This window comes from Bacillus sp. UNC438CL73TsuS30 (assembly GCF_000482325.1).
GTDB lineage: Bacteria > Bacillota > Bacilli > Bacillales > Cytobacillaceae > Neobacillus.
Map to the genome: position 1 here is coordinate 1 of NZ_KI535299.1, position 57,671 is coordinate 57,671.

At 41.0% G+C, this 57,671-nt stretch carries 45 protein-coding genes, 2 pseudogenes and 1 riboswitch (1 of these 48 running past the window's edge); of the genes and pseudogenes, 6 read left to right on the plus strand and 41 right to left on the minus strand.

What is annotated here, in order from left to right; all coding sequences use genetic code 11:
- Positions 1-406 precede the first annotated feature (406 nt).
- Positions 407-4,744, minus strand: coding sequence for an alpha-amylase family glycosyl hydrolase (locus tag M028_RS31165; protein ID WP_051591274.1), 4,338 nt, complete (start codon positions 4,742-4,744; stop codon positions 407-409).
- Positions 4,745-4,964: 220 nt separating this feature from the next.
- On the opposite strand from M028_RS31165, the gene M028_RS0127000 reads away from it, so the two are divergent.
- Positions 4,965-5,378 carry an NUDIX hydrolase gene (locus tag M028_RS0127000; protein WP_231510903.1) on the plus strand — a complete coding sequence of 138 codons (414 nt, stop codon included), beginning with the start codon at positions 4,965-4,967 and terminating at the stop codon, positions 5,376-5,378.
- 109 nt (positions 5,379-5,487) lie between these two features.
- The gene (locus M028_RS0127005; protein ID WP_026576632.1) at positions 5,488-6,675 is read left to right on the plus strand and encodes an MFS transporter; all 1,188 of its coding nucleotides are present in this window, start codon (positions 5,488-5,490) and stop codon (positions 6,673-6,675) included.
- Positions 6,676-6,704: 29 nt separating this feature from the next.
- On the opposite strand, the gene M028_RS0127010 is transcribed toward M028_RS0127005, so the two are convergent.
- The 4 genes from M028_RS0127010 to M028_RS0127025 form a co-directional block, all read right to left on the minus strand.
- On the minus strand, positions 6,705-7,490 hold the full coding sequence (locus M028_RS0127010; RefSeq protein ID WP_026576633.1) for an HAD family hydrolase: 786 nt from the start codon (positions 7,488-7,490) through the stop codon (positions 6,705-6,707).
- A 149-nt stretch (positions 7,491-7,639) separates the two neighbouring features.
- The gene (locus tag M028_RS0127015) at positions 7,640-8,710 is read right to left on the minus strand and encodes a permease (RefSeq protein WP_026576634.1); all 1,071 of its coding nucleotides are present in this window, start codon (positions 8,708-8,710) and stop codon (positions 7,640-7,642) included.
- Between the two features lie 180 nt (positions 8,711-8,890).
- Entirely contained in the window at positions 8,891-11,032 is a 2,142-nt protein-coding gene (locus M028_RS31735; RefSeq protein WP_051591275.1) for a sensor domain-containing protein, read from the minus strand.
- A 179-nt stretch (positions 11,033-11,211) separates the two neighbouring features.
- On the minus strand, positions 11,212-11,982 hold the full coding sequence (locus M028_RS0127025) for a MerR family transcriptional regulator (protein WP_026576635.1): 771 nt from the start codon (positions 11,980-11,982) through the stop codon (positions 11,212-11,214).
- Positions 11,983-12,138: 156 nt separating this feature from the next.
- Positions 12,139-12,240, plus strand: a riboswitch (purine riboswitch).
- Positions 12,241-12,319: 79 nt separating this feature from the next.
- On the opposite strand from M028_RS0127025, the gene ade reads away from it, so the two are divergent.
- Positions 12,320-14,053: an adenine deaminase gene (gene ade, locus M028_RS0127030; protein ID WP_026576636.1), complete on the plus strand. Its 1,734-nt coding sequence runs from the start codon at positions 12,320-12,322 to the stop codon at positions 14,051-14,053.
- 41 nt (positions 14,054-14,094) lie between these two features.
- Here ade and M028_RS0127035 read toward each other — a convergent pair whose 3' ends face one another.
- Together M028_RS0127035 and M028_RS0127040 are read right to left on the minus strand one after the other, a co-directional pair.
- A complete protein-coding gene (locus tag M028_RS0127035) occupies positions 14,095-15,078 on the minus strand; it encodes a proline dehydrogenase family protein (protein ID WP_026576637.1) in 984 nt (327 codons plus the stop codon).
- 246 nt (positions 15,079-15,324) lie between these two features.
- On the minus strand, positions 15,325-16,416 hold the full coding sequence (locus tag M028_RS0127040) for a CotH kinase family protein (RefSeq protein WP_026576638.1): 1,092 nt from the start codon (positions 16,414-16,416) through the stop codon (positions 15,325-15,327).
- A gap of 187 nt (positions 16,417-16,603) precedes the next feature.
- Here M028_RS0127040 and M028_RS33155 point away from each other — a divergent pair, with 187 nt between their 5' ends.
- A complete protein-coding gene (locus M028_RS33155) occupies positions 16,604-16,924 on the plus strand; it encodes a CotG/ExsB N-terminal domain-containing protein (RefSeq protein ID WP_155925834.1) in 321 nt (106 codons plus the stop codon).
- Positions 16,925-17,052: 128 nt separating this feature from the next.
- Here M028_RS33155 and M028_RS0127050 read toward each other — a convergent pair whose 3' ends face one another.
- The 20 genes and pseudogenes from M028_RS0127050 to M028_RS0127145 form a co-directional block, all read right to left on the minus strand.
- On the minus strand, positions 17,053-17,784 hold the full coding sequence (locus tag M028_RS0127050) for a DsbA family oxidoreductase (protein WP_026576639.1): 732 nt from the start codon (positions 17,782-17,784) through the stop codon (positions 17,053-17,055).
- Between the two features lie 105 nt (positions 17,785-17,889).
- Positions 17,890-19,251 carry an FAD-binding oxidoreductase gene (locus tag M028_RS0127055; protein ID WP_026576640.1) on the minus strand — a complete coding sequence of 454 codons (1,362 nt, stop codon included), beginning with the start codon at positions 19,249-19,251 and terminating at the stop codon, positions 17,890-17,892.
- A 134-nt stretch (positions 19,252-19,385) separates the two neighbouring features.
- A complete protein-coding gene (locus M028_RS0127060) occupies positions 19,386-20,921 on the minus strand; it encodes an amino acid permease (protein WP_026576641.1) in 1,536 nt (511 codons plus the stop codon).
- 14 nt (positions 20,922-20,935) lie between these two features.
- Positions 20,936-21,082, minus strand: coding sequence for a hypothetical protein (locus M028_RS33160; RefSeq protein WP_155925835.1), 147 nt, complete (start codon positions 21,080-21,082; stop codon positions 20,936-20,938).
- Between the two features lie 164 nt (positions 21,083-21,246).
- Positions 21,247-22,650: an ethanolamine permease gene (gene eat, locus M028_RS0127070; RefSeq protein ID WP_026576642.1), complete on the minus strand. Its 1,404-nt coding sequence runs from the start codon at positions 22,648-22,650 to the stop codon at positions 21,247-21,249.
- A gap of 143 nt (positions 22,651-22,793) precedes the next feature.
- Positions 22,794-23,738 (minus strand): malate dehydrogenase, encoded by a 945-nt coding sequence (mdh, locus tag M028_RS0127075; protein ID WP_026576643.1) that lies wholly within the window; start codon positions 23,736-23,738, stop codon positions 22,794-22,796.
- Positions 23,739-23,764: 26 nt separating this feature from the next.
- Positions 23,765-24,118 (minus strand): BMC domain-containing protein, encoded by a 354-nt coding sequence (locus M028_RS0127080; protein ID WP_026576644.1) that lies wholly within the window; start codon positions 24,116-24,118, stop codon positions 23,765-23,767.
- A gap of 1 nt (position 24,119) precedes the next feature.
- Positions 24,120-24,395 carry a EutN/CcmL family microcompartment protein gene (locus M028_RS0127085; RefSeq protein ID WP_026576645.1) on the minus strand — a complete coding sequence of 92 codons (276 nt, stop codon included), beginning with the start codon at positions 24,393-24,395 and terminating at the stop codon, positions 24,120-24,122.
- A gap of 238 nt (positions 24,396-24,633) precedes the next feature.
- A pseudogene (locus M028_RS0127090) lies at positions 24,634-25,263 on the minus strand (phosphate propanoyltransferase); the annotation flags it as partial.
- Between the two features lie 19 nt (positions 25,264-25,282).
- Positions 25,283-25,576, minus strand: coding sequence for a BMC domain-containing protein (locus tag M028_RS0127095; RefSeq protein WP_026576647.1), 294 nt, complete (start codon positions 25,574-25,576; stop codon positions 25,283-25,285).
- A 15-nt stretch (positions 25,577-25,591) separates the two neighbouring features.
- Positions 25,592-27,115: an aldehyde dehydrogenase family protein gene (locus M028_RS31175; protein ID WP_051591276.1), complete on the minus strand. Its 1,524-nt coding sequence runs from the start codon at positions 27,113-27,115 to the stop codon at positions 25,592-25,594.
- A gap of 164 nt (positions 27,116-27,279) precedes the next feature.
- Complete coding sequence (eutL, locus tag M028_RS0127105) at positions 27,280-27,933, minus strand: ethanolamine utilization microcompartment protein EutL (RefSeq protein WP_026576648.1); 654 nt, start codon at positions 27,931-27,933, stop codon at positions 27,280-27,282.
- Between the two features lie 3 nt (positions 27,934-27,936).
- Positions 27,937-28,905: an ethanolamine ammonia-lyase subunit EutC gene (gene eutC / locus M028_RS0127110; protein WP_026576649.1), complete on the minus strand. Its 969-nt coding sequence runs from the start codon at positions 28,903-28,905 to the stop codon at positions 27,937-27,939.
- 12 nt (positions 28,906-28,917) lie between these two features.
- Positions 28,918-30,282 carry an ethanolamine ammonia-lyase subunit EutB gene (locus M028_RS0127115; RefSeq protein ID WP_026576650.1) on the minus strand — a complete coding sequence of 455 codons (1,365 nt, stop codon included), beginning with the start codon at positions 30,280-30,282 and terminating at the stop codon, positions 28,918-28,920.
- Positions 30,283-30,300: 18 nt separating this feature from the next.
- Positions 30,301-31,746: an ethanolamine ammonia-lyase reactivating factor EutA gene (locus M028_RS0127120; RefSeq protein ID WP_026576651.1), complete on the minus strand. Its 1,446-nt coding sequence runs from the start codon at positions 31,744-31,746 to the stop codon at positions 30,301-30,303.
- A 136-nt stretch (positions 31,747-31,882) separates the two neighbouring features.
- Positions 31,883-32,383 (minus strand): EutP/PduV family microcompartment system protein, encoded by a 501-nt coding sequence (locus M028_RS0127125; RefSeq protein ID WP_026576652.1) that lies wholly within the window; start codon positions 32,381-32,383, stop codon positions 31,883-31,885.
- Positions 32,384-32,530: 147 nt separating this feature from the next.
- Positions 32,531-32,872 carry an ethanolamine utilization microcompartment protein EutS gene (eutS, locus tag M028_RS0127130; protein ID WP_026576653.1) on the minus strand — a complete coding sequence of 114 codons (342 nt, stop codon included), beginning with the start codon at positions 32,870-32,872 and terminating at the stop codon, positions 32,531-32,533.
- 107 nt (positions 32,873-32,979) lie between these two features.
- Positions 32,980-33,552, minus strand: coding sequence for an ANTAR domain-containing response regulator (locus M028_RS0127135; protein ID WP_026576654.1), 573 nt, complete (start codon positions 33,550-33,552; stop codon positions 32,980-32,982).
- Between the two features lie 3 nt (positions 33,553-33,555).
- Positions 33,556-34,989: a sensor histidine kinase gene (locus M028_RS0127140; RefSeq protein ID WP_026576655.1), complete on the minus strand. Its 1,434-nt coding sequence runs from the start codon at positions 34,987-34,989 to the stop codon at positions 33,556-33,558.
- A 168-nt stretch (positions 34,990-35,157) separates the two neighbouring features.
- Positions 35,158-36,378 (minus strand): M20 metallopeptidase family protein, encoded by a 1,221-nt coding sequence (locus M028_RS0127145; protein ID WP_051591277.1) that lies wholly within the window; start codon positions 36,376-36,378, stop codon positions 35,158-35,160.
- 142 nt (positions 36,379-36,520) lie between these two features.
- Here M028_RS0127145 and M028_RS0127150 point away from each other — a divergent pair, with 142 nt between their 5' ends.
- Positions 36,521-37,318 (plus strand): GNAT family N-acetyltransferase, encoded by a 798-nt coding sequence (locus M028_RS0127150; RefSeq protein ID WP_026576657.1) that lies wholly within the window; start codon positions 36,521-36,523, stop codon positions 37,316-37,318.
- Positions 37,319-37,360: 42 nt separating this feature from the next.
- Here M028_RS0127150 and M028_RS0127155 read toward each other — a convergent pair whose 3' ends face one another.
- The gene (locus M028_RS0127155) at positions 37,361-38,251 is read right to left on the minus strand and encodes a GNAT family N-acetyltransferase (protein WP_155925857.1); all 891 of its coding nucleotides are present in this window, start codon (positions 38,249-38,251) and stop codon (positions 37,361-37,363) included.
- A gap of 109 nt (positions 38,252-38,360) precedes the next feature.
- Positions 38,361-39,080 (minus strand): NAD-dependent deacylase, encoded by a 720-nt coding sequence (locus tag M028_RS0127160; RefSeq protein ID WP_231510904.1) that lies wholly within the window; start codon positions 39,078-39,080, stop codon positions 38,361-38,363.
- A 75-nt stretch (positions 39,081-39,155) separates the two neighbouring features.
- On the opposite strand from M028_RS0127160, the gene M028_RS0127165 reads away from it, so the two are divergent.
- Positions 39,156-39,710 (plus strand): GNAT family N-acetyltransferase, encoded by a 555-nt coding sequence (locus M028_RS0127165; RefSeq protein ID WP_035424914.1) that lies wholly within the window; start codon positions 39,156-39,158, stop codon positions 39,708-39,710.
- 493 nt (positions 39,711-40,203) lie between these two features.
- On the opposite strand, the gene M028_RS34000 is transcribed toward M028_RS0127165, so the two are convergent.
- From M028_RS34000 to M028_RS0127215, 12 genes and pseudogenes are all read right to left on the minus strand, one after another.
- Positions 40,204-40,569, minus strand: coding sequence for a TIM barrel protein (locus M028_RS34000; protein ID WP_331280343.1), 366 nt, complete (start codon positions 40,567-40,569; stop codon positions 40,204-40,206).
- A gap of 40 nt (positions 40,570-40,609) precedes the next feature.
- The gene (locus M028_RS34005; protein ID WP_331280344.1) at positions 40,610-41,038 is read right to left on the minus strand and encodes a TIM barrel protein; all 429 of its coding nucleotides are present in this window, start codon (positions 41,036-41,038) and stop codon (positions 40,610-40,612) included.
- 83 nt (positions 41,039-41,121) lie between these two features.
- A pseudogene (locus M028_RS33170) lies at positions 41,122-41,205 on the minus strand (zinc-binding dehydrogenase); the annotation flags it as partial.
- Between the two features lie 149 nt (positions 41,206-41,354).
- A complete protein-coding gene (gene dacB / locus M028_RS0127175) occupies positions 41,355-42,830 on the minus strand; it encodes a D-alanyl-D-alanine carboxypeptidase/D-alanyl-D-alanine endopeptidase (protein ID WP_026576661.1) in 1,476 nt (491 codons plus the stop codon).
- Between the two features lie 69 nt (positions 42,831-42,899).
- Entirely contained in the window at positions 42,900-44,174 is a 1,275-nt protein-coding gene (locus tag M028_RS0127180) for a LysM peptidoglycan-binding domain-containing protein (RefSeq protein WP_026576662.1), read from the minus strand.
- A 117-nt stretch (positions 44,175-44,291) separates the two neighbouring features.
- Positions 44,292-46,886, minus strand: a complete 2,595-nt coding sequence (locus M028_RS0127185) for a polynucleotide kinase-phosphatase (RefSeq protein WP_442852807.1) — start codon at positions 46,884-46,886, stop codon at positions 44,292-44,294.
- Positions 46,887-46,888: 2 nt separating this feature from the next.
- Positions 46,889-48,229 carry a 3' terminal RNA ribose 2'-O-methyltransferase Hen1 gene (locus M028_RS0127190; protein WP_026576664.1) on the minus strand — a complete coding sequence of 447 codons (1,341 nt, stop codon included), beginning with the start codon at positions 48,227-48,229 and terminating at the stop codon, positions 46,889-46,891.
- Between the two features lie 122 nt (positions 48,230-48,351).
- Positions 48,352-52,815, minus strand: a complete 4,464-nt coding sequence (locus M028_RS0127195) for a hypothetical protein (protein WP_026576665.1) — start codon at positions 52,813-52,815, stop codon at positions 48,352-48,354.
- Positions 52,793-53,542 carry a DUF6063 family protein gene (locus M028_RS0127200; protein ID WP_231510905.1) on the minus strand — a complete coding sequence of 250 codons (750 nt, stop codon included), beginning with the start codon at positions 53,540-53,542 and terminating at the stop codon, positions 52,793-52,795. Before M028_RS0127200 ends, M028_RS0127195 begins: the two co-directional genes overlap by 23 nt.
- Positions 53,543-55,051 carry a hypothetical protein gene (locus M028_RS0127205; RefSeq protein WP_231510906.1) on the minus strand — a complete coding sequence of 503 codons (1,509 nt, stop codon included), beginning with the start codon at positions 55,049-55,051 and terminating at the stop codon, positions 53,543-53,545.
- Positions 55,042-56,115, minus strand: a complete 1,074-nt coding sequence (locus tag M028_RS0127210; RefSeq protein ID WP_026576668.1) for a Wadjet anti-phage system protein JetD domain-containing protein — start codon at positions 56,113-56,115, stop codon at positions 55,042-55,044. The genes M028_RS0127205 and M028_RS0127210 overlap by 10 nt, the downstream gene beginning before the upstream one ends.
- Positions 56,116-56,494: 379 nt before the next feature.
- On the minus strand, positions 56,495-57,671 hold the end of the coding sequence (locus M028_RS0127215; protein WP_026576669.1) for a DEAD/DEAH box helicase. It continues 1,406 nt past the right edge of the window; the window shows 1,177 of its 2,583 coding nt (coding positions 1,407-2,583); its start codon lies off the right edge, out of view; it ends in the stop codon at positions 56,495-56,497.

Consider the following 57,671-nt stretch of genomic DNA (forward strand, 5'->3'; position numbering starts at 1 on the left):
GAAAGTTGATATAGCTCATTTGTTACGTTGGCTCATGTTCTCTATATAATAGAAGAAACATGATTATAATTGTTTGTTGACGTTTTTGTTTGTTTAGTTTTCAAAGAACAATTTTAACGAGCGTTTAATATCTTACCACATTCCCTTTTTGAAATCAACATCTTTTTTAATGTTTTCTTTCGTTTTGAGGGAACTTTTATATCATACCATTTAAGCACCAGTGATACAACATATAATTTTTCCCAAAACATCTTTTATCTACAATTCCTTTTCAAAAAGATATTAATGTTCCGGAGTGGACTTTTTCTATATTACCACCACATCTATCATCCTTCAACATGAAAAATAATCCAATTTCAAAAAAACGCCTCCATCCTACCAGGAGGACAGAGGCACTACGGCTTGGTTACTTTTTAATAATCGTATATTCAATTGTCTTCGTATTTTTACTAATTGCCCCGCCATCGTTTTTAAAGATAGTTGATTTAACATCCTCAGATGGTTCAATGTGAATCGTTAATTTATTCTCGCCATCCTTTAAGGCAACATTATGGGAAAAGCTCATATCCTCATTAATCGGTACATTCTCACCATTAATCGTGAGGACTCCACCCTTAATGGCAGTCCCCTTAAATGTAATGCTATCACTTGAAACAGATTCTCCATCAGTATGCGAGGTAACCACTACTGGCTGGTCAATCCAGCGAAGGATTTTATCCTGAACCACCATCTGGTTGCCACCTTGATTTGTGACGACTACAGAAAGATCCGTCCCTGGTGCTCCGTAGCCATAATAGCTGACATCATCATCATTAGGATTAGCAGGGGTGTGGTCAGCGAGACCTTCTTCATCCCACGTTCCATTTTTAACGTACTTATATGTCAGTACTTCACCTTCCTGCGCTTCGACCGTATATTCATAATCATTTGTCACTGCACCGCCCCGCGTCATCGTCCATGCTCCAGTATTCCAGCCATTTTTACTGCCCGGGATGGTAATATTCACTCCAAGCGGTGTATAAGATGGTGCATTTACCTTAAACGTCACCTTAACAGTCACAAGTTCAGGTGTAATAGTAACGGTATTTGATTTTACGAGATTTCCTGCCTGGTCATAAATGTCCACTTCGTACTGATACGATTTTCCATTGGTTACATTTATATCCTTGTATGAATCTTTACTAGAATCAAACAACTGATCAATGATTTCGCCATCACGAACAATGGCAAACATGTAAGGATCTTTCGCTCCATCGACCTTCCAGGATAGATTGACCTGTCCCGACTCTTGTGCAGGCTGCTTCAAAGTTATTTTATCAGCAGGAGCAGTGGTGTCATCTCCTTTTGCAAACTCCGCTGTTTGTGCGTCACTCACTACCCAAGTCCGTCCTAAATCTGTTGAAATCGCATATCGATATTGATAGCTTCCTTCTATTAATGGAAGGAAATTGGCACTGAAGACATTTGCAGTTTCATCTTGATTCACATAACCTGCTTCAAAGTCAGACCATGTATCCTTCCCAGGTGATTTCACCTGCAGCTTCGCCTGCAATCCTTCCATCTGGCCTATTTCCGTCTCACCTTTTACAAAAATATTGGCGGTAACCGTTTGCGGTTTCGTAAGGTCGATCGCAGAAGATGGAAGTGTTGTAATGTAATCCAACTTATAAAGAGTATCCGTTAACTCCACATGCGGAATAACCGCCTTCGCTGTTTCCACTTTCTCCGAGCTATTACCGTTTTTATCGAGTGCAGCAACGGCAAAATAATATTTACGAGCGTTATCCAATCCATCAATGGTTACAGAATTCCCCGTGGTTTCTTTAACTTTTTTATAAAAAGCCCCGGAAATTGTCGTTTGGTAAATAGCGTAGCTTTTTGCATCGCCTTCCCAAGATAGTATTGCCGAATGGCTTCCTTCTTTTACGATTAAATCGCTAACTGCTTCCGGACGTTTTAGGTTCTGACCTTTATCCGATACAAGCATCCGCCCGCTCATTGCTGGAACCGTAACGGTTAGTTTCCCTTCTTTCGAAATGGCAGTGTATTTTTTATCGAGCTGGTCTGTTAAGGAAATGCCATTTTTCAATACATCTCCAACATTCAGTTCAACCGTTTTTGCTTCGTTTCCGCGGTTGGTTAACACCACTGCGAAATTCTTTTTATCTGAGCGGGAAAATGCAAGCACATCCCCTTTCGCATAGAGATGGTTCAAATCACCAAAGCTGAATAAATCATGATAATCGTTGCGCACTTTGCCTATTGTTTGATAGTGTTTTACAAGATCCTTGTCTTCGTTCCCCCACGGATAAGTGCGGCGGTTGTCCGGATCCTTTGAACCCGTTACACCCGCTTCATCCCCGTAATAAACGGTCGGCACGCCGGCATAACCCATTTGCAGAATCGCTGCGAGCTTAAGACGTTGAATCCCGAGTTTTGGATTATAATTTTTATCAAGCTCTGCCCGTTCATAGGAATCCGTTCCATTCCCTAATAGAAAAGAAGCACGCGCAGTATCATGGGATCCCATAAGGTTCATTAAGGAATAAAAAGCTTCCTTTGGATAATCTTCGAACACCGCATTTAGCTGATTTTCGGCCCCTTCTGCATTTCCATTTTTCAAGTAATTGATCATGGCATCGCGGAAACGGTAGTTCATGACCGAATCATATTGGTCACCAAGGAAATACTTGGAGGCATCGTCCCAAATTTCGCCAAGAATTAATGGATCATCTTTCTTTCCAGCTTTCAGCTCTTTACGAAATTCACGCCAAAATTCCGGATCTACTTCGTTGGCAACATCTAAACGCCAGCCTGATGCACCGCGGTCAAGCCAGGTTTTGGCGACTGAATCCTTATCGTACATAATGTAGTTGGCAAACTGTTTATTGTTTAACTCTGAATTATAATCGACAGCTTCTCCAGGAATTGATTTAATTTCCGGAAGTGAATCATAGCCCCACCAACCCTGGTATTGATAGACACCATCCACTTTTTTGTTTTCAATGTTGAACCAGTTTTGAAAACCATACGGGCTGAAAATTTGTCCTTTGAACTTTTCCTCTACCTGTTTCTTGGCATCGGCTTCTTTTACCCCTTTGTTCACTAGGTCATAAATGGCGGACCAGTATTCATAGGCACCGACCGTTTTATATTTTCCGTAACGGTCAAAGTAAATCGAATCATCCCCAACATGGTTAAACACGCCGTCTAATATTAAATGCATCTTCCGTTTCTTTAATTCCTTTGTAAAAGTTTGAAATTCTTCCGGCGTGCCAAACATCGGATCGATCGTTTTATAATCCGTTGCATCGTATTTATGATTAGATGCCGCTTCAGCAATCGGATTTAAATAGAGGGTGTTCACACCTAATGATTGAATATAATCAAGCTTTTGTTGAATTCCGGCAATATCCCCGCCAAAGAAATCATTGGACCATATTTTATCGCCATCATACCCATCAGTGTTTTCCTGACGAGGGTTGTCAGGCAGTTGACTCCAGCTGCGATGCTCAATCGGCTCATCGCCTCGTGCATTTGATTTTGCCTCATCATTCTTTTTATTTCCATTGAAAAAACGATCTGGAAAAATCTGATAGACAACAGCTTCCTTCATCCAATCTGGAGTTTTGAATCCTGGGTCAAAAACGGTTAATTGGAATAAGGATGCATTTGATTCGGAAGCTGTCCCTTTTCCGCCTTCTTGGGTGTCTTCACCGTATTCTTCTAGTGTATTGCCATCACAGGCAATAAATTTATAGCCATAAACACCTTTTTCTCCCGGGTTAAATGACGCTTCCCAAAGCTCTACTTGTTTACCATTCTGCTCTAGCCATCCGGCATTTTTCATCTCGACGGTGGAGGTATTTCCAGTGTTATAGTTTTTAAGCTGCACCTTTGCACCTGTTAAATCTCCCTTTTTCGCTTGAAGACGAAGCTTCACCGTATCTCCCGTTTTTACTGCACCAAACGGTGAGCGGTAAGCAGTGTCCCATGTGTTGTGTAATAGCTGGTCCACTTGGATTTTGCCGTCCGGCACTCCCGGGTCATAGTCCGTATACACATCTTTTGTATCATGATTATAAAAGAACGTAATCGTCGAATCCTTTAGGACATATAGAACAAAATTGTTTCCAGGATAAGCAGAGGCTGACCAATCTTTTCCTAAAACAATCTTAAACTCGTATTTTCCTTTCGGCACTTGAGTTGTATACGTGTACACATTGTCCTGATCCCCATCTTGTAAAATTGCAGTGGAATCACCAGGTGACCACTCACCGCCGGCATTGATTTTCGGCTGAATATCCCCGACAAGTCTTGGCTTTTGATCAACTGGCAACTCTAATGGAACAGTTACTTTATGGGTGTGATCATCATAAATAAATTTAACTTGTGTTTCTTTTTCAAGACTCATTTTGTAATTTTCTCCACCTGCAACCCCATTTGCCCCATAATTTTCATCCCATGAGCCATTAATGGCAACTTTATACTCGTAGTTTCCAGCAGGCAGTGTACCTGTGAATATGTATGTTCCGTTTTCTTGCTGTTTCATTTGGGTGGCGGGGTCGGCAGGATTCCAATCACCCGCCCCCCCAAGTTCAGTCTGCAAATCACCAACAAGGGTAACAACCCGCTCCGCTGCGTTTGTTTGTTTTGGGTTCATGAGCGCAGCGCTTGCAACCGTTTGCACAATGAGTAAAAAGAGAGTTAGCAAACTTACAAACTTACTAGATTTTCCTTTCATAAAATTCCTCCTCTTCATTATTTTAAATTCAGGCAAACGTTTGCACAAATACCACTAGAAAACGCTTACTTAGAAGCTATTATCTCACCTTGGTATTTTCAGAAAAATAGGACTATTTTACCGTTTTGTCAGATAATTCGACAGAATCCAAGAGTTTTAACCTGACAATTCATTAAATATAGAAAGTATTGCAATATATTTTAAGATGAAGGTGTTTTGGATGAACAAAATGGTTGTTGTAGTAAAGGGCGTAATTTTTCATAATGGCAAGGTTTTAATTGTTCAGCGGGCAAGAACCAATAAAATCGGCGTAGGTAAATGGGAATGTGCCGGCGGTAAAATCGAGTTTGGCGAGGATTTAGAAGCCGCACTTAGGAGAGAAGTAAAGGAAGAAACAGGGTTAGAGATTACGGTTGGAAAAGTTTTATATGCATCTACTTTTAAAAATGGTCCTTCCACACAGCTCATTATTCTAACCTATCAATGTGCGAGCGAAAATTGTGAAGTCACTCTCTCAGAGGAGCATTCGTCTCATAAATGGGTCAGCAAAAAAGAAATAAAAGGGTTCCTGAAGCCTGAAATTTTGAATGACTTTGAAAAAAATCAAGTGTTTGCGCTTAATGCGTGGGGATGAGTTTTGTCCTTCCACTTCTCTATTACAGAAAATTTCTCCCACTTCCCCTCTCAAGCACGACATTCTGGTAAAATGAAAGATATTTAGCAAACCGAAGGAAGTGAGCAGTTTGAAATCCGGAAACGGGAAAATTTTGCTTGGGTTATCAATTGCCGCCTTTATGGGGCCGTTTACCCAAACCATCTATACACCAAGCTTGGGGGAGGTGGGACAATATTATCATGCCAGCCAATTTATGGTCAATTTAACTATCTCTTTATATACCTTTGTGTTAGCGACCAACCAATTCCTAGTTGGCCCATTGGCAGATACCCGCGGGCGAAGAGCGACCCTGCTTCCTGGCCTGCTTATTTTTATCGTAGGGTCCTTGATTTGCTTCCTCTCGCCCAACTACTATCTATTTCTGTTTGGGCGGGCGCTGCAGGCATTCGGAATTACGACCGGCTCCGTCGTTGCAGCAGCAGTTATTGGTGATCTTTATCCACCAAATGAACGCGGTAAAGCAATGAGCGTGTACCAGACGATGGTGTTCCTTGGTCCCGTTCTTGGTCCGGTCGTTGGAAGCTTTATTGCCGCCTCCGCTGATTGGCATACCGCTTTTGCTGTCTTAGCAGCTGGCGCATTATTTGCTTACTTTTATAATCGCGTCATCCTGCCGGAAACCCTGTCGAAAGAAACAGCTCCTAGGAAAATCACTGCAGAGACCTTTTTAGGAATCTTGACGAATCGGGCCGCTTTTTCTGTTTTACTTTTGGGCTTTGTCCAGTTTTACGGCTATTATATTTACCTTGTCTTTATTCCCGGCTTATTAGATGAATTATTTCAGGTTCCATTGGCTGTAAAAGGGCTGTTTTTCCTTCCGCTTACCGCAGGAATCGTAATAGGTTCGCTTCTGGGCGGAAAACTTCAATCGTCCATGAGGCATACCTCCATTCTGATTTATACGGCCTATGGAATTGGAATCGTGGTAACTGTCTTTTGGGTATGCCTTCACTGGGGTCTCTTAAATATACCAGCCCTGATTGTCTTACTCCTTTTCTATGGAGTAATGCTCGGGATGAGCTTACCTTCCCAATCGACCTCGCTGGTCAATTTATTTGCCAAGGAAAAAGGAACCGCGATGGGAGTTTACAATTTTGTCCGCTTCACCGGTGCCGCGATTGGGCCGCTTCTAGGTTCTGCCCTATTTAAACTCGGCGGCGATGATGCCTTATACATCACGTTATTCTTGTTCCTGTTATGTGGCGCAGTGGTGATCCAGAAGAGCAGCCGCGCAAACGAAGCATTGCACGGATAAACAGTAAAAAGCCAGGCAATGCGCCTGGCTTACTTTAATTCCTCAATAATTGAAAAAAGCTCTTCTAAATGATTAATTTCATAAGTAGGAATCACTTCGTTACGTTCCTTCTCATGGCGGTTAATCCAAACCGATTGAATCCCAGCACGATTAGCCCCAAGAATATCAGTCATCAGATTATCCCCTACCATAATCACTTCTTCTTTTTCCAGCTCCATTAAAGAAAGTGCATGTTCAAAAAGAGACGGGTCCGGCTTTCCTCTGCCAAAATCCCCAGAAATCACGATTTTATCAAAATACGGTACAAGCTCAGGGGTAATCGTTAATTTCGTATTTTGTAAATCAGGTGAACCATTGGTTAAAAGCAGCAATCGATAATTTCCTTTTAGCGCATCCAATGTTTTAAACGTTTCCTCGTAAACAAATGGTGTCTTCCGACGCTCTTCTGGAAAACGCTCTGCTAATTCATAGCCAAAATCAGGGTCATCCACTCCTAATTTTTTCAAACCTGCGGTCCAGGCATCCTTACGATAGAGTGGAACCATTTCCTTCATTTTCGGGAACTCATCGTGTTCATCTAAAAAATTCCCCCATAGTCCTTCAAAAGGGTTGATTCCGATCATTTGCGTAAAGGGATAGAATTCATAGGTAGAGTATAGCTTTCTCGCTTCTTCACGAACCGCTTCCTCCAATTGTACATGATCAACACCATAACGTTCTTCCGCGACCTTACAAGTCGCAACAAATGCTTCCTTCACGCTTTTTTGATCCCAAAGAAGTGTATCGTCTAAGTCGAAAAATATTGCTTTTAACATTTTGAACCTCACCTTGTGTATGATTTATATTTTAATAGTTTACCATCTTTGAAATAAAAAAAATATAAAGAAAACTCAACTTTTCAAGGAGCACCTAAATTATTTTAAGTTAAAAAATAGACACATGAAAACTCATGTGTCTACCTTTTTTAAAGGATGAACATTCCTACGATTCCGCTAAGGATACCGATTACTACTGTCGAACCTGCGACGAAGAACAATACCTTTTTCGGAAAGGATCTTGCCACAAGGATAAGCGATGGGAGACTAACGGATGGCAATGTCACTAATAGTGCGGCAGCCGGTCCGCCGCCAAGTCCAAATGACATAAACGTTTGAATGATAGGAATCTCTGCTGCAGTTGGAATCACGAATAACATCCCTGCAAGTGCAAAGCCAATTACGGTAAGAATTCCATTTGCAGCGGCATCACTAATATGCGGGAACAACCACACCTTTACCGCACCCATTAACAAAACGGAAAGGACATAGGCTGGAATAATATATAACACCATGCTGCCCATAGCTTTTGACCATCTTGCTAAAAATGAACCTGATGCTTCTTTCTCTGCTTTTTCGAGCATTTTATCAAGGTCTACCGCTTTTGAATTTGGTGCGAAGCGATTCGCCAAGTAACTAACACCGAATGTTAAAATGACACCAAAAATTAAGCGTAACAAGGTAAACTTCCAAGATAATACAAATGTCATAAAAATTAATACGGCTGGATTAAGCGTTGGATTCCCAATCCAAAACGCAAGGCTCGCTCCAACTGAGACATTCTTTTTACGTAGGCCGACAGCGATTGGTGCTGCACAGCATGTGCACATCATCCCTGGAAGTGATGCAAGTCCGGCTACAGCCGTACTTCCAAAAGAAGTTTTTCCAAGAACTTTTAACAGCCAGTTTGTTGGGACTAATACTTGAACTAATGATCCAAGAATAATTCCTAGTACGGCTGCTTTCCAAACAGCATTAAAATAGGTCAATGCATAAGCCCAGGCACTCCCCCAAGAAGCAGCTGGTAGATCCGCTTTTTCCCCTAAAATGGATGTACCGATGGAATGAGTCGTTGCAGCGAGAATGGATTTACCATAATAAGGAACCCACTTTACATACGTTAATCCGGCAATCGCGATAAATAAAAATAGAATGGCATACACAACAGTCTTTTTGGAGTTAGGCTGCGGCGTTGGAATCGAACTATTCATTTGCGCCATGTTTCAAAACCTCCATTTAAAAAATCAACTTCTAAATTATATCACAAACTGTCAATCTATTAAGTCGATTTTCATCAAGCAAAAAATGTAAAAATGATGGCAATGGAGAGTGTTTAGTGCCACTTAGTTCCCGTTCTGATGTAAATTTTGGCTGCTCGGGCATAGACAGGCACTCGCGGTTTACCCTGAATACGATCCTCTAACGCTTGCACACCTCGTTTCAAAATCACCCGCTGTAACTGGCTTGCTGAAATAATAGCCTTGGGCCTCTTTACAATGTTGTGATAACAGGAATGAAACATGGTCTTCCGTTTCGACCCCTTCTGCAATTACCTTTATTTTTAAAAAGTGGGCCATCAAAATAATCGCTTTTACAATCGTTTGGTCATTTGCATCTGCCGTGGACTCACGGATAAAAGACTGATCTATTTTTAATTTATCAATTGGAAACTTCTTCAAATAGTTTAACGAACTATATCCTGTCCCAAAATCATCAATACTAATATTTACCCCAAGATCTTTCAGCGCCAATAAGGTAGAAACGGAATTTTCCACATCCATTGTTATACTCTCGGTAATTTCCAGCTCTAAAAAATTCGGTTCGAGACCTGTCTCAAATAGAATTTTTTCAACCGTTTCAACTAAATTACTTTGAAAAAATTGCTTAGCAGAAATATTAACCGCTATCGTGATTGGCGGCAGACCCGCCAGCTGCCATTCCTTGTTTTGTTGACAAGCCGTGCGGAGCGCCCATTCCCCCATCGGGATAATCAGCCCTGATTCTTCCGCAACAGGGATAAATTCATTAGGAGAAACGAGCCCCTTTTCAGGATGCTGCCAGCGAATTAAGGCTTCCGCCCCAATGATTTGATTGGTTTCAAGGTTAAATTGCGGCTGGTATTGCAGGATAAACTCGTTCCTTTCCAATGCTTTACGCAATTTCATTTCTAATTCCAATTCATTCTGGGATTGATTTTTTATTTCCTTTGTAAAAATAGCAAAGTTGTTCTTGCCCTTGTCTTTTGCGTAATACATGGCTATATCTGCATTTTTAATGATCGAATTAAAATCCTCTCCATGTTCGGGAAAAATACTAATCCCTATACTAGGAGTTATTAAAATCTCATGATGATTGATATGAAAAGGATCGGATAACGCAGTAATTACACGTTTTGCCATCAAAACTGCTCTTTTTTCATTCGTTTCAGGTAAAAGGAAGCAAAATTCATCACCGCCAAACCTGGAAACCATGCCCTTTTCATCTATGCAATTTTTCAGTCTTTCAGCCACTTCTGTTAAAAGCTGGTCCCCTACCTCGTGACCCATAAAATCATTGATCGCCTTAAAGCGATCCAAATCTAAAAATAAAATCGCAAAATTTTCATTATGTTGCTTAGAGGTGTTCAACACTTCCTCAAGTTTTTCTTTAAAATAATGCCTGTTCGGTAAGTCGGTTAATTGATCATGATAAGCCATATACTTGATCATTTTTTCATTATTTTTTCGCTTTGTAATATCTATAACGGTGCCAATAATGGCATCCTCACCGTTATAATCGATTTTTGAACCATAAGTTTCTAACGTAATACCTACCCGGTCTTTTCGAAACATACAGAATTGATAGGTGGTTGTTGCTTCTACATTGGTAATCAGTTTATTAATATTTTCCAAAACAGAGAGATAATCCTCAGAAGCAATTACATCTTCTAAGTTTAAGGATAAAATCTCATCATGATGATAGCCGGTAATTTCACATAACCTTGGGTTCACATATATGATTTTTCCATTTTGATAAATATAAACCCCTACCAATGAATTCTCTACTAAACTTCGATACTTTGCTTCCGCTTCGATTAGTTTTTTTTGCGCTTTTTTTTGCACAGTAATTTCTTTAATAATTGCGTAGACACCGGTTATTTTTCCATTTATATAAATTGGAATATTTGTAGCTGCGATATCCCGTTTTTTTCCTTTATGATCAAAAATCTCACACTCATACGTAACGGATTTCCCATGAACCGCTTTATTAAAGTTGAGTATCGTTTCTTCTAATTCCTCTGGAACAATAAAAGGAGTAAATGATTTATGGCGTATATCATCTAGCGAATACCCTAAGGCATCTACCGCTTTATTGGCATTCAAGATTTTCCCCTCTAGATCAAAGGTAATAATGATGTCCGGATTTTGTTCATAGAGTGACTTATAATATTGTTCATTCAGCTGCAATGCTTCAGATTGACCTGAAATTTTTCGCTTGAAGGAAGTAATGACTAAGAGAAAAACAGCAATCGGTATAAGGACAATATAATCAAGGCTGGTCAAAGAGTGTACCCCCTGTAAGGCTTTTCAAAGTTGTCTTTTCATAATTGGATGGGTTGATTCGGAAAGGATAGAACAGTTAGTTCAAGTTTTCGTGGAATATACTTATTTACAGAAAGTATACAGAAAAAAAAGATACCAGGCACTGACCAAATAATGGATAGAACCTGGCATCTGATTTTCTATTGTTGTGGTTTTATTCCGGTGTAAATTCGAATCGCATCCCTAAGAAATTCTGCAGTCCCCGGCTGTTCCTTATCGTAATAAGCCTTAAACCGTTCATCATCCACATACATTTGCGCAAGCCCCGCATGCGCCTCTTTGCTGTACTCACTCCAATAATAAGTCAGCCACTGCTGGTGAAGATTTGCCGCTTTTTGTGCTAATTCACCTGCTGGATCCCCCGTTGCGAACGCCTGGGCCAAAGTTTCCCTAACCCGCTGTTCAAGTGCAGTAACCTCTTGATATTGCTCCTGCGTCATGTTCTTTACCTTTGCATTGGATTTCTCCACTGCATCGTTCCCATACTTGCTGCGAGCTTCAGCCCCATATTTTTTCTCATTGTCATCTATCATCCTTTGCTTAAAGCCTTCAAACTTTTCTTGATCCGACATATCGATTCTCCCTTCCGTTAAAGCGATTGTTTTTTCCACGTTGGCAATTAACACCTCTAATTGCGCTCTTTTTTCCAGGAGTTTCTCACGATGTTCCCGCAGTGCTAGTGCCCCATCAAAGGATGGTGCGGTAACGATTTTCTTAATATTATCTAAACTAACACCAAGCTCACGGTAAAATAGGATCTGCTGCAAACGATCCACTTCTGCCTGCCCGTAGATCCGATATCCTGATGAATTAATTCTTGCCGGCTTAAGAATTCCAATTTCATCATAATAACGAAGTGTCCTGGTACTAATTCCTGCTAACTTTCCAAGTTTCTGCACTGTGTACTCCATCCGCTCACCTCCTAAATTAACGATACACCTTTACGCAACGTCAAGGTCAATCCCAATTTTAACAAAGCTGAATTGTTTTTTGATAATTACAATTTTTGTTGATTTCATTGACACTTTCAGCTTTTTAACGGTAAAATTTGTCCTAATATTTTAAGAGAATTTAATACAACGTGAACTCGTATAATATTGGAGATAGGGTCCAAAAGTTTCTACCAAACTGCCGTAAATAGTTTGACTACGAGAGGGAAAGGTTTTTTTGGACCTTATATTTCTCTCTTAGTCAACCTCCAGAATTTCTGGAGGTTTTTTCAAATCTAACTGAGAGGGTCTGAGAACCATGAATAAAACAAGATTAAAAAATAAAATCGCTGCAGCTGGCGGCAAAATCTCCGCTGATCTCGTTATCAAAAATGGAAAAATTATCGATGTGTTTAATCAAGAAATCCTTACTGGTGACCTCGCGATCCAAGACGGTATGATTGTCGGATTTGGCGCTTTTGAAGGAAAAGAAGTGATTGATGCCAAAAAGCGCTTCGTTTGTCCGGGATTCATTGATGCCCATGTTCATATCGAGTCATCGATGGTCACACCAACAGAATTCGCAAAAGCCGTTCTTCCCCATGGGATTACAACAGTCATCGCGGACCCTCACGAAATCGCCAATGTTTCAGGCGCCCCAGGGATACAGTTTATGTTAGATGATTCAGACCATCTTCCTCTAGATGTAAAAATCATGCTGCCCTCCTGCGTTCCAGCAACGCCGTTTGAAAATAGTGGTGCAAGGCTGTTGGCTGATGACTTAAAAGATTTTTACCAGCACGATCGTGTCCTTGGACTGGCTGAAGTAATGGATTATCCATCCTTACAAAATGCCGATGATCATATTATCGACAAAATCCTACTAACAGATGAACACAACCGTCCAATTGACGGGCATTTAGCCGGACTGGATACAACTGCAATTAATATCTACCGCACTGCAGGCATTCGCACTGACCATGAATGCACAACAGCTGCAGAGGCATTAGATCGTGTTCGTCGCGGGATGTATGTGATGATTCGTGAGGGGTCTGCGGCTAAAAACCTTACCGCCCTTATTCCTGCTGTAAACCCAAATAATGCGCGCCGTTTCTTGTTTTGTACAGATGATAAGCATTTGGATGAAATTGTCGACGAAGGCACCATTGACCAAAATGTCCGTTTGGCCATTCGCGCGGGACTGCCCCCGCTATTGGCCATTCAAATTGCTACTTTAAATGCCGCGGAATGCTTTGGACTTCACCAAAAAGGGGCGCTTGCACCCGGATATAAGGCAGACTTTATCTTAGTAGACGATCTGGAAACGATGAGGATTTCAGAGGTTTACGTTTCGGGCAAACTAACTGCAAAGGATGGAAAGTATGTTGGAGAACCCCTCCGGGCTAACGTACCAGGAGAACATTTGACCCAAACGGTGCACATCCCTAACATTCTGGAAAAAGATTTGCAGATTCCAATCGGTGAAACGGAATGCGCAAATGTAATTGGAATCATCCCGAATAGCATTGTGACGAAAAAGCTTGAAGAAACAGTTCAAACATCAGAAGGATTCTTCGTCCCATCCCTTGAACAGGACCAATTAAAGCTCGCCGTTCTTGAACGTCACAAAAACACCGGAAATATTGGACTAGGCATTGTTAAAGGGTTCGGCTTTACACATGGTGCCATCGCGACCACAATTGCGCATGATTCCCATAATATCGTTGCAGCAGGCACCAATGATAAGGATTTATTAGCAGCGATTCAAGCAATCAAGGAATTAAATGGCGGCTGTGTAGTGTTGAAAGATGGAGAAATTTTAGCAGCTCTGTCTCTTCCGATTGGAGGTTTAATGTCGGATCAAAGCTTTCTGACCATTCACCAAGAATTGAAACAAATCAATGCAGCGCTTGTGCAAATTGGTTTTACCGGCAATTTTAATCCGTTTTTGACCTTGTCCTTTTTAACCCTTCCAGTGATTCCTGAACTAAAACTAACTGATTTGGGACTTTTTGATGTTGGAACGTTTCGGCATATCGAAGTAGGAATCTAATAAAAGACCTGTACATTCACGATGTACAGGTCTTTTATCAATTATTTACGTTTTTTCTTACCGTTTTTAGTCATTCTGCCTAAAACGAAAGCACTAGCTGCCAACCCAATCATGGTGTTGGTTTTCTTATTAAATACTTGTTTTGCCACAAGATTTAAGTTTTGCGGTCTTTCCGCTAAACGGCGCATGAAATAGCCATACCAGTCATTTCCGAATGGAACATACGTACAGAAGTTGTAGCCTTCGCTTGCTAATTTTAATTGAAGGTCTTTTCTGAAACCGTACAGCATTTGGAATTCAAATTTATCATTTGGAATATCGTTCTTTTTCACAAATTCCTTCACATGGTTAATGACATGGTGGTCATGTGTCGCAATCGAAGTGAATTTACCATTTAATAAATGCCATTCAATAAGTTTGATAAAATTGTTATCGATATCTTTTTTATCTTGGTATGCGTATTCTTCCGGCTCTTTATAAGCACCTTTTACGATACGCAGACGGTAGTTTTTATATTTTTCAAGGTTTTCCTGTGCATTATAGAAATAAGCTTGGATAACCGTTCCAACATTATCATATTCTCTTGAAAGCTCATCTAATAGATCAAACGAAGGCTGTAAGTGGCCGTAATCTTCCATATCAAAGTTAATGAAGATTCCATATTCATTTGCTCTGTGTACGATTTCCCGCAAATTGTTTAAGCAGAAATCATATTCAATGTCTAACCCAAGTTGTGTCGGCTTTAAAGAAATGTGAGCATCTACTTTATTCTCATGAATTGCTTCAATCACTTGAAGAATTTGATCTTTCGCTTCGGTAGCTTCCTCTTTTTTGAAGACGAACTCCCCTAAGTTGTCAACCGTACATGAAATTCCTTGGGCATTTAATTCTTTAATGCTTTTGATTACTTCTGGAATATTGGTACCCGCAACAACACTTTGAGCACCCATTTTTAGGCCATACTTTTTAGCAGCACTATTCAAAAATTGATTTTGCGATAAGCCGATAAAAAAGTCTCTTAACATAGCAATTACCCCTTGCTCTTTTTGATTTAATTATAGCATGTTTTTTTAATCATAATTATTTTACAAATTTTCGTAAAATAATTTTTTATTGCATATTGGTAGCGTTTTAGTTTTTTAGCGTATCAAACATACTTATCTTAATACATAAAAATTCGAACATCAACCTGCAATTAAACAAAAAGAATTTTCAAATAATTATTATTCCTGAAAAATAAGAACAGGCACTTCAAATAGGAATAGAAGTACCTAATCAAACATCGTTACTTTCTTTTTCAAATAGTTTCTTCTTTCTTCGATATATAAGGTGACGATGGCTAATTCTTGATCAAATTGTTCGATTTGTTGCTTTTTATAGGGGTCATGTATGACAGAGGGACGAATCGAATGAAGGAGTTGCTCCACTCTTGGGGCCATAAATTCAACCGTGAATTGATGATTCATAATGTCCTCGAGCAGCCTGTGATACTGGCTGCGAAAGCTGTTTTCATTTAGGATTCGGGCGGTTAATGTATTGAAGCCATCAAAGGGAACATAGTTCGCTTCCATTCGCTTTCCATTCACATCTCTTCCCCAGGTTGCGTCATAATCCCATGGAATGACCTCAAACAAACCAGTAGCTCCATTGCGGTAGAGTGCATAATTATGAACAAACCCGTCGTAGTTCGATGTGAACACCACTCCTGCGACCCAGCGAAGATATTTTTCTACATTTAAATATCTTGGGATTTCTTTTTCAAATTCAGCCTTTGGAAGTGTATTAATTTTATAAATAAATTCCTGTAAATGGAGATCGTCTTTAGAACTTCCCCATTGTCGTTCATATCCTAATTTCAACGATTTTTTCGTTTCCTTATCTAAATCACTCATGAGTGAAAAATTTGCATCGCCATCCACCGCATAAAATATGGAACCATTTGGCAGACCCCTTCGTTTGATAAAATTTTCATCAACCGACTCAATTTCCAAATAAACGCCTTCCGCTTTTCCGTTTATCGTTAGAAAGACATGGCGGGACTGGGGTGCAAGACAGCCGATTTCTCTAAAAAAATCAAAGGACAATTTGTTGCGAATGAAGGAAGGGTCTTTAAATTCAGCGTTAAGATGAACCAATGAGGATCCTTTAAAATTCTTGGGTTTATAATAGGCAATTTGATAAGACTTTTTTTCAAAATCACGAATATGTGATCCCCTGTAGCTGAGATCAATTTCGAGTTTCTTCCCTTCGATCGCAAGCTGGGCCGGGACTGGATCGTCAATCCAGATATCCCTTTTTAGTTCCCGTAAGTCAATTGGGTTAATAAAAATTTTATATTGAGGTAATTTGAAAGTCTCGTCCATGATTTCCCCTCCCTAGTTTATTCGTATTCAGGAAAAATTTTTAGGTCACCAGCGGACAACAATTTACGAATGATTGGGCGAATGCCCCAAACAAGTACGAGCCGATTTACGTAACTTGATAAAAGAAGAGAGAGGTTATGACTTTTTCGTTTTAAATCCCTCTTTCGTGAAATAAGGAGGTGCAATTATGAACGAATATTCATCAGAAGATATTCAGAGAGCAGCAGAGGAAGTACAAAGAGGCGGATTTGGTGATTTCATGTTCAGAGATCCAGGATTTGGCCGTACATCACGGAGACAAACTTCTTCAAGACGAAACACTTCTAGGAAGCGGACAACAACCAGAAGAAAAACTTCAAGAAAAGTAACTTCTAGAAGAAATACAACCAGACGCCACAACCATTGCGCACACCCATCCAACTGGAGAACCATGGTTCGGGGCAACCAAGAAATCAGTACCTGCTGGGATGACGGCAACATGTGGGAACTAAGAATCCGAAATCTGTAACGCAGTGACATAACGCAGTGACAGGCACCGCCCGTGGACTTTTGCACTATTTTGTCCGTCCTGGGTGGACAGTCCAAATAGAAAACAAGGCACCTGCCCCAATCGGGCGGTGCCTGTTGTTTTTTTGGTTATTTTTTTTCTGGGATTCCGCAGCTGCCATCTGTGCAGGCTGCATCTGCTGCGTTTTCGGTTGAAAGATCCTTTAGCACGACTGGTGCCGCGGATTCTTCTTGCCATACTTGCTGAAGTGCACCTGAGAAGGTTGCGATCGGTTGTGCTCCAGAAATCGCGTATTTTTGGTTAATAACAAAATACGGTACCCCGCTGATGCCGTATTGCTGGGCAATCGATTCATCAATGCGGACATCATTGGCGTAAGACGTTTGGTCTTGAAGTACATTTAATGTCTCTTGACGGTCTAAGCCTGCTGCTGCAGCAATATCCGCCAAGGTTTCGTAATCACCGATATTCTTTCCTTCTGTAAAGTAAGCATGGAGTAGCTTTTCCGTAACCTCGGTTTCTTTTCCATGTTCTTTGGCAAATTTGGCGAGACGATGAGCGTCAAAGGTGTTCGTTGGTTTCATGGCATCAAAATCATACTTTAAGCCGACGTTAGCAGCCTGCTGCCCGACTCCTTGATTCGCTTGCTTTGCCTGTTCAAGACTCATGCGGTATTTGCCAGCGAGTACTTCATGAATGGATTCACCACTGTATTTTGGCGAGTTTGGATCAAGTTCAAAGCTTTTAAATTCAACCTCTACCTGGTCCCGATTCGGGAAATGTGCCAACGCCTCCTCTAGGTGGCGTTTTCCTATATAACAAAATGGACAAACAAAATCTGACCATACCTCTATTTTCATGGTTACACCTCGTTTTTTGTGATGATTAAGGATAGTGTAACACAAGAGGAAAGAAACCCAATAGAATCTGCTCATTGAGGATTAGAAAAGGAATAACAGGTTTATTCAATCAAAAATCTTCCCTGGATTCATAATTCCCTTTGGATCAAGCGCAAATTTAAAAGCTTTCATTACATCCAATGCTTCGCCGTGTTCCTTTTGCTGGTATTTAGTCTTTCCAACCCCCACCCCATGCTCTCCAGTACAAGAACCGCCTCGGCTAAGGGCGTAATCAACCAAATGGGCATTCAGTTCCGCCGCTTTTTTCATTTCTTCCGGATCATCAACATCAATCATAATAATGGAATGATAGTTTCCATCTCCTACATGTCCCAATAAAGCACCATCCAAGCCAATCCGATCAATCGCCTCGCGGGCATCATGTATCGCACCGCCCAATTCTGACATCGGCACACACACATCAGTAACCATCATTTTTTTCCCAGGAGATTTATGTACAAAAGCATACGCTAAATTATGGCGAACCTCCCACAGCTTCACACGTTCCTTTGAATCCGTTTCAAACAAGAATTCCTCGCAGCCGTGATCCTGGGCAATTTTTTCCGCAAAATCAGCATCATACTGAAGGCCGGCCTCATTTCCATGGAATTCCATGAACAACGTTGGTTTAACTGGATAATCGGTTTGATTATGAAGATTAACCTGTTTAATCGAGCGGGCATCGACTAATTCAATCCGTGCCATCTGAATCCCGGCGGAGAGAATATCGGTAACCGTTGCAACAGCCTCTTCAACACTTGGAAAAACAGCCCGTGCCGCGCTGATCACTTCCGGTATCCCGTAAACACGTAAGGTTAACTCTGTAAATGCCCCCAGTGTCCCTTCAGATCCAACAAACAATCCTGTAATATGATAGCCCGAGGAAGATTTCGCCGTCATGCTGCCGGTATGAATGATCCGTCCATCTGCTAAAACCACTTCCAAATCACGGACTTGATCCCGCATCACCCCATAGCGGACAGAGGTTGTTCCGCTTGCATTGGTCGCCGCCATCCCCCCAACTGTTGCATCCGCTCCCGGATCCACCGGAAAAAACAAACCGTATTTTTTTAACTCTTTATTTAATTGCGTCCGGGTAACCCCTGGTTGTACACGTACTAAAAAGTCATTCGGGCGAACCTCAAGGACCTGATTCATTAGTTGAAAATCAAGGGAAATTCCTCCTTGATAGGGAATCACATGCCCCTCCAAGCTCGACCCAAAGCCAAACGGTGTTACAGGGATTTCGTGATCATTCGCAAACTTTAGGACCGCACTGACTTCTTCTTTATTTTTTGGATATACAACCACATCCGGTAAATGCGGCGTGTGATAGGACTCATCTTTACTATGTTGCTCCAAAACCGTTGAGTTTACCGTAACCTGTTCCTCAGGAAGAATTTTTCTTAACTCGTCTAATAATACCATTTTCAGCCAACCCTCTCTCGAATATTCGGAAAAGTAATACTAATATAACAATTATAGAACATCACAGAATTATTTCAAACTTCGAAGATTTCTAGAATGCTAAAAAGGTGCCAAAACGGCACCTTTTGCTAAAATTATTCTTTATCATGCTCAAATTCATCTTCCAGCCTTCTGATTTCATCTACTGATTTTTCAAGTGCAGCTTGCGGGCCTTTGAAATGCTTTTTGTAATAGGAAAGGTCCATGATCACCAACACCACAAACATCCCAATCAGGGCGTAGGCTGCCATTTGATTTGGCGGTATGACCATGATGATGCAAATGAATACAATCCAGATTAAGCTGATCACATTGATTGGTTTGCTCCATTTCCCAAGTGCCCAAGGACCGTAATGCTTTGGTAAAAATAAACCTTTCGATTCAGCTCTAAGTTTCAGATAGATCGGGATTCCGTAAGCCACATACAAACCGACCACACTTACCGCGGTTAAAAAAGCAATCGTTGAGTAACCTGCATCCGGATTGACCAATTTCGTAATATAATCGATTAACGCTAATATAAAGGAAAGAATAACCGCAAGCCAGATGGCTTTTGCTGGTGTCCGGAATTTGCGGCTGATTTCTGCCCAATGACGGCTGAGCGGCATTCCATTATCCCTTGAAAATGCATACATCATCCGCGAAAAAGAAGTAATGGACGAAAGGCCGCAGAAGAACATGGCAAACGTGACAAGCCACAAAACAATGTTGCCAAATGTACCGCCTAGTGCCTTACTAATTACAAAAATAAAGGCATTGTCCGAGTTAACCGCACCGTTCGCATCATGAATGGAAAGTGTGACAAACGCGAGCATAATAAAGCCAAAAACAAATGAGAAGGCAACGGAGTTAAAAATCCCCCATGGGGCGCGGACACGTGGATGAACTGTTTCTTCAATGGTGTGGGCCGAAGCGTCATAGCCGGTAAAGGTCCATTGTGCCTGCAATAATCCGATTAAAAATGCCAGGAAATAAGGTTTGTCTGAAAAGGTTTGGCCAACATGGAATAGATAATCAATCGGCTGCAGTCCGTGCTTAGTGAAGAAGGCTAGACTGACCACTAAAATGGCAACGACAGCCATGTGATACCAAGCCGAGAAATCATTTAATCTTGCGACGATTTTGATTCCGATATGGTTGAGGATTCCGTGTAATAGGAGGACAACGCCAAAAACGATTAGGGTGGTTGTATCAGTAGATTGATAGTTGAAGATTCCTGCAAGAAGTGGGTCGGCGAATAAGGCTACAGAGTAATCGATTCCGGCGACGATTCCAATTTGACCAATTAAGTTAATCCAGGCAGTATACCAGCCGATTCGCGTTCCTTTTAAGGCAGCGGCCCAGTGGTAAAGTGCCCCAGCGGTTGGGATGGCTGAAGCCAGTTCTGAAAGTGAAGCAGCTACTAGCATGACGAAAAAGGCAACGATGGTCCAGCCAAATCCCATCATTCCTGGACCGCCGTAGGTCAATCCGTGGCCATACAGGGAAACTGCACCGGTTAAGATTGAAATAATGGAAAATGAGATCGCAAAGTTCGAAAAGCCGCCCATGTCGCGCAAGAGCTCCTGGGCATATCCATAACGATTGAGGTGTTTTTTATCCTCGAGCAATTGTTGGTCTTTGCTCTTCATTCGATTCTCCCCTTTCATGATTCCTTTTCAGCTTCATTACCGACAAAAATTTCATGTTCTTCGTCATTAAAGGATCTTACATTCTTATTTGCCTTCATTCCAATGGCTGTACCGACAACAAGCGTAAAGATAATCATCGCAAATCCGATTACAACCCCCATTCGCTCCCCTCCTTTCGGTTTAAATAAAAAGACCGAATATGGTCAAGTTATCACCATATTATTCTCGAAAACCATCAAATATACATTGTGAAATTTTCACATGGTGTGTCTTTTGAGAAAAAAAGGCGCCCCATCAAACCAATAGAGCACCTTACCTAAATCTATTAACCAATCTTTTCCTCGCCAACCTCAGAACCAGAGGTTACATCCTCAATCGACACAAACTCTTCTGACATTGGACGCAAATTCTTGGATCCTACCAAGAAATAATAGACAATCGCGACACCAAAAATCGTCAAAATCACTCCTGCTAATGGAAGCTGAACCCCAAACAATGGCAGAGTTGTCGTTAACACACTATATTTGACTACACAGAAGAACGAGAAAACGCCCAGCACCAACGCAATCGCCGGCACCACTGGATAACTTACTTTAAACGGTCTTTCCAAGTTTGGTTCCTTTTTCCGTAACACAAACAACGAAATCATACTTAAGCAGTACATCGTGATTGCACCAAAAACTGAAAGAATGATCAAGGCACTCGCAAAGTTTGCAGACCCAGCCGCAATGACTCCAATCGCTCCCGGAACAATCAAACCCCAGTGTGGAACACCGCGTTTAGAAAGATTGGATAAGAACTTAGGCAGGTAGCCAGCACGAGCTAACGCAAACGTTTGACGAGAATACCCAATGATAATTCCATGCAAGCTGGCAATCAGACCGAATAAACCGATAATCGCAACAGATTTTGGAATAAAGCTGCCTTCGCCATAAATACTAGCCAATGCCTGAGGAAGCGGATAATCCGCTGGTTTACCGGTACCGCCGCCTAGACCGGCTGTTACCACTAAGGTTAAAATCGTAGCAATCCCAAGCGTTAAGATCCCAGAAATAAACCCTTTTGGAATATCCTTCTTCGGATCGCGGACCTCTTCCGCTGCCATCGCTCCCCCTTCAATTGCCAGGAAGAACCAAATCGCAAATGGAATTGCTGCCAAAACGCCTGACCAGCCATGACTAAAAGCCATATCATTAAAGATATTTGATGCTTGAACGTGAGGTAAGCCGGCGACATAATAAATCGCGAGACCAATCAATGCCATCACTGTTGCTACTAACTCAATCACTGCCGCACCTTTTACACCAATGAGGTTAACCAATATGAATAAGATAAACATTCCGACTGTTGCATAAACCGCATTAATACTCGGGACAAGGAAGTTAATATAAGCACCTACCGAAACGGCAATCGCGGGTGGTGCAAACACGAACTCGAGCAAACAGGCTAACCCTGTAACATAGCCCATAAACGGCCCCATCGCTTTTCTTGCATAGGCAGAAGGGCCGCCCGCGTGAGGAATTGAAGTTGACAGCTCTGAATAACTAAAAATAAAGGTCGTATAGAAGACAATAATAATGAGTGCTGCAATGCCAAGACCAATGGTGCCGCCTGATTCAAACCCATAGTTCCAGCCGAAATATTGACCGGATATAACCATCCCGACGGCAATACCCCAGAGATGGATTGGCTTAAGCGCCTTTTGCAAATGGTTGTTTCCTTGCTCCATAAACCCTTCCCCTTTCAAAATTAAATCTCCTGGTAAAAATAAGCTTTAAACATTCCCTAAAACCCGACTATGTCATTAAACTAGTTAGCTCCTAGTTTAATATAGAATCGTGGAAGGATTACACAGGTTAATTTTTCTAAAAATTAAAGTGACTTTAAGACCGACATTACATTCTGAACGGATTGAGCAGATTGATCAAGGGCTGCTTTTTCCTCCGGTGTCAAAGCAATTTCAATCACTGTTTCAATCCCATCTCCGCCAAGAACGGTAGGAACACCTAGATATAGATCCTTATAGCCATATTCCCCTTCTAAATAAGCAATACACGGTAAAATTCGCTTTTTATCCTTTAAAATCGCTTCAGCCATTTGCACCATCGAAGCGGCAGGTGCATAGTAAGCGCTTCCTTGGCCTAGTAAACTAACAATCTCGCCCCCGCCTTTGCGCGTTCTTTCCACAATCGCTTCGATGCGATGGGGCGGAAGAATTTTATCCAGCGGAATTCCCCCGGCATAGGAGAACCGAACCAATGGGACCATATCATCCCCATGTCCGCCAAGAACAAAGCCCGAAATATCTTCCACCGACACATTCAATTCCTGAGCAACAAAGGTGTTAAAGCGGGCTGTATCCAAGACACCGGACTGACCGATGACACGGTTTTTCGGAAACCCGGTGGTTTTATAACAAACATAGGTCATTGCGTCGACCGGATTACTTAACACGATAATATAGCTATTTGGCGCATATTTTTTAATATTTTCCGAGACTTGCTCGATAATTTTGGCATTGGTGGAAACCAAATCGTCGCGGCTCATCCCCGGTTTTCGCGGCAGGCCGGCAGTAATTAACACCATATCAGCATCCTGAATATCCGCATAATCCGAGGTACCCGTAATGTTTGCGTTAAAGCCTTGAATCGGACTTGCTTCGAGCATATCAAGGGCTTTCCCTTTAGTAGGATCGCTTTGGGCTGGGATATCAACGATCACAACATCCCCTAATTCCTTTTGGGCCAGCATCAGTGCAGCCGTTGCACCGGTAAAACCGGCACCTATGACTGCAATTTTTTTACGTCTAAATGCCATCTTTTTTCCTCCTTTCCTTCAAAAATTTATTCAGATTTTGCTGGAGGCTCTTCCTGTTTCGCTTTTTGACCCCTTTTTGCAGGCTTCGGCTTTTCCTCCGCCTTCTTCGGCGCCTTTGCGAGCATTTGCCCCACTTCCTCATCAGGACGCGGGATGACATGTGCGGTGACCAGCACTCCGACACTTTGCGCCGCATACTTTCCGGCATCAACTGCTGCCTGAACAGCCCCGACATCCCCTTCTACTAAAATCGAAACGAGTCCCGCATCTACTTTTTCCTTTTTAATTAAAGTGACATCAGCAGCTTTAACCATCGCATCGGCTGCGACAATCGAAGCAATCAGACCTCTGGTTTCAATCATTCCTAATGCTTTTGACATATTACGCACCTCCTTCTACATCAATCGAATCAATTATTCCGATAATCACAGCATCAATCGGGAGCTTCTGATCCCCGATAATATTTGCCGCAGCACTTCCCGTTGTGACCATCACCTTATCCCCGACACCTGCGCCAATCCGGTCCACCGCAATAAACGGTGAAAGGATCGGTGCCCCGGTTGGAAGCTCCGGCTGGACAAACAAATATTTTAATCCTGTCAGGTTGTCTTCCTTTCTGGTCGCCCATACATTTCCAATCACCGTTCCTACTTGCAAAAAATCATCCCCTAACTTAGTCCATAACCCGGATAGATTTTTTCAACTCTCTTGCGGCATCCCGTGCTAATGGGGTTACAATCGTGCCTTTCCGAACTGAAATTGAATTACTCTTACAAGCTTGCACATCTCTTTTCGTTAAGAGATTTTTTTGAAAAATAACAGCCTCTGGTTCCTGCGGTTGAACTGGTTCTTTCAAAGTGGGTTGGGTGCTAACCGACTTCTCTCCATCTTTAACAAGAATACCTGTTTGACCACTACGAATCAGACCCGCATTGGCTTCATCGGTATCAATATGCATCTCAAGCCTGTATCTCGGCGACACCCGAATAAGTACTTTTTCAAACGAAACCGGGCGCTCACCCTCTGTTCTGATTCGAACATATTCCCCATTTTCCACCCCGAAATGCGCTGCATCATCGGAATGCATGTGGATATGAGCCTGGGCTATGATCAGTCCTTCATTTTTAAAAATACTTCCTTTCGGCCCTACCAGCGTAATCGGAGCGGAGCCCGCAATATTACCCGATTCCCTGATCGGCGCGTTCACTCCAAGCTTTACCGCATCCGTTTTACTGACCTCAACCTGGGTCAAGGAACGGGCCGGACCAAGGATGCGCACTTTTTCAATGCTTCCTCTTGGTCCGACAATGACCACCGTTTCATTTGCCGCAAATTGACCTGGCTGCGACAAATCCGCTTTTTTCGTTAATTCATACCCTTTACCAAAAAGCATCTCTAAATCAGTTTGACTTAAATGACAGTGGCGGGCAGAAACAGCCATTGGGATCGTATTCGGTCTTGAGTCCTTTTTTAACAATTGCTGGATGACTTCTTCAACAATCGTTCGGATGGCTTGTTCATTCATCAAACCCACTCCTTACTTCTTACACTTCAACATCTAATTTTGGTAAAATGCTTTCCAATTCATTGTGTGGACGTGGGATCACATGGACAGATAAAAGCTCGCCGACACGTTCTGCTGCTGCCGCACCTGCTTCGGTTGCCGCTTTTACTGCACCTACATCACCGCGAACAAGAACGGTTACAAGTCCGCCGCCTACATGTACTTTCCCGATTAAATGGACGTTTGCTGCCTTCACCATTGCGTCGGCTGCTTCCACTGATGCTACCAAACCTTTTGTTTCTACCATTCCTAATGCTGTTAATTCTCTAGCCATTTTAAATTCCTCCTATTAGTTCATTTGATATTTTTTTAATACTTGGTTTACCATTTCAGAAATCACTTTTGGGTCAACTGGACCCGTTAATGTCGCCTGGCTTAATACCTGATTCACGATCTCGTCAACCTGATTACTTGCGCCCCATTGTGGACCAGAATTTTGGCTGGTCGGCTTCGGAACGTTTACTTCCTTCGTTCCATAGGCCATTCTCTTGATATTGATTAAATGGCGGGCCGTTAAATTATCAGAAGTAATATTTCCGCCAAACGAACCGCAGCCAAGTGTCAGCGATGGCATCAATTCGGTGGTTGCACCAACCGCACCAATGGACGAAAGTGTATTGACCATTAGACGGGATACCGGCATTTCCAACGCAAACTCACGTGCCACCTTGTCATCATTGGTGTGGAGCGATAAGCTATGCCCCATGCCGCCTAAATTTAAGATTTTCACACAAAGCTCTTTCGCGTTATCATAGCTTTCTGCTGTATAAATTGGGAAGATTGGTGACAATTTTTCGATGGAAAAAGGGACATCCTTCCCAACCCGTGTTTCTTCCGCAATTAAGATCGATGTATTGGCCGGAACCGAAATTCCAGCAAGTTCCGCAATCTTGACTGCGCTTTGCCCAACGATATCCGGATTGAGCTTTCCTGGAAACGGCGAGATCACCTTTTCTAAAAGTACTTTTTCCTGCTCATTTAAAAAGTAAGCACCGTTCTTTTTGAACTCTCTCACAGCCATTTCTTTCACATTCCGGTCAACAACAATCGCCTGTTCCGTGGCGCAAATTGTGCCATAATCGAAGGTTTTACTCTCGACAATCATTTTGACCGACTTTTGGATATTGGCTGTTTTTTCAATATAGACCGGAACGTTTCCAGGACCTACACCGTAGGCTGGCTTGCCTGAACTGTAAGCAGCACGGACTAAGTCTTTGCCGCCGGTGGCTAGGATTAAATCAATATCGCGATGGTGCATTAATTCGGTGGTGGCCGCCATCGTCGGTTTTGAGATCCAGCCGATAATTCCGTCCGGAGCCCCCGCTTCAACCGCTGCCTCTAAACAAATTTTTAATGCAGTGACCGAACATTTAACGGCACGTGGATGTGGACTAAAGACGATTCCATTTCTTGTTTTTAAAGCAATTAATGCTTTAAAAATCGCACTCGACGTTGGGTTCGTAGTGGGAATGATCCCGGCAATGACTCCAAAAGGATAGGCAACCTCCACGATTTTCTTTGTGCGGTCCTCGTGGATGATTCCAACTGTTTTTTCATTTTTGATGGATTCATAGACTGCAAGCGAACCCACGTCATTTTTCATTTTTTTATGTTCAACAACACCCATTCCGGTTTCTTCTACAGCCATCTGGGCTAGTTCAAGTGATTTTGCGGCAGCAGCTTCAGCGACCTGTTTAACGATTTTATCGACTTGTTCTTGGGAATACGCCATGTATTTTTGCTGTGCTTCTTTTGCTTTTTGAAGTGCATCCCGCATTTCCTGGATGGATTGAAGATCTTTATCAAATTGCACCAGGGACACTCCTTTCTTTTTTGTTTTTCTACTATAAAAATTAATGTTTTTTAAAAAGATCTAAGTTTATTTGCGAATCTACTAGTTTTATTTGCGGATTGTAGCTGTTTATTTGCGAATCTACTAGTTTTATTTGCGGATTGAAGCTGTTTATTTGCGAATCGTCAGTACTGCCGTGGATTTCTCGCAATCTCGATAATCACATCGCGAAATGCATCGGCTGCCGCCTGGCATGCTGACTGCGAACCCGTCAATAGCCCGCCACCAAAGTTTGTTTCCGAAGGAGGCCCGAAAAACTTAACCAGTTCCACATCCGCTGCCTTTAACGCGGCATCAATTCCATACACGGCTTCAAGCGGCGGGGCAATCAAATAGGCAAGTGCCTCCCCTTGATTAATCCCAGCCTCAGCCGATAAATAAGTACCCGTTCTTGCCACGACATGAGCATAAAGTGCATGGCTTTTTTCATCATTTAATGCTTCAAAATAGGCATCATTTTCTGCGGTCTGGATAACCGCGTCAATACCGCTTTTCACTTCATCCGGACTCGGTCCGGCTAACACGCCAATCATCTCTCCGGACAATGGCCCTGAGGCATGCCCGGATCCTGCGTAGAAAGACCGTGCATAGACGACATCAACGTCCGCCCGTTTGGTTGCTTCATCGAGAGCGGTATAGCCGACATCATCAATGGTTGAGGTAAAAATCGCTAAACTCCGTTGATGCGGTTTTAACTGGAACTGTGCAGCTAAGGCAGGGTCAACATTTGGGATAATCCGGACAGCTAAAATTTCTGCATGAATTCGTTCTAAAGCCACTTTTTACCCCTCCTTATTGACCAGCGATACCCCGCTAGCTTCATATTTTAAGATTTTTTGAACAACCGTTCCGATATAAGCACCTGCCTCAACCGGCGGGATGCCGCCCTTATGAATATTGGAAATAACCATTCGGTCGGCTTCAATCGTGCCCTGGCGTGGTTCGTAGCATAAATACGCACTTAATGACTCCGCACTTACCAGCCCTGGTCGCTCACCAATTAGATAAACAATTACCTTCGGTTTGAGCAGCTCCCCGACATCATCCATCGCCGCGACCCGGCCCTTTTCGATAAAAAATGGTGTACCAACATCCAGTCCTAAGCTTTGAAGTGATTGATTCAAAGAGAGATAGACATCCTCTACATTTTCCTCAACCGCTTTTGAACTCAAGCCATCAGATACAATGACTTGCACTGTCGGTGACTTTTTACATTTTTCGTTGATTAATTGTTTGGCCTCATCCGAAAGCTTGCGGCCAAAGTCAGGTCGACGGACATATACCTCTTTGTCAGCAACCTTTGTATTGACCTTGAATAAGGACAGGCTTTCCAAGATTTTTGGATCGACATCGCCATAGACCGCATCAACCGCTGCTGCATGGTCAAAGCGGAATTTCAGCCACGTATCCGTTTTAGGTCTTAAGCCCGCGCGGCCAACCCCAATTCTCGCTGGCGTTTTGCTAATGAGAAGATCCAGCTCCTCTTTGTTAAAAGGATTTTCAAGTCCAACCGGAGGCTTTGGTTCTACTGCTATTTCCTTTTCCGGCTCAGACTCGGTACAATCCTTGTTGCAATTCTCTTCAACATTATTTGATCGGTGATTCCAAAACTTTACTTCAACACTTGCCGGTGGCTCATTGGTTACCTTTGTACGAACCTCTTCCACCGTTAACTCACTGCCAACCGCAGCCTTTGTCTGCAATTTTTCAACCACCATTTTCGTGATTTGTTCCACTAACTCAGGATTCATTTCCTACACCTCCTATCGCGAAAAAATCGTTGGATCTCCTGCATATTTACTTAATTTCCCGTTTTCAAAAATCCCCATTTTCTCTAGCCAGGCTTCGAATTGTGGTGCTGGCCGTTTATTCAGCGTCTGTCTTAATGTCGCCACATCGTGATAACTTAAGGACTGGTAATTCAGCATACAATCATCCCCCATTGGAGCAGCGATGATAAAATTCACCCCAGCCGCTGTCAGCAGGACTCCAAGATCCTCGATGTCATTTTGATCTGCCTTAATATGGTTCGTGTAGCAAATATCGACGCCCATTGGGATGCCATGCATTTTTCCCATAAAATGATCCTCAAGCCCGGCTCGAATGACCTGCTTGTTGTTGTACAAATACTCAGGTCCGATAAAGCCGACTACCGTATTGACGATATACGGGTCATAGTAACGGGCAAAGCCGTAATTCCGCGATTCCAAGGTCATTTGGTCAATATCATAATGGGCTTCTGCGGATAATTCCGAGCCTTGACCTGTTTCAAAATAGAGGCGTTGCGGGCCGGTTCCGGTTCCATACACCTTAGCCATTTCATTTGCTTCCTCTAACAGCGAAGCGGTGATCCCGAAGGAACGATTGGCTGCTTCTGTTCCGGCAATACTTTGGAAAATCATATCTGCCGGTGCCCCTTGTTGGACTGCTTTCATTTGTGCAGTCACATGGGCGAGTACACAGTTCTGTGTTGGGATTTCCCATTTTTGGATGAAGTCGTGCGTAGCATGCAATAGTCGTTTTACACTTTCCACGGAATCATCCACCGGGTTAATCCCGATTACCGCATCACCGATTCCATAAGCAAGACCTTCTTTCATTGAGGCCATCATGCCCTCAACATTATCCGTCGGATGGTTCGGCTGCAGTCTTGATGCCAAAACGCCTTTTTGACCGATGGTGATATTACATTTAGATAAAATCTCAATTTTATTGGCTGCATGGACTAAGTCAAGGTTTGACATGATTTTTGCCACGGCCGCGATCATTTCACTATTCAACCCTCTGCTGAGGCGTTTCAAATCTTCCCCAGTGGTCGTATCGTTCAGGATATATTCACGAAGCTCGGAAACGGACCAATTTTTGATGGATTGATAGATTGGTTCGTTTATTTGCCCTTCGATTATCCTAGAAACCTCATCCTCTTCAGCGGATAGCAACGGATTTTCTCTGATATCCTGAAGCATTAAATAGCTCAATACTTGCTTAGCTGCAATTCTTTCTTGAACGGTTTCAGCCGCAATCCCCGCTAAGCGGTCGCCGGATTTTTCTTCATTTGCTTTTGCAAATAAATCCTTTAGTGAGGAAAATTGATAGACAGTACCTAAGTAGGTGGTTTTTAATCTCACAAAAAAGTCCCCCTTTCGTCATTTCTGGAATGTTAGTGTTTTTATGATGACAGGAACAACATCGGTTTCGAGCACTTGGCCAATATCCAAATAGTCCCCATTTTCAACTTTGATTTGATCAATACAGATGACGGATTGTGATGAATCCTTCCGCTTCAGCGTTTGCCCAAGAACCTTGGCATAGTCGCGGTCAAGAACTAGGACCAGCGGCTGTGCCGGATTCGGTTTTTGTTTCATCGCCGTGAGGATCGTGTCAGCAAATTCATCGATTTCACGGAACCTTAGATAAGGCAGCTCTGAAAAATAAACCGCAAAATTCTGCCCATCCCGCTGAGAATCATAGAGTTCAATTGCTTCTTCAATTCGTTTAGAAAATTGGTTCATTTCGATTTTAAAATCAGCTTCAAATCGGACCTGATAAACCGGTAAATTTTTTAATGGTAATTTTCCGTTATCGGCCTCGATGGTCGCGCCGCTGATTTCCGTCGTTTGCATTCCGGCGCCGAGCACCGTGGCCCGGACTGTTTCCTGCGGCATAACCCAAGTCCATTCTGATAAACTGGTACTCTCCATTAAGGAAGCTGCCAGCATCAGCCCGATGTCATCATATTGTGCTGTCTGTCCGAAACCGTTCTCGCGCTGATAAATACATTCACTGATCCCGCCTGAAAACATGATGGCCTCAATGTCTTCTGCCCAGTTTGGTTCATGCCCCAGTAATAATGCGTGGTCTACAGGGGTGAGTGCCCTTTTTAACATTCTTGCAATTACCTCGGCCATGAAATCGGTAATCTTTTTTATTTCGATTGGATTAGGGCTTTGCCCCACTTCCATTCTTGCTCCCCATCGTTGAAGCAGATCTTTAACTGGAGGAGAGATACTTTGAATTTTGTTATCCTTAAATTCAATCAATCTGCCGCCGATATGAAGTGTACAGGTTCCACAAAGCCTTCCTGATTTATAGACCGCAACATTTGCAGTCCCACCGCCGATATCGATATTGGCAATAACCTTTCCCGTTTCTTTGGAATATTCATAGGCGCCCGAGCCTTTTGCGGCAATTATTCCTTCTAAGTCCGGCCCTGCCGTTGCCACTAGAAATTCCCCGGCATGGTCTGATAATTGATGGAGCATTACTTCGGCATTAGACTTCGTGGCTGTTTCACCTGTGATGATCACAGCCCCCGTTTGGATATCCTTCGGTTCAATTCCTGCTTTCTGATATTCCACTTTGACAAGGTCTTCAATTTTTTCAATATCAATGGTGGTTGGCGTCCTCAGCGGTGTCCGGTAAATCGGACTGCGGTGAATGACCTGTTTATCAATGATTTCAATCCGCGGTACATGAGCCCCGCCGGCCATATTCATTAAGGTGAACCGGCTGATTACCAGCTTCGTTGTACTGGTCCCAATATCAATTCCGGCACTGATCATTTCTTCTTTCTGTGGGCCTTTATAGTTCATTCCCATCTCCCCAAAAACAAAAAGCGCCCCTTGTAAACTATCCCAATTTAGATAGTTTAAAAGAGGCGCCATTGCCGTTAAATTCATTTGTTATTCATAATATAAATTATTTTCTGGATACTGTAAAGGCTTTCATTTAAAAAATTATAAACGGAGATGGATTTTCTTCTAGATACTGTTTCATTTCTTGTAATGAATTTAAGGTTACCAGCTTTCGAATCTCTTCGATTCCTTCATTTTTAACCGAAGAGGTAATAATGATGGGTCCCTTGTTCACGATTACCTTTTTTAATAAAGAAATGGCGAGTTCCACATCTGCTTGGTCTGAATCACTTTTTGTAACGATTCCGATCGGGATTTTATTGATCCCTGTACTAAAACCAGGCGGAAATACCATTTTTTTCTTGGTGGCATCTTGCAAATAGAGGACATGGGTAACCTCCAGTGCAGTTGACATAATATTTTTATAGTAGAATGGATTTTCACTGTATTCTCCCGGAGTGTCAACAATCCAATCATAATAGATTAGCGACTGCGTTTTGACAGCAGGCACTTTCCTGCCAAGTAATGCGTTGGTTAATGTCGATTTTCCCGCACCAACGGAGCCGATGAGCATCGCTCGGTTCTTTTTAGCCATTTGATGGCCTCCTTTCCTGAGAAGTTTTGCGATATCGACGCTTTTTCATCGGATATCAACACAAAATCACCCGATATCGACACTTTTTGAACGGATATCAACAAAAATTTAAAGGATATCAACACTTTTAAGAATAGATCAACAAATCTACGACTTTGTGATCTTTGCCGGCGTATACATTAGTGTATCCGCCAGAAACCGGTTGATTTCAGCCATCGCCATTTCTACCTCAGAAACATTGCCGACAATTACCAGACTTCCGGTAAACCGGTCCAAAAATCCTAACTTAACATTTGCTGATTTCGTCGCCAAATCCCCGGCAATGATTACCGTCTCACTTGGTGTCAATGTTAAAATTCCAAGAGCACCAGCCTCTTGAATCCCCAATTTTTCAAACATATCCGGGTCTGGATTCGCAATAATATGGCTTAACGTTACCTGCTTCCCTGGGACAAACTCCTGTATAAACCGCTTTTTCTCTTCACTCACAACAATCACCTCTCCATTTCCTAAAAAAAGAAAATGCCTAATAGAATTTATTTTTTTTCAAAAATAAACCCTACTAAGCACCATTGCTTGATCTATTCACTTGTAAACTAGCTTGGGTATTTCAAAATAATGTACTTTGCCACTTTTTCCATAGGCAGCTGTTTTTTCATGCTGAGGTCTCTCATCTTATTGTAAGCCGTTTCTTCCGGTAAATTCAATTGTTTCATTAAAATTCCTTTTGCTTTTTCTACTAGCTTGCGATTTTTCAGCTCTCGATTCATTTCTTCTACTTTTTCTTTGTAAAAGTTTGCATTTTCAGCCTGCATCAAGGCAATTTCAACCGCTGGAATCAGATTTGCCTCCGAGATTGGTTTTACCAAATACCCTAAAATATTGGCCTTCTTCGCTTTCTCAATGTATTCCTTTTGACTATAGGCCGTTAACAGCAAAATCGGGATATTGAATTTATTCGAAATAATCTCGCTCGCCTTCAAACCATTCAACTTTGGCATCTTAATATCCATGATGATTAAGTCGGGCTTTAGTGAATAAGCTAATTCAATGGCCTTTTCTCCATCAGCCGCTTCGGCAACAACTTCATAGCCGGCATCCTTTAACATTAGCGAAACATCCAAACGGACGATGGATTCATCTTCTACTACCATAATTCGCTTTTTCATTCCTTAAACCTCCCTCGTAAAGGGAAATTCGACAGTCGCAACTGTGCCTTCACTCGTTCCCTCGATCCTAAAATGTCCCGATAAATCATGTTCAATCATCATCTTGACAATATCAAGCCCTAAAGATGGTTTCATGGTGGAGGTATAGCCAATTCCATTATCTTTTACCAGAACCCTTATGGCTGAAGCCTCTTCCTCGATCACGACATGAATTTGGCCTTCATTCCTCTCCGTAAAAGCATGCTTCACACAATTTTGGATCAATTCATTGATGACAAGGGCAACCGAAACTGCTAGATTTGATTTGATATAAAGCTTCGGTCCTGAATAATCAATCATAATCGTTTTTCCTTCATGATCATCACTAAAGACCAGCATATTGCCGATTTTCTCTATTAAACTGACAATCTCCACATCGTCCTGGTTTTGCGAGTTAGATAAAATGATTTCATACACAGAAGCAATACTTAAAATTCTGTTGAGGCTTTCAACGAAGTGCACCTTGCTCTCCTCAGGAATTCCCCTTCTCATCTGCAGGCGCAGTAGACTTGCGACTGTTTGCAGGTTATTTTTCACGCGATGGTGAATTTCGCGGATCGCCACCGTTTTGACGGTAAGCTCGCGCTCCTTTTCACGCAGCTCTGTTAAATCGCGAAAAATAATGAAGGAGCCGCTGTTTTGTTCATTTTGCACGAGCGCAATTTTTTTCATTTGAAAGACTTTATTCTGAATCGTCACTTCTTGAATCACAAGTTCATCTGAACGCAGACAGATTTCTTCTAAGTTTGGAAAAAAAGTGGTAAAAAAATTTCCGCTCTTACACTCCATCGAACACATTTCTAACACAAGGTTCATCGCCGCAGGATTCGAATATTGAATCCGTAAATCTTGGTCAATTATGAATAAAGACTCCTCAATGACTTCCGGAATAAACGGTCGGTTTTCGGCCATTCCCAATAATAGTTCACTGAGTGTCTCATTTGCTTCTGTTAGCGCTTTCAGTTTATTTTGATTTTGAAGCTTATCGCTATTGTCCTTCTCCATAATCAACGTGCCAATAACCCGGTTATGTACACCTATAATAGGAACCACACTTTGTTCAACTTTTTTACCTTCTTGTGTAAAGGCATGATTGAGAAAAAGCGGCTTTCCTGTTCGAAAGGCATAAAAAACAGCGGGTTCAAACGTTTCATAAGCAAATTTACCGACAACCGGATTTTTATAGACCGATTTAGCCGTTGAAGGTGCCGCCTCAGCCACGACAATCGCATGCTTTTTTTCCCGCGTTTGACAGTCGATAAATACATTTGCTTGATTCAGGTCCGCAATTAACTGTAGGTTTTGAACCACTTCTTGAATCTTTCGGATCTCTTCATCTGCTAGGTCTGTATGAAGCTGACATAAGGTTGCAACGGTGTTTATCTCAGTTTTAAGCATGTCTTAGCCCCAATCTTCTAATATATAAAAATATTGTATCGGGCATTTTTATTAGTGTCAATCTTCTGTTTTTTAAGGAAATGTTTCAAAAATAACAAATGACGCCCCAATTTAACTCAGGACGTCATTTAAGAAAATTGTGATGTTAAAATACGAATAAAACCAATTCTATTTACGCTGCGCTTTCAACCATTCCATTGCAACATTTGCATGTAATGCGGCACCATATTTAAATATCTCTTCCTTTTGATGCATGCGCGGATTGTGAACAGGTGCTTCTCCCTCTTTACCCGTACCTAAAACAACAAATGCGGAAGGAACTGCCTGAGAAATATGTGAAAAATCTTCAGATCCTCCCAATGTTCCTAAATCCGTTACATAATCCACCCCGACAATTTCTTCTAATGCCGGCATAATTTCATCTACAAAATTCGGATCATTATAGGTCGTAGGTGTATGGAAATCAACGATAGTATAATTACCTCGCCATGCTTTAACAACATGATCTATCATCTCTGGAATTCGGCCGCATAAATGATCTCTTGACTGTTGGTCATAGCTGCGCATATTCCCTTGTAAAACAGCCTTGTCCGGGATAACATTCGTAACGGTTCCTCCGCTCATCGCACCGATCGAAAAAGTAACACTTGAACTTGGGTCCACTTCGCGCGTGAATAATAAATTTAAACTTGTATACAATTGATTCATGATCATATTGGCATCGATGGTTTTATGTGGTTGTGAACTGTGACCACCATTACCTTGAACCTCAATAATATACGTATCCATTGCTTGTGATATGGTTCCTTTATGGACAGATAATGTGCCGGCTTCCTGGTCAGGCATGATGTGAATAGCAAAAGCTGCATCAACTTTTGGATTTTCCAAGAGTCCATCTTCAATCATTAACTTAGACCCATAACCCCACTCCTCACCGGGTTGAAACATTAATTTAACTGTTCCTTGTAATTTATCTTCATGATCTTTCAATAGTTGTGCAGCGCCTAACAACATAGCTGTATGGGAATCATGGCCGCAAGCATGCATTTTACCTGGAATTTTAGATTTAAATTCAGATTCATATTCTTCCTCAATCGGCAAGGCATCCATATCTGCACGGAGGAGAATACATGGTTCACCTTTACCAATAGTCGCAACTACACCTGTACATTCGAACTGTTCACCAAATCCTGCTTTCGCATATTTTTTAGTAATATCTGCTGGTACCACACCACATGGTTTATTTTCAATCCCCATTTCGTTCAACCGTTCACGAATATAATTTTGAGTGTTTGGAAGATCAAATCCGAGTTCAGGATATTGGTGTAAATGACGGCGATCCTTAATAATTTGTTCTTCATATCTTTTTGCTTCTTCAAAAAAATTCATGATAATCATCACTCCTATATATAATATTTTATATATAATATTATCTACTAAAATTTCATATTTTCCAAATACTTTTTTTTCAGTTGGTTCTAAAGATGGACATGAAACATATCCATAGGATGAGAAAAAAGGGGGTATGTGTATGAATTTTTCCTTGAATAATTTAACCGTTCCTGAAGTAATTAAAGCAACACAAGATAATATGATTGGACTTATGCATACCTGGGGAGGTTTATCCGATGCACTTCAAGTAATCGAAGACGAAAATTGTTTTCGAATTAAATCGCCAATTAAACACCCTTTATTTAACAATATTTTAAAAACAAAGGTTGATCAGGATGTTCATGGATTTGTAGATTCAATTGTAAACGATTACAAGAGTCAACAGATCCCTTTTCTTTGGCGCATCTGGGACCATGATGAACCAGATGAAATCGGGTCAGTATTGCTCGAAAATGGCGCCCAGCAAATTCCTGGTACAATCTTGATGGCAATCAACTTGGACTCCTTTCAACCACTCACACAACCTCTTCCTGAACTAACGATACAAACAATCGGTATGAAAAGAGATGCAGTAAATTTCTCTCAATGTGCCTGCACTTCATTCGGTATTCCAAAGCAATTTCTTGAGCCGATTGGTGAATTAATCCATAAAGAAGATCCCAATATCGTCAATTTTGTTGGTTATGTAGATGACACAGTAGTTTCGACTGCAACGCTTTATTACCGTAATGGAATAGCAGGAATCTACAATGTAGCCACCTTACTGGACTTCCAAGGAAAAGGCATCGGTATGGATATTATGACAGCGTTACTCTTCAAAGCGAAACATGATGGATATCATACAGCGATTCTCCATGCAACACCAGCCGGGCTGCGGCTTTACGAGAAGCTAGGATTTATAAAGTATGGGGAAATGAGACAATATTTATTTACTTAATGAAAAAAGCATTGGTTGCTTGAAAACCAATGCTTTTCCTTATTAAAGGATCAGATACATTTCATATTGTGCTAGGTTTCCTTTTTGAAAACCATGCTTTTTATAAAAACCTTCAAGTAAACTATTGTTTGGAAACCCAGTAGTCATTTTAGATAATTGGAGATTTTTACAGGCGGTTTGCAAAAGCTGTGTTGCAATGCCCTGACCTCTTACATTTTTATCCACCATTAAAAAACTTATCCCGCCGTTCGAAATGATGGATAGACATCCAACTAATTCTTCGTTTAAATAGGCCGCAAAATAATGGTTATGGGTCAATTTTTCTAAGAAATCGATATCATTCTGCCAGTTAATATGGTAGGTCCATTTTTGAATATGTGTTTGAAAATCATTAAAATCCAAACTTATTATGATGGCTTCTGATTTTGTTTCTGCCATTTTTAGCCCCGATAAATTCTGATTTGAGTAATAAACAATATCATAGATTTTTTCGTAGCCTAATTTTTTATAAAAATGAATCGCTCGGTCATTCCCAACGATTACTTCAAGAAAAAGCTGCTTACAGCCTTGTTTAACCGCCTCTTCTTTATGAAGTTCAAATAGCTTTTGGCTGATGCCATGACCCCTAAATTCAGGGTGAAGTGCTAATGTTCCACATCTCATCGTTTTAATCGTTTCATAATTTTTAATGCCGCCCAATATTACTCCAACAGGCTGTTGTTCATAAAAAGCGATGAAGGAAGTCTCTCTTGCATTGCCTTCAGGACCAAAAAAGCGATGGATAAAATCCGGCTCTGAAATTTCCATTTTTATTATATAATCCGAAAAACCACCTTGAAAAGCTTGGTGTATAAAATGATCCTTTACCTCAGAACATCTTTGATATCTTATTTTCGAATTGTCTACTATAAAACTCGTTTGTTCGTTTGACATTTGCATCTATAAGACCCCCAATCTTCCATTTTGCATTTTACCTGAATATTTAGTATTACCATAATAGATTTCTATGAGAAAGGTGGTTTCGCCTATTTGCAAAAATCTATTAGGTTAATTCCTTTAATACCTCGCCAATTTTCCGGTGATGAATCATCAAATCAGCTACATCATCCATTCCCGTTGGCTCCATATTGATAATGACGATTTTTGCCTCATTCTCTTTTGCTTCTTGTGGAAAAAAGTTTGCCGGTGAGACATTTAAGGAGGAACCGAGAACAATAAACAGCTCCGCTTTCTTTGTTTCCCGTGCTGCTTGTAATAAAGATGCTTCTGGCAACCTTTCGCCAAACAGGACAATAGATGGGCGGATGAATCCACCACATTCACAGGATAAATTTTGCTCCATAAATCTCGCAATTGGAAAAATATCTCGGCACTCTGAACAATGACAGGTTCTTAAGCTGCCATGTAATTCGACAACATTTTTACTGCCTGCTGACTGATGAAATCCATCCACATTTTGGGTAATAATCGCATTAAGTTTCCCTTCCCGTTCCCATTGGGCTAGAACATCATGCCCGATATTGTGCTTATATTTATCAATATTTTCAATCCGATTTTGATAAAATTCAATAAACTCATAGCGATTATTTTGCATCGCATCAGTGCTGACTAATCTCATAGGATTTTGATCTTTCCATAAACCGGATGAAGCGAAGTGAAAATCAGGTAGTCCGCTCTCCGTGGACATGCCTGCCCCTGAAAATATAACGGTATAATTCGATTCCTCCAGCCATTGTTTTAAAATTTGAATTTTTTCATCCATTTTCGCTCCCCCTTACTTTATATTTTACAAGTTTCCTATATAATGGAAATAACTAACATTAAGAAGGTGGTTTTTATGGATTTTGAGTTACCTGTTTTAGAAACAGAACGTCTCATTCTTAGAAAAGTAACGCAGGAAGATCTGGACGACATCTTTTCTTATGGTTCCATTGAAGAGGTAACCAAATATGTTACATGGAATACACACCGGTCGTTAGCCGACTCACAAGTGTTTGTTGATTTTGCTTTAAATCAGTATGAGCAAAAGAAAATTGCGCCGTGGGGAATTGAATACAAAGAAACGGGAAAAATGATTGGATCAATTGACTTTGTTTCCTGGCAGCATCATCATAAGGTAGCGGAAATTGGCTATGTTCTTTCACCAAATTATTGGGGAAAGGGCATCATCACGGAGGCTGCAAAGAGAATAATTCAATATGGCTATGAAGAAATGGATTTGGTGCGGATCCAAGCAAGATGTTTTGTTCAAAACATTGGATCTGCTCGAGTCATGGAAAAAACAGGCATGTCTTTTGAAGGCATCATGAAAAAAGCTATGTTTATTAAAGAGAAGCATTGGGATTTAAAAATGTATGCGATTTTAAAAGAAGAATTTCTAATAAAGGCATAGTTTGCACGGGCTCAGTGACCCATTTTCTGGATTTCGTATTTTGTCGGGAACTGAGGCTCGCCTTCGGTTACCTTGGACACCGGATTTTTCTTCTTTCGGGTATCGAGATTGGTCTTCGGTTACCTTGGACATCATATTTTTGCTCTTCCGGGCATCAAGACCGCTCTTCGATTACCATGGACACCGGATTTTGCTTCTTTCGGGCATCGAGATTGGTCTTCGGTTACCACGGACATCATATTTTTGCTCTTCCGGGCATCGAGACCGCGCTTCGGTTACCATGGACACCGGATTTTGCTTCTTTCGGGCATCGAGATTGGTCTTCGGTGACCGCTGAACCAGATTTTTTGCTTCTTCGGTCACTAAGACCACATATATCACTTTGAGTATATCATCTATATCCATTATTTAACATAATATTTTAGACCGATAATAACACATTTCTAAAGAATATCTACACCTAATTAAATATAATCAATTCGATAGCATAGAGTCACCCCCATTTTTGCTTAAGCATCTCAATCTCTTCTTTATGGCTAATTCCCTCATCATCCGGTGTTTCTAAAATAAAAGGAATCTCTTTTAAAAGTCTCGAAGGTATGAAGTTCTCAAATTGCTCTTCGTTAATATAACCAGGGCCAAAAATATTAGCGTGACGGTCTTTCTTTGAACCGGTTGGATATTTCGAGTTATTCAAATGTATGATTTTCAACTCTTCCCAATAGCCCAATTCTTGCCCTTTTGCAAACAAATCCTCAGCATTTTCACCGTTCCAGAGTCCACTTGCAAAAGCATGACAGGTATCGAGACCAAAACCGATTTTCTCTGGATATTCACATAAATTCCTAACTTGGACCAATTCTTCAAATGTGGTGCCAAGGGCCCCTTTCGTCCCCGCATTATTTTCTAATAAAACCAGACAAGTCCCTCTCCCACTGACTAAGAACCGAATTTAACATATCGAGCATTAGGTGATAGCTGGCCAGTGGATCTGTTTTGCTGATCTGGCTGCCAAAATGTACAACCACCCCTACCGATCCACATGTGTTGGCAATCTCCAAATCATTTAACAACGAGGCAATCGTTAATTCCCGTTTATCTTCCGTTGGCGTAAGACTTGTAGGATAGGGTGTATGGGCAACGGAAATTAGCCCATGCTCTTCGCAAAAACTTTTACAGCTGACCGCATCTTCCAAATCAAAATCTTTTACCGATAGACTTCTCGGGTTTTTCGGAAAATATTGAAAAGCGGATGCACCATATGCAACCGCCCGTTTAGCCGCTCCTAGATATCCATTTTTAATGCTGATATGACAACCGAATTTCATAAAACCCCGCCCAATCCTTTATTTGAAAATAGAGTTTACTAATTTCCAAATTTTATTCTTGGACCGCAATATCCCCAATAAGATTACCAACTATTTTTCAAAACAACTTTTCCTATAGCCTTTCCTGACTCCATGTACTCATGGGCTTCTGAGACCTCATCAAACGTTTTTACCTAAAAATAAGAAAATATCTCTAAGTAACATCTTAAAGGTAAGTAGTGTGAAAAGTAAAAAGATTTAAACTTTGGTCGCATTTTCGAGGGCACTTCAGGTTTTACGCTAGGAGAAGGAACCCCTTAATAAATTTCCTCACCTTTTAAGAACTCGCCAATACCTCAACAATCCTGTCCTCAATCTTCTTCCCTTTTTTCTCATCCAACAAATTATTCAACAAAATGGAAAAAATCAACTTTTCTCCTCTTTTTGTTTGTACGTATCCTGATAAGGAAGTAACTGTGCTAATCGTACCTGTTTTAGCCCAAACCTTACCTTTTGTTAACGGGGTCTTCAAACGGTACCTCAGGGATCCCCCTACCATTTTTTCACTTTCACCCGCGACCGGAAGTGAATTCAGGAAAAATGGAAACCAAGATTTGTGTTGGACAGAATATAGCAATTGTGAAATTTGGTTTGCTGGTATTAAATTCACATGGGATATACCAGACCCATCCCTGAGCAGCATGGTTTGCGGGTTGACCCCAAAATTCGGGAGCTCATTCTGAATGACTTCAAGCCCTTTTTCCCAGCTTCCCTCACCTTTCATGACTCGGCCCATTTCCTTTGTCAAAACCTCAGCATGGCCATTATTACTTAACTTCATAAAGGGAACGAGCAGCTTTGAAAGCGGCATCGAGGAATGACTGACTCTCTCTATTGCATCTTTAGGCGTTTTCCCTGTTGTAATTTTTCCAGTTAATTTAATGCCATGCTCGGAGAGGGATTGTTTAAATAGTGCAAGCGTATAGTTCGTTGGTTCCCATACACCGACCCACTCCCGTTCATTTTTACTATTCTGCGGAATGGTTCCAGAAATCGTGATGATATTATTTCCGTGTCCCCGCTCTATTTTAAGCTCTTTTTTAGCATCAGTTGACCCTGTTACCGCTTGATTGACTATTTTTACAAAGCTCGTTTTCGGTGACATCGATACAGTTGGTTTCAACCCCTTTTTGCTGCCCGGCTTAACACGTACAATAATCGTTCCTGCATCATAATCTTTATCCGGGGAAACGGTTAAAGCGGAAATTTGAGCACCATAGTAGGTGGTTTCATCCGACCAAGGTAAATCGGTTGAATATCGGACATGATCAAAATAGGAATCATCCCCAATCAGGTTACCCTTTACTTTAACAATCCCCCTCAGTTTAAGCTGCTTCGCCATATGATCAAGATCCGCTTTTAATAGGGTTGGGTCGCCCTTTCCTTTTAAATACAGGCTGCCATACAAGGTTTTTCCTTTTATCCTGCCTTTTGTCAGCACCTCTGTACGAAAGCGGTAATTTTCCCCCAAAGCATTTAGTGCCGCAGCTGCAGTCAACAATTTCATATTTGAAGCTACTCGGAGACGGGTGTCACCCATATGGTCATAGATGATTTGTCCAGTTGATGCTGACCGCACACTAATTCCAGCAATTGCGCCTTGTAAATCGGGTTCCTTCATAAGAAGAAGATTTAGTTTTTGGTCCAGAACTGTAGAGGCTTTGGCATGAATCGGGGTTTGGTGTATGTATGGTACTATCGCAGCAATGAAAAGCAAAAAAATAAATAGATAATTTTTTAAACTTTTATTCAAGCCTTTTTCAAACCACCTTTTTTCTTTAAAGTTTGTCCAAAAGTTTTCGAAAAAAATTTGTCAAACTAATCAAATGATATTTTTTACAACCGATATATTTTGATTAAGATATTCCCAATTTTGCGGAGCAGGCAGGCTTAATTGCCAAAAAGTAGTTCCTAAAAGCAGATACACGTCCATTAATTTATATTTTTCCATATAGCTCCGAATATCCTCAAACCAGACCACATGCTCCTCGTGATTTTTCCAATAACGATACCATGGCGATTTCGCGGTATTGTCAAACTGAATTTGTTGTCCTGTTGCAATCGCTTGGTTTTGAGCGGCAAGAACAGATAAAGCATGGGTTAAATGGGTTATAGCAATTTTGTCATACCCATAAAGAGGCAGAGCGATCTGCAATTTACGCGGATTGATTTGCGTTAATGAATAACGGACGACTTGCTCCATCCAAGTAATAGGAGCAATCGGATCAGGCGGCCCTGTTGGATACCCGTAATCAATGGTCATCACAGCGACAATGTCTGCTGCATTTCCAATCGCCTTATAATCATAAGCACCAATAATGCGATTCGTCGGAATATCAGCTGTCTTGGCATGAACATTCACATGAAGAATCAGATTGCCTAATGCCGTTTTTAAATCCGTTAGAAATTTATTGAAGTCCTGACGTCTTGGTGGAGGAATAAATTCAAGATCGATACTCACCCCGCCAAAACCTCTTTGAATGGTTAAGTGAACAATGCTTGCAATTAAATTCTGCCGATAAACTGGATTTTCTAACACCTTTCCTGCCAGCTCAGCACTAAAGTCACCTTTCGTATAATTTCGGATCATCAATAAAGGGGTAATGTTTAATTGATTGCATTTTGCTACGATGTTCGAATCCTCAATCTCATTAAAAGCAAAGCCTTCTTCCGTAAAGGAATAGGCAACGACTGCCAAATAGGTTAGTTGGTTAGCCAATGTATCAAGTGTGGAAAGAATATCTCCTATTGCAGACGGAACAATAAAGCCAAGGGTTGCTATTTCCATTTTTATCGGTGATGGAATTGCAATGATTTGACCGATAACTAGCCGATTTGGGCTAATACCCTGATTGGCTGCTAGAATCGCAGCGGTACTCGTATTAAATTGATTTGCTAATTGCCAAATATGATCCCCAGCTTTTATACGGTAATAGCGAATGGGCAGTATTTTATCAGGAATATAAAGGGCAAGGCCGGGTACGAGGGATGTTGTAGAAGTTAAACCATTTACATGGGCAACGGTTTGCAGGGGTATCCCATACATCGTGGATATCCCCCACAAATTCTCTCCTTTACGAACCACATGTACCGCCATATCATCACACCTTTTCTGTATCCTTTTAACCATCTTATGGAGATGATTGGCTAATATACTAGAGAGGGTGAGAAATTTTAGCTATATAAAGGAAAATAGAACTACGTATTTCCCTATTTATAACCGCGGATCGATTGGCTCCGCCTCGAGCGCCAATACGCCCAGCACACATTCATGTACTCTTTCCAATGACTCCCGCTGGACAAACCTTTGAACCGCTTCAAGTCCCAGGCAGAATTCCTTCAAGGCATTACGCTGCTTTTTCCCAGCATTTCTTTGTTTTAACCTCACCAGATTTTCAGGCTTTAAATAATCTATCCCGTAAATAATATGCAAATACTTGCGTCCTCTTACTTTAATGGCCGGCTGGAGGAGTTTTCCTTTATAGCGGGCCACAAAGTTTTCAGGTTTCACCACAAAACCTTCATGACCATTTTCCGTCATTTCCTCCCACCACTTGATCGCCGCCTCCATCGAAGCCTCATCCGATACCACCCGATATTCCGTTTCTATGAATAAGGAAGAAAGTCGGCTAAACTCACGATTCTTTTCCATGTGCCACACATGCGGTTGGTCGAAAAACGATTGATTGCTATGAGCAAGGGTATGGAATGGAGCAATTTGAATTCCCTCTATCCCTTCTGTTTCCCAGCAATAGTTTTGATAGACTTCATTAAATATCTCCGCTTCCACAAGCTCTACCTTCGTTTCCTGCAGCCACTCCGTCACACCTTTACCGTTTTCAATCGCCTTTTCAAGCATCTGCTTTATCTTCTTCCGATCCAGCAACGCCATTTCCCCAACATGCGCATATTGATTAAGAATCAATTCCTTCGCCTTCAAATTCCACGGGAGAATTTCAGCATCAAGCAGAACAAAATCAGTGTTGTGTTTTTCAAAATACCCTCCTAAGTCGCTATTAAGCATCTCCAAAATCCGTTCGCCTAAATCTTTTTGAAAAAATGGCCGTCCTGTCCGGGTATAAATGGTCCCCAATGTTTCCCTGCCCACATACTCTTTTGCTACTTGTTTGTTTTTAAAAAGAAACAAAATGCCACGGCTGCCCATATGTTTTTTCTCGACGACCATTTTATCGATTCCGTTTGCTTGGTAATACTCAAATGCTTCCAATGGATGCTCTAAATATCCCTCTAATCTTGATGGCTTTGGCGTTGGGCTCATCGTTGGCGGAATATAAGGGATTTCCTCAATCGGTACAGTAAAATGAGAAAGATCATCTAAAGCAGACTTGACTCCATCGGCCGCAATCGCAATATGCCTGTTTTGCTCTGTCGAAACAGCAAATCCATCAATAAATTTACGGATATTCGGCGGGGCAAGCCTTTTGCTCTCCCATTCCTTTAAAGGATTGTCAGGGACATTGGCATAATCTTGCTTCGCTTTCACTGAAACCAAATCCTTTTCGGGATAGCGAAATGCCGTTAACCTGCCGCCAAATACAACCCCCTGGTCAATATTCAAGGTATTGTTGATTTGCAAGGGCTGCGGTTTCGGGTCATGCCCCCAAAGAATTAGCTCACTTGATTTATGATAAAGCGTCCAATCCTTTCGCACCGGCTTCCCGTTTTCATTAAGGCCATCCGTATCTCCATAACGGCAAAAATCAGAAATCCTCTGGGATTGCTTGCCAATATAGTAATCTTTAATCCCAGCATGGACGGCAACAGCGACATTTACGCCATTTTTCTGGATGATATAATGCGATTTTGCCTCCAAAAGCATTTCCTTTAATTGTTTCTTAAAAGTATCCGATGCTTCTTTTCCAAATCGTTTTTCATAGTTTTCAAACTCTGCTTCAACCTTCTCATCCCCATGAGCAAGCGTTACTTGACGGCCATCTAACCAGCGGGCTATTTTCCAGCCATGATTACTGTCGATCATGTAAGCCAGCCCTGCTTCAACATGCTTTTGGAAAAATTGCAAGGTGTCAATGGAACGAGGTCCGCGGCTCATAATATCCCCTAACGAAAGAATTTTTCGCCCATCTGGATGAACATAATAACCTTGTTGGTTTTCCGCGTATCCAAGCTCCCCCAGTAATTCAATAGACTCGTCATAACAACCATGAATGTCGCCGATTATATCTATTCCATTTCCCACATCGATTACCATTAGGTTTTCTAAACGATGTATTTCTAGATCCCGAATTTCTTCTTCATTTAAAATAAAATAACGTTGAAAGCCTTCTTTTTTTATGGAACGAAGTGTTTTTTGGAACTGTTGAAACTGCTGTTTAATTCTTTTCCGACCGCGAGGGAATTCCCTTTCTTCATCCCTTTCCAGCAGCTTTTTTTCTGGAACGTTCAACACGATAGCTGCGGCTGGGACATGGTGTTTTTTTGCAATTTCCAGGTATCGCTCGCGATCTTCCACCCGTAAGTGCGTGGCATCAATCAGAGTTAATTTATTGAGACGGCAGCGTTTTTCAATTAAAAAATCCATTGCCTGAAATGCCTCTTTAGAAATTTGGTTGTATTCATCATATAATGCATCCGCCTCATCCCTTGGCCGATCATTCCAAGTGATAAATTCAACATCACTAACAAGAACGCGGAACTGATCCGAACTCACGACTTCAGAGGGGAGAATTACTTTTTCCGCAATTAATCGGTTTAAAACCGTTGTTTTTCCCGAATTAGAAGGTCCGATAAATAACACAATCCCTGCATGGGGCAAATGAATAGTCCTCATTATCATCCCTCTTTCCTTGTAAATAACGCCATTTGTGTCGGCTGCCCAAAGGTTGGATGCTCCTCACCAATCCCTTGAAATTGGACATGATAAGAAGATCCTTCTATCCACTCGGCGCATTTTTGCTGAAATTCATTTCGTGTCCATTCAAAGCGATGGTCATGATGTCGCATCTCCACATCCATTTCATAGACGACATTGTATTCCTGATTGGGTGTCGTTACGATGAGGGCCTGCGGGCGATAATCATGGAGTATCATTTTAAAAATTTTCCCCAACCGAGCTTCATCGATATGTTCAATGACTTCACATAAAATCAGAATGTCCTTATTTTGCAATCGTTCGTCAAAATAAAACAGTGAGCCCGCAATTGTGGTAGGTTCAATAAACCCGCCTTGTTCCTTCGCTTGATGAAACCGGTCCAAAGCACGTAACCGGGCTTTATTCGAGGGCTCTACCGCAAGTATCTCCTTTACGCCGTCTACAAAACCAAGCAAGGTCGATAACTTTCCTTCACCGGAACCAAGGTCAATAATCGTTTCTTTGTTTGGTAATCCTTTAATAGAATCAATTATCGTCTGATAGCGGAGGTCATTTAAACGAACCTTTGGCAGCTCAGGCTTAGGCGATTCCAGCTCAAAAAACTTTGATTGGGAAATCAAATTTTCAAATCTTAATGTCCGAGTAACAATCAACCTCTTTAACGGATGGTTGTCAAGCCAACCTTCCCCGTAACGATCAAGTTTTTCGATTTCTTTTTCATCAATAAAATAATGTTTATAGTTATCCATCACTGGGATGAGAATAAACACATGCTTCAGCGCACTTTGAAGGGACTGCTGCCCTTTTAAGGTAATAAATTTTGCCGAGCTTTTTTCATGAATTTTCTTATTCGCCGCGCCGCGTTCAAGGTTTACCTGATAGCCCATTGGTTCAAATAATGCGTGAATCTCATCATCCCCTAAATCAGTCGCAACCGGACCAAAGGCTAAGTCCATTTCAAAAGGATGCTGAACCCATTTCAAATATTCTTCTTGTGGTTTCCCATTTAACGCAGTGCCCAGTGCTTTACGAATGGCCGAAGTGAAAATACTGCTAACCGCAAACTCGCGATCATTGATGTAGGAGGTAATATCATATAAATCCGCTGAATTCCGCACTAAATCGATGGCATCCGGTTTTACATAAATCAGAAATTGGACCTCATTTGGTGTAAAGGTTGTGTAGACAATCCGGGTTTTGAAGCCCTTTTCGTCCCGTTCATAAAGATTATTAGGATTTTTAGCAAGAAGATAGGAGACTGTCTCGGCATCCTGCCCCCTTACTGTGACTGAAAGCTGCATGCTCTGCACCTCACTTTACGGAGTATCATTTTACCATTATTTCACATAAAAGGAATGATTGCCAAGCAGAAGAAAAAACCACACAAGACTGTGTGGCATTTTGTGCTATCAATTGATTCAACTTAATGAGTTACTTCAGCTTCCTGGTATATCCGAAATGCCGGAACAATCGTATCCGTAACAATTTCTTTTCCTTTTTCGCGAATAAAGTCCAATTTATAATAGGCATCAAATCTTTGACTGATTTCTGTTTTCACTAGTTCGGGCGGAGTGACGACGATGAATTGGAACTTCAGCTTTTCAGCAACGGAGAAGATCGGATCAAGGACATGTGCCGACGCAGCTTGTCCGAATGGATTATCACAGACTAAAGGAACCCAGCTTTGATCGGTCTCGTTTTTAACGGATAATAACATCATCATCATGACCATTCGTGCTGATAGCTTTTGACCTCCACTACCATCGGATTTCGTCCTTGAACCCTGATTAATGGTTTGCCAGGTTGAATAATGCTCTCTTTGCGGTTTCCCGTACATAAAGGCATTATCCGTTCGCATATTATAGACGAGTAGCTCAGGATACCGATTCCGCAAAGATACAAACAATATTTGCTCATCACTTATGAGTTGTTTTATTTCTTGATTTACAGCTTGATTACTACTATCAATCACATCAAATTGTTTCGTAATTTTGTTTATGGCAGCGACAAAATGCTGCTTCAGCAGCGGCTCGATATCTTCAGCCTTTTTAGGCAAAATGTCTTCTTTTAGCTGGACGAGTGGAAAGTTTCCTCGTTCATTTTTCAGCTTCATTTTTGCAATCATGGAACGAATCGCCTCTGAAATGCTCATGACCTTCATGCTGGCACGGCTTGCCCAGAAGTTTTGAGCCTTTTCTGCCCTTTCCTTATCACGTTCTAATTGTTCTAATCCACTTTGAGAAAAACGCTTCATATTTTGAACGATGCTTTGAATATGCGAATAATGCCTCGTATCCATATGATCTAATGTGGTTAACACATCATTTTTAAAACGAATCTCCCAATCTTTTCCTTCAATTGTTAGCTTTAAATTACGCAAGGATTGTTCGATTTTTGCATGTTTCTCCTGTCCATCTTCCTGTATTGCTTGTTGCTCTTCACACCAGGATAAGATACAGGCTTTTCCTTGACTTTTAACTTTTTCTAATTCCGAATCCGTAAATGCTAGAGCTTCCTCCTTAAGGATAACGGATAAGGTTAACAAATCCCCTTCATAACCAGTAATGTTTGCTTCTATTTCTTTTTGGCGCTTTTCCGCCTGCTTTTTTTCTTCTATTGTTTTTTTCGTTTGGTCTTTTATTTCGACTTCCTTTACTTCTAAGTCAAGGTCTTCCCATTCTTCAGGCTGTTTTTCATGCTTTGCTACTTTTTTACCTGATTTATCACGTTGTTCTGTCGCATGCTTTAGGGACGTTTCTGCCACTGTTACAGCTGTTCCTTGTTCCCGTTCTTCTTTTTCTGCTGCTTTCGCATCCTTCTGTGCGGTTTGCAGCATATTTTCTACTATACTAATAGGTTCATCTGGTACCGGAGCTTTATGCCATTCTTTGTTAAGGTTATCTAGTTTTTTCTCTAATTTCTTTTGTTGCTTTTGTTCTGTTTCTTTTCTTGCTTGAATAACCAGTAATTCTCTAGCCTGTTCTTCTTTTGATTTTTGAAGTTGTATTAGCTCTCTGATGCTTCCATTTATCTCTTCTAATAAATGTGGTGATAAACGTGGGACCTCTTCACATTGCTCCGCTTTTTCATCCACAGGAAATGCCGCTGTTTCAATAAAGACGGCGATCTCCTTTATATTTTGTTCGTTTGTCAGCTTCCATTCTAAATAGGTTTGATTCCATTGGTTTTGTAGCTCAACAATTTTTTCATGCTCTTTTCCTATTTCTAATTGTTTATTGACCAAGGCTTCCTTTTGCTTCTCTTTTTCTAGTTTTACCCGTTTATTCATTAGGTGAAGTGATTTTTCTTGATCAAAATCCTCTAAGGTTTCCACATCTCTTGTAAGCTTATCTATTTTTTGAATGGTCTTTTGCCGCTGCTCATTTAGCTGAAGCTGTAATTCTTTCTCTTTTTCCTGTTTTGTCGTGACATCTTGTAATTCAATTTTCTTAGAAAGAAGAGCGTTCTGTTCTTGAGTTAAAGATTTCTCGAGATCAATACAAAGCTCACTTGAGATGAACCGATCAATTTCTTTTAAAATTAGGCGTAAGGACGTTTCGGTTTTTTCGATTTCAATAAGTGTATCTTTCTTTTCTTCTATTTGTTTAGCAATCTTTATTTTCCAGTCGATAAATAGATTTTTGTCACTTAATAGCTCTTTCTCTGTTCCGTTAATGATCACAAAGGATGGCGATTGATTATTGCTGTTCATTTCCTCACGCATGAAAATCGGAACAGGACTTTTAAACATTCTTCCCGAAAGAATCTGCTGATTAATTTTTTGCCATTGTTGGCCGCTAACGACCACCCCATATGGAAGAAGTGGGTTTGCCATAAGGTGGTTCGCCATTTCCTCTGCACGTAAGGATTGGAGAAATTGGGTTCCATAAAACACATCAATGCCCGTCTTTTCATCGATCCATTCCTTTAATTCCTTCACATCTTTATTAGGAATCCAGAAGTGCTCATCATTTAAGGAATGATCTAGTTGTATTTCCCAAAGATCTTTTTTAATTTGTTCACCTTGTTCCCTATTATTTACTAGGACCTCTTCAATCTGTATGGCATATTTCGAAAGAAGCGCGTGTGTGAACGGTGCAGTAACATCATCTAATAGACCATGGAGCCTATCTAATAGTTTTGATTCTTTTGGCCTTTGCTCCTCAATTGCAACTTTTAACTCTCCGCATTTTTCTTCTGAAAACTGAATCGATTGACTGAGCGTACCATGTAAAGTGGCAAGTTGATTTTGCCGTCCACTAGATTCTTTCTCTTTTGCTTGCAGCTCTTCTAACAAAGCCTTTTTGTCATCTATTTGTTTAGAAAGAAACTGGGTAAAGCCCTTTAAGTCATAGGTTATGCGGTCTCCAAACTCTTTGATGAGCGCTTCTTCCTTAGACTCAAATGTATGGATTTGTGTATATAAAAAATCAATTTCACTATTAAGCTGAGCAATCTCTTTTGTCTTTTGTTTATCCTGTTGCGTAAGTTCGTTTCCTTTTTTCTTTAAAAACTTTTGATAACCCAAATACTGCTTTACAGCTTCTTGTAGGGATCGATAAGAATGCTCCCATTGCATTTTAGTTTCTTTTTTGATCTCATCCATTCTTTGATTCACTTGCTCTAAGCCGCTATTTTGTTCTAATGTCGCGATCTGCTGAGCAAGAGTGCGAATACTTTGTTCGTTTTCACTCCACTCTTTCAATAAGGCATGAAAGACTAACAGCTCTTTTCTTTCCTGTTTCTCCTGAACGATTGCTTGAAAGGAAGTATGCTTATTCCTTTCTTCTCCTAATTTCTTCGCCCAATTTAGTACCTCTCTATGAGCTTTGGCGTAGTCTAGGTTGTCTTTTTGAAAGCGTAAATCCGCTTGTGTCATCGTTAATCTTTCAATGCCTTTTTCTAAAGTAAGCAGCGTTTCCACTTCCGCTTGCTTCAAATGCTCCAAAGCCCCAAGCAGTTGTCTTCCTACCTTAATACTGCCATTCACAATTTCTTTATGCGCAGCACCTTTTGCTAGATTTTCTTCAAAAGGGACGATGTCTTCTAAAAATTCCTTATGTGCTTGCTCTCTTTTTAAGAGAACCGGCAAATCCTTCGCGATACTTGCCTGACTCTTGAAAATCTCCACAAGATCGTCCTTTTGATGTTCCGTCCGGTGTAAGACTTGGCTAATTGTAGGAATGATTCGTTTTTGGAACAGAGAATGATCATCCTCAGATCCCTCAAAGTATTTCCCAACGCCGCCTTCATCCTTGTTTATGTCCTTCATGATATCCCAATCTTTACGGTTGATTCCATAAGTATCGAGAATGCGATAATGCTTTTTCGTATCTCGGTAAACGTCGTATCCGTTCCATTTTAAATAGTCCTTCAAGCTTTCGGTTTCAGCAACCTCATCATTTTCATAGAGTGGGATGTGCTCAAGCGATACCTCGTCTTTCCCTTCAAATTCTCTTGTATAAAAGGTTATATTAGGGAGGATCTTCGCTTCTTGTTCTAACGTCTTACTTTCATTTCCACTTTCTTCGTTTATCGAAATCCGCTGTTCGGCTGAGAACATGCCTCCCGTAACCAGATGCCGGCTGTCAGAACCGTCCAATTCCCATTGAATAAGAACATGAAAGGTATACGGAATAAATTGCTCTTTATTATTAAAAAAGAACTGCTGATAATAACGATTGTTTTGTTTTCCCCATGAGGTACCAGGCTTAAGGATTTGGAAAATGGTTTGCAAGAATACCCCTTTCCCTCCGCCATTCATCATTGCAACGAGACCATTTGTTGATGTCTCTTCATTATGGAAGTTAAAAGTGGTGTCTTTATATTGCTTTTGCATGCCATCATACTTTAAGCCGACAATTCTAATTCGATGGATTTTCGGCATGCTGCTCCTCCTCTTTAGCCATTAATTTTTTTAGTAATTCATAACGGTCGTAATCGTGATATAGATATTCAATACGCTCAAAAAGCTCTTGTTTGGGAATCACCTTAGCTATATCATCCCGATCAAGAATGACGATCAGCCCCTCCGTCTCGAGTAAGCGCATAGCACTGGCGATTAAACCAATTCTGGTTCGTCTATTGCCTTTTTTAACACCATAATCATCTGTGTCGACCTCCATGTATTTCCATGTTGTCACAACATCCTTCATATCGATTCGTTCTTCTTCTCCGAAGGTAGGTTTTGCTTTAAGAATACTATCCCAATTCATTATGAGGTCGTTGACTTGCCTCTCTAATGAGTAGTAGCTGATTCCTTCCCGCTTCATTCGGATTTTGGCAGCCTGGTTCCGGTCAATCGCTGCTAAGAAAGACATAATCACGACGCTAATAAGATGAAAGTGTTTTTTCGTTTCGACTTGCTTATGCTTCTCTTTCAAATGTGTAAAATTCGTAGCAAAGACGGAGCCGGTGGGCTGGACAACTAAGTGGATCCGCTTAGGCGATTCGATGATATATGTACCCGACTCGTCCGCTAATAATAGAACGGTCTGTCTTACTTCCGGATCAAAATACGATTGGAAGTGCTCGCTATTTTCGTCAATTACTTTATCTTTTAATAGAGTAAAATAGACAGCAGAAGCTTTTTTGATTGATTCTGCATTCATCATTTATCCCTCCTGGACACATATTTTAAACGGGGTAATTTTCATTTGATACCATTGGAATGGCTCTGCTCGATGATCAAACATGGTATAGATTTTTGAACCTTCAAACACTTGAAATTGAGGGTTTTCCTTCATTAATTTATAAAGAAGAATTTCCCTCTCATCACTTATGGTTTCTTCTTTTCGATGCAGCACTTGAACCTTCAGCGGCTTTTTATCAAACATCATCCATAAATCAATCGTTTCATATTCTTCAAACCATAGATCCTGCACGTCCAATGGCAGTGTTGATAAATCAGCTAACGAAAACTCTCCGTATGTTTGTAAATGTTGAAAAACATAACTCCATGCCTTTATAACAGACGCCCAGTCCGTTACTCGCATACGAGTAACGCTTACTTCTGCCTCCTCTTCGATTACAACATCCGTTAGTTGTTTTTCATCAAATTCTTGTTCTCCCCAAATCCATTCAAGCGGCAAGATAAATTCATTTTTCGGTGAAAATAAGGGAGAAAGGGCTGTTTCTATTTCCTTGAAACTTTGAACGCCTTCCTTCAGTAACATATTTTCATAAATATGTTCTCGAAAGGATACCAGACTGGTTTCCCAAAACAAGGAAGGATTTTCTGCCTTTAATTTCATCTCATAGGAGATATTTTGAATGACTAGTTTGGCAAAACGATCATGCAACTGCCTTGTATGACCAATTTTTTCTTGGAGAAGAATCAATTCTTTCTGAATGAAATCATCCTCTTCATTTCTACGTCTCGTCTTTTCTATCATCCTAGTAATAGTCCGGAAGTGATTTTTTTCTTCGTCAAATTGCTTTTCAATTTCAACACGATTGTCGGCCCTTTGCCATTCTTGTTCAATCAATAAGATTTTGGGATTATTAATCATTTCCTTTTGGAAAGTGAATTCTTTTGCCATTAAGCGGTTTACACGTGAAATGAGGTGATCGAGGTTACGAGTAGCTTTTCTAAAATTACCGTTTTTAATCAGCTGAATACTATAGAGTTGCTCTATCGTTATGGAGAATTCCTCTGCCATTTCCCTACTCATAAAAATCATTTCTTGAGAAACATCTGTGAGTTTATAAACAATGGATCCGCCTAGCTCTAAATTCGTATAGATTTCATCCATCGTGACATATCGAAAGGTTTGCGTTTCCCAGGATTGTCTTAATTCATCGTAATATAAGGCCTCAAACGGTTTACTATACTCTTCTTTTCCCTGATATAAAAGCCCACTGGTAATCCGTTCAATTTGTTTATCGTCTGCTAAAAGCTTCATCTGCTTAATGGAATCCTCTACTATATACTTAATATCTGATTTCCGCCGATGATCATCATCATTCAATTCTCGATAAAAGATGGTAAGGAGCACTTGCATGAGAATCGTTTGGATATGAGGCTTCAACTCTCCTACTTCCATTCCCCTGCCAAGCTCGAACAGTGGATTTAATCGTTGCAAACGCTTGCCGAAACCTTCCCATGATTCGTTCACATCCATCTCCTCCATGTTTCTATGTTTAAGACTTCTTGTGGAACCCGCTTATTTTCCTTCCATAAATGCATTAGTCGTTCTTGTTCCTCTTCTGTAAACCATTGAAAAAATTGATCACGGTATTTGAGGTTTTGGGTTTGACCGATTTTCTGGTCATTCCTTTTTTCTATACATTCAAGCATTTTGCGATAAATTTTCAAGGCAGGCTGAATACAGCAATCAGGGTATTTTTCTATAAGCCGAATGAGGATTCCGTATCCTGCGGCATCAAGATCTCCTACGTAGTAGAAAAGATAGGATGATTTGGGAAACATTCGAAAGAAAAAGGCAAAGCTCCGTTCAATTTTGGTCCCTTCACCATAAATGATTAGTTCCGGTTCATAATCGAGTTTATTCTCTTCCAATAATTTAATCGAAGTATGAAAGAAAGATAGATTTTCGACGATTAGTACCCTCTGAATATCTTTCATTTCTTTCCCTTGTTTCATCCAAAATACGAAAGGTTCCCCATAATTCACCATTTTAAGTTGGTCTTCCGATATTCCAATTCTGGCTAAAAAGCCTTTTCCATCAGGAAAGCTATCACTATCAATTAAGAATTTTTCATGACCAAAAAGCTCTAGGCTTCTTTCTTCTAATGACACGATTTCCCGTTCCGAACTGAACTTTAGAAAAGTATATAAATTCTGGATTCGCTTCCATTCGTCATTCGTTTGCCATTCGAGATGCCGTTCATAGTAGGAAAAATCAAACCGATCAATTAATTTCATCATCTCCAGGCGATCCCATTTGTCTGCTTGAACTTTTACATTTACCCAGCAATATAAGGGAAGTGCTGGTGTTTTACCATTGTATTGATTATTTTGAATAGGGATAAGGATTTCTTCAGCTTGCAAAGTTTTAATTGCACGATAAAACAACGAATAACCGTCCATTTCAAAATAATCATCCATTAGCTTGCGCAACTGAATTTCTAAATCGTTAATATTTATTTTCTTTTTCTGTTTAGGGTGTTGAATATCTCCAATAAAACCTCTCACCCTTGTTTCAATCACATCGATTGTACTCACCTACTTTAAAGCTTCCTAGTGTCATGCATTGACCACTAATACTATTTTTAGATACCTTCTATTATAAACTAGTTGCATTTTTGTTGGTAAATGAATTTTTCTTAAAAGATTAGCAGATTGCAATTAACCAATACACTGGACACAGGAACCTCCCCGAATTTTCTTGTTTAACTGTACTATTTCACAACGCTCACACCAATTTCATAAATCTGCTTAGGAAAAACCGGAAACAAAAAAACCGCATAAGTGAAAAAATTCACCGTGCGGTAAGTAATGATTATTGCTATCGGAACTACTTCTTGAGAATCGAACCTGCCAGACCACACACGGTGGTCTCTAATAATTGCTTATACCACATTCGTTGCGAAAACAGCGTATTTTAAAAGTCAAACTCATCGTCATGGCGATGGCGGCGGTATTTTGCTGCATGACAGGAATCACAAATCGGAAAAGCATGATCCCAAGGCAATTTTCTTCCGCAATTCTTACACTTTTTCACAAATTTCTTGATATCGGTTTTTAACCGTTCCTGTACCTGGTCACTGACCTCTTCACGCAGACGTTCCCAATATACCGCTTCCGTCTTCTCACCTAAACGGTACAAAAACAATAGGTGGAGACCAACTGCTTTATAGGAAAGTTCAAGCTCCTCAAGGCTGCGGTCTTTAACAATTGGCTCAGGAAGTTCTCTACCGTCGATAATCGCATACATGGTTTGTTCCCATTGCTTTGTCAGCACCGGTTCATTTTTAGAAAAAGGTAAGTGCAGAAATCCGTAAAGATCCATCAACGGAAGTCTTGCTTCAATATCGGTCCCGGCAATCAACTGATAAAGTGACCGCTCCTCTGATAATGATGCCTTCTTCGTTCCCTTTGGGCTTTCAAATTTTCCCCATAGCTCAAAGAAAGTCCCGAGATCGCGATAATAGCGCTGGAATCGTTCAAACACCGAATTGGTCGGTGCAATCGCAAAGGTATGAACCGGTTCATCCTCCTGCATTAACAGTCGGCGCATCGTTTTAATATCATTTGTGAACGCAACCTTCCCCACATCATAAATCCCTTTTCTTCCGGCCCGTCCGGCAATTTGCTTCACTTCCTGTGAAGTAAGCAGCCTTCTTCTAGTTCCATCAAATTTTTCATTTTCCAAAAAGACAATTCTTCGGATGGGCAGGTTTAATCCCATTCCAATCGCATCTGTAGCAATAATTACTTTTGTTTTTCCATCATTAAATTGCTGAATTTGCTTTTTCCTTGTTTCCGGCGGCATGCTGCCGTAGATCATGCTGACTTTATGTCCGTCATTTTGCAGCCTTGATGCTGTTTCGAGCACACGTCGTCTTGAAAAACAAATGAGCGCATCCCCTTTTTTAATATGCTTGATATGAAATTCCCTTGATTCCACTTCAAGCGGGGTGTCACGGCTGTACTCATGAATTTCAATATCCGAATCACCTAATAGCTCAAGCAGCATCGTTTTTGAATTTCGGCTCCCAATGATATGCACTTCTTGGGCATTCGCTTTCGTAATCGCCTTATACCAAGAAAATCCCCGG

What these genes read in the sequence shown, in the direction of transcription:
- M028_RS0127195 (WP_026576665.1), bottom strand. Translation starts at nt 52,815, where the DNA reads ATGCCGAAAATCCATCGAATTAGAATTGTCGGCTTAAAGTATGATGGC.
- M028_RS0127140 (WP_026576655.1), bottom strand. Translation starts at nt 34,989, where the DNA reads ATGCTTAAAACTGAGATAAACACCGTTGCAACCTTATGTCAGCTTCAT.
- M028_RS0127200 (WP_231510905.1), bottom strand. Translation starts at nt 53,542, where the DNA reads ATGATGAATGCAGAATCAATCAAAAAAGCTTCTGCTGTCTATTTTACT.
- M028_RS33155 (WP_155925834.1), top strand. Translation starts at nt 16,604, where the DNA reads ATGAACGAATATTCATCAGAAGATATTCAGAGAGCAGCAGAGGAAGTA.
- M028_RS0127050 (WP_026576639.1), bottom strand. Translation starts at nt 17,784, where the DNA reads ATGAAAATAGAGGTATGGTCAGATTTTGTTTGTCCATTTTGTTATATA.
- M028_RS0127035 (WP_026576637.1), bottom strand. Translation starts at nt 15,078, where the DNA reads ATGTTAAGAGACTTTTTTATCGGCTTATCGCAAAATCAATTTTTGAAT.
- M028_RS0127190 (WP_026576664.1), bottom strand. Translation starts at nt 48,229, where the DNA reads ATGCAGCTTTCAGTCACAGTAAGGGGGCAGGATGCCGAGACAGTCTCC.
- eat (WP_026576642.1), bottom strand. Translation starts at nt 22,650, where the DNA reads ATGGAGCAAGGAAACAACCATTTGCAAAAGGCGCTTAAGCCAATCCAT.
- M028_RS0127150 (WP_026576657.1), top strand. Translation starts at nt 36,521, where the DNA reads ATGAATTTTTCCTTGAATAATTTAACCGTTCCTGAAGTAATTAAAGCA.
- M028_RS0127000 (WP_231510903.1), top strand. Translation starts at nt 4,965, where the DNA reads ATGAACAAAATGGTTGTTGTAGTAAAGGGCGTAATTTTTCATAATGGC.
- M028_RS0127160 (WP_231510904.1), bottom strand. Translation starts at nt 39,080, where the DNA reads ATGGATGAAAAAATTCAAATTTTAAAACAATGGCTGGAGGAATCGAAT.
- M028_RS0127120 (WP_026576651.1), bottom strand. Translation starts at nt 31,746, where the DNA reads ATGAACTATAAAGGCCCACAGAAAGAAGAAATGATCAGTGCCGGAATT.
- M028_RS0127155 (WP_155925857.1), bottom strand. Translation starts at nt 38,251, where the DNA reads ATGTCAAACGAACAAACGAGTTTTATAGTAGACAATTCGAAAATAAGA.
- M028_RS0127145 (WP_051591277.1), bottom strand. Translation starts at nt 36,378, where the DNA reads ATGAATTTTTTTGAAGAAGCAAAAAGATATGAAGAACAAATTATTAAG.
- M028_RS0127025 (WP_026576635.1), bottom strand. Translation starts at nt 11,982, where the DNA reads ATGGAGTACACAGTGCAGAAACTTGGAAAGTTAGCAGGAATTAGTACC.
- M028_RS0127125 (WP_026576652.1), bottom strand. Translation starts at nt 32,383, where the DNA reads ATGGCTAAAAAGAACCGAGCGATGCTCATCGGCTCCGTTGGTGCGGGA.
- M028_RS34005 (WP_331280344.1), bottom strand. Translation starts at nt 41,038, where the DNA reads ATGAAATTCGGTTGTCATATCAGCATTAAAAATGGATATCTAGGAGCG.
- M028_RS31165 (WP_051591274.1), bottom strand. Translation starts at nt 4,744, where the DNA reads ATGAAAGGAAAATCTAGTAAGTTTGTAAGTTTGCTAACTCTCTTTTTA.
- M028_RS0127060 (WP_026576641.1), bottom strand. Translation starts at nt 20,921, where the DNA reads ATGAAGAGCAAAGACCAACAATTGCTCGAGGATAAAAAACACCTCAAT.
- M028_RS0127015 (WP_026576634.1), bottom strand. Translation starts at nt 8,710, where the DNA reads ATGGCGCAAATGAATAGTTCGATTCCAACGCCGCAGCCTAACTCCAAA.
- eutC (WP_026576649.1), bottom strand. Translation starts at nt 28,905, where the DNA reads ATGAATCCTGAGTTAGTGGAACAAATCACGAAAATGGTGGTTGAAAAA.
- M028_RS0127040 (WP_026576638.1), bottom strand. Translation starts at nt 16,416, where the DNA reads ATGGACGAGACTTTCAAATTACCTCAATATAAAATTTTTATTAACCCA.
- M028_RS0127080 (WP_026576644.1), bottom strand. Translation starts at nt 24,118, where the DNA reads ATGTCAAAAGCATTAGGAATGATTGAAACCAGAGGTCTGATTGCTTCG.
- M028_RS0127010 (WP_026576633.1), bottom strand. Translation starts at nt 7,490, where the DNA reads ATGTTAAAAGCAATATTTTTCGACTTAGACGATACACTTCTTTGGGAT.
- M028_RS0127055 (WP_026576640.1), bottom strand. Translation starts at nt 19,251, where the DNA reads ATGGTATTATTAGACGAGTTAAGAAAAATTCTTCCTGAGGAACAGGTT.
- mdh (WP_026576643.1), bottom strand. Translation starts at nt 23,738, where the DNA reads ATGGCATTTAGACGTAAAAAAATTGCAGTCATAGGTGCCGGTTTTACC.
- M028_RS0127135 (WP_026576654.1), bottom strand. Translation starts at nt 33,552, where the DNA reads ATGAAAAAGCGAATTATGGTAGTAGAAGATGAATCCATCGTCCGTTTG.
- M028_RS0127180 (WP_026576662.1), bottom strand. Translation starts at nt 44,174, where the DNA reads ATGGCGGTACATGTGGTTCGTAAAGGAGAGAATTTGTGGGGGATATCC.
- M028_RS0127205 (WP_231510906.1), bottom strand. Translation starts at nt 55,051, where the DNA reads ATGGATGTGAACGAATCATGGGAAGGTTTCGGCAAGCGTTTGCAACGA.
- M028_RS0127185 (WP_442852807.1), bottom strand. Translation starts at nt 46,886, where the DNA reads ATGAGGACTATTCATTTGCCCCATGCAGGGATTGTGTTATTTATCGGA.
- M028_RS0127095 (WP_026576647.1), bottom strand. Translation starts at nt 25,576, where the DNA reads ATGGCTAGAGAATTAACAGCATTAGGAATGGTAGAAACAAAAGGTTTG.
- M028_RS33160 (WP_155925835.1), bottom strand. Translation starts at nt 21,082, where the DNA reads ATGGGGGTTGTAATCGGATTTGCGATGATTATCTTTACGCTTGTTGTC.
- M028_RS0127165 (WP_035424914.1), top strand. Translation starts at nt 39,156, where the DNA reads ATGGATTTTGAGTTACCTGTTTTAGAAACAGAACGTCTCATTCTTAGA.
- ade (WP_026576636.1), top strand. Translation starts at nt 12,320, where the DNA reads ATGAATAAAACAAGATTAAAAAATAAAATCGCTGCAGCTGGCGGCAAA.